General features: G+C 73.4%; 53 protein-coding genes (2 of these 53 running past the window's edge). 9 read left to right on the plus strand and 44 right to left on the minus strand.

The window, feature by feature from the left end:
• From ACI6PP_RS02145 to hisD, 13 genes are all read right to left on the minus strand, one after another.
• Window positions 1-551, minus strand: the 5' portion of a protein-coding gene (locus ACI6PP_RS02145) for an RDD family protein (protein WP_421108671.1). 79 nt of this gene lie to the left of the window's left edge; 551 of the gene's 630 nt are visible here — the first part of the coding sequence; the start codon lies at window positions 549-551; its stop codon lies off the left edge, out of view.
• Window positions 552-618: 67 nt separating this feature from the next.
• Complete coding sequence (locus ACI6PP_RS02150) at window positions 619-840, minus strand: HGxxPAAW family protein (protein ID WP_421108673.1); 222 nt, start codon at window positions 838-840, stop codon at window positions 619-621.
• 45 nt (window positions 841-885) lie between these two features.
• Window positions 886-1515, minus strand: coding sequence for a Trp biosynthesis-associated membrane protein (locus ACI6PP_RS02155; RefSeq protein WP_421108674.1), 630 nt, complete (start codon window positions 1513-1515; stop codon window positions 886-888).
• Window positions 1512-1856 (minus strand): phosphoribosyl-AMP cyclohydrolase, encoded by a 345-nt coding sequence (hisI, locus tag ACI6PP_RS02160; RefSeq protein ID WP_421108675.1) that lies wholly within the window; start codon window positions 1854-1856, stop codon window positions 1512-1514. The genes ACI6PP_RS02155 and hisI overlap by 4 nt, the downstream gene beginning before the upstream one ends.
• On the minus strand, window positions 1853-3691 hold the full coding sequence (locus tag ACI6PP_RS02165; RefSeq protein WP_421108677.1) for an ABC transporter ATP-binding protein: 1839 nt from the start codon (window positions 3689-3691) through the stop codon (window positions 1853-1855). Before ACI6PP_RS02165 ends, hisI begins: the two co-directional genes overlap by 4 nt.
• A complete protein-coding gene (locus ACI6PP_RS02170) occupies window positions 3688-5484 on the minus strand; it encodes an ABC transporter ATP-binding protein (RefSeq protein WP_421108679.1) in 1797 nt (598 codons plus the stop codon). The genes ACI6PP_RS02165 and ACI6PP_RS02170 overlap by 4 nt, the downstream gene beginning before the upstream one ends.
• Entirely contained in the window at window positions 5481-6242 is a 762-nt protein-coding gene (gene hisF, locus ACI6PP_RS02175; protein WP_421108681.1) for an imidazole glycerol phosphate synthase subunit HisF, read from the minus strand. The genes ACI6PP_RS02170 and hisF overlap by 4 nt, the downstream gene beginning before the upstream one ends.
• Window positions 6243-6320: 78 nt before the next feature.
• Complete coding sequence (priA, locus tag ACI6PP_RS02180) at window positions 6321-7043, minus strand: bifunctional 1-(5-phosphoribosyl)-5-((5-phosphoribosylamino)methylideneamino)imidazole-4-carboxamide isomerase/phosphoribosylanthranilate isomerase PriA (protein ID WP_421108683.1); 723 nt, start codon at window positions 7041-7043, stop codon at window positions 6321-6323.
• A gap of 365 nt (window positions 7044-7408) precedes the next feature.
• Window positions 7409-8041, minus strand: a complete 633-nt coding sequence (gene hisH, locus ACI6PP_RS02185; protein ID WP_421108684.1) for an imidazole glycerol phosphate synthase subunit HisH — start codon at window positions 8039-8041, stop codon at window positions 7409-7411.
• Window positions 8038-8199 (minus strand): hypothetical protein, encoded by a 162-nt coding sequence (locus ACI6PP_RS02190; RefSeq protein WP_421108686.1) that lies wholly within the window; start codon window positions 8197-8199, stop codon window positions 8038-8040. The genes hisH and ACI6PP_RS02190 overlap by 4 nt, the downstream gene beginning before the upstream one ends.
• Window positions 8196-8804 (minus strand): imidazoleglycerol-phosphate dehydratase HisB, encoded by a 609-nt coding sequence (hisB, locus tag ACI6PP_RS02195; protein ID WP_421108687.1) that lies wholly within the window; start codon window positions 8802-8804, stop codon window positions 8196-8198. The genes ACI6PP_RS02190 and hisB overlap by 4 nt, the downstream gene beginning before the upstream one ends.
• Window positions 8801-9880: a histidinol-phosphate transaminase gene (locus ACI6PP_RS02200; protein WP_421108689.1), complete on the minus strand. Its 1080-nt coding sequence runs from the start codon at window positions 9878-9880 to the stop codon at window positions 8801-8803. Before ACI6PP_RS02200 ends, hisB begins: the two co-directional genes overlap by 4 nt.
• 2 nt (window positions 9881-9882) lie before the next feature.
• Window positions 9883-11187 carry a histidinol dehydrogenase gene (gene hisD / locus ACI6PP_RS02205; RefSeq protein WP_421108690.1) on the minus strand — a complete coding sequence of 435 codons (1305 nt, stop codon included), beginning with the start codon at window positions 11185-11187 and terminating at the stop codon, window positions 9883-9885.
• A gap of 81 nt (window positions 11188-11268) precedes the next feature.
• On the opposite strand from hisD, the gene ACI6PP_RS02210 reads away from it, so the two are divergent.
• A complete protein-coding gene (locus ACI6PP_RS02210) occupies window positions 11269-11931 on the plus strand; it encodes an LON peptidase substrate-binding domain-containing protein (RefSeq protein WP_421108692.1) in 663 nt (220 codons plus the stop codon).
• Window positions 11932-11941: 10 nt separating this feature from the next.
• A complete protein-coding gene (gene ybaK, locus ACI6PP_RS02215) occupies window positions 11942-12445 on the plus strand; it encodes a Cys-tRNA(Pro) deacylase (RefSeq protein WP_421108693.1) in 504 nt (167 codons plus the stop codon).
• Window positions 12446-12689: 244 nt separating this feature from the next.
• Here the strand turns inward: ybaK and ACI6PP_RS02220 are convergent, their stop codons facing one another.
• The 6 genes from ACI6PP_RS02220 to ACI6PP_RS02245 all read right to left on the minus strand — a co-directional run bounded on the left by ACI6PP_RS02220 (window position 12690) and on the right by ACI6PP_RS02245 (window position 21480).
• The gene (locus ACI6PP_RS02220; RefSeq protein WP_421108695.1) at window positions 12690-14441 is read right to left on the minus strand and encodes a DUF3352 domain-containing protein; all 1752 of its coding nucleotides are present in this window, start codon (window positions 14439-14441) and stop codon (window positions 12690-12692) included.
• Between the two features lie 74 nt (window positions 14442-14515).
• The gene (locus tag ACI6PP_RS02225; RefSeq protein ID WP_421108697.1) at window positions 14516-15187 is read right to left on the minus strand and encodes a hypothetical protein; all 672 of its coding nucleotides are present in this window, start codon (window positions 15185-15187) and stop codon (window positions 14516-14518) included.
• The gene (gene dnaE, locus ACI6PP_RS02230; RefSeq protein WP_421108698.1) at window positions 15184-18717 is read right to left on the minus strand and encodes a DNA polymerase III subunit alpha; all 3534 of its coding nucleotides are present in this window, start codon (window positions 18715-18717) and stop codon (window positions 15184-15186) included. Before dnaE ends, ACI6PP_RS02225 begins: the two co-directional genes overlap by 4 nt.
• Before the next feature lie 197 nt (window positions 18718-18914).
• Window positions 18915-19859 carry an RluA family pseudouridine synthase gene (locus tag ACI6PP_RS02235; RefSeq protein ID WP_421108700.1) on the minus strand — a complete coding sequence of 315 codons (945 nt, stop codon included), beginning with the start codon at window positions 19857-19859 and terminating at the stop codon, window positions 18915-18917.
• Window positions 19856-20503 (minus strand): signal peptidase II, encoded by a 648-nt coding sequence (lspA, locus tag ACI6PP_RS02240; RefSeq protein WP_421108701.1) that lies wholly within the window; start codon window positions 20501-20503, stop codon window positions 19856-19858. The genes ACI6PP_RS02235 and lspA overlap by 4 nt, the downstream gene beginning before the upstream one ends.
• Entirely contained in the window at window positions 20476-21480 is a 1005-nt protein-coding gene (locus ACI6PP_RS02245) for a TraR/DksA family transcriptional regulator (protein WP_421108703.1), read from the minus strand. The genes lspA and ACI6PP_RS02245 overlap by 28 nt, the downstream gene beginning before the upstream one ends.
• Before the next feature lie 376 nt (window positions 21481-21856).
• Between ACI6PP_RS02245 and ileS the strand changes: the two genes are divergently transcribed.
• Window positions 21857-25027 carry an isoleucine--tRNA ligase gene (gene ileS, locus ACI6PP_RS02250; RefSeq protein ID WP_421108705.1) on the plus strand — a complete coding sequence of 1057 codons (3171 nt, stop codon included), beginning with the start codon at window positions 21857-21859 and terminating at the stop codon, window positions 25025-25027.
• Window positions 25028-25215: 188 nt separating this feature from the next.
• Here ileS and ACI6PP_RS02255 read toward each other — a convergent pair whose 3' ends face one another.
• The 19 genes from ACI6PP_RS02255 to mraZ all read right to left on the minus strand — a co-directional run bounded on the left by ACI6PP_RS02255 (window position 25216) and on the right by mraZ (window position 44223).
• The gene (locus ACI6PP_RS02255) at window positions 25216-26028 is read right to left on the minus strand and encodes a DivIVA domain-containing protein (protein WP_421108707.1); all 813 of its coding nucleotides are present in this window, start codon (window positions 26026-26028) and stop codon (window positions 25216-25218) included.
• Window positions 26029-26146: 118 nt separating this feature from the next.
• On the minus strand, window positions 26147-26437 hold the full coding sequence (locus ACI6PP_RS02260) for a YggT family protein (RefSeq protein ID WP_421108709.1): 291 nt from the start codon (window positions 26435-26437) through the stop codon (window positions 26147-26149).
• A gap of 4 nt (window positions 26438-26441) precedes the next feature.
• Entirely contained in the window at window positions 26442-26933 is a 492-nt protein-coding gene (locus ACI6PP_RS02265; RefSeq protein WP_421108710.1) for a cell division protein SepF, read from the minus strand.
• 86 nt (window positions 26934-27019) lie between these two features.
• Window positions 27020-27736 carry a YggS family pyridoxal phosphate-dependent enzyme gene (locus ACI6PP_RS02270; protein ID WP_421108712.1) on the minus strand — a complete coding sequence of 239 codons (717 nt, stop codon included), beginning with the start codon at window positions 27734-27736 and terminating at the stop codon, window positions 27020-27022.
• Window positions 27733-28470 carry a purine nucleoside phosphorylase YfiH/LACC1 family protein gene (locus ACI6PP_RS02275; RefSeq protein WP_421108714.1) on the minus strand — a complete coding sequence of 246 codons (738 nt, stop codon included), beginning with the start codon at window positions 28468-28470 and terminating at the stop codon, window positions 27733-27735. The genes ACI6PP_RS02270 and ACI6PP_RS02275 overlap by 4 nt, the downstream gene beginning before the upstream one ends.
• A gap of 25 nt (window positions 28471-28495) precedes the next feature.
• On the minus strand, window positions 28496-29731 hold the full coding sequence (ftsZ, locus tag ACI6PP_RS02280; protein ID WP_421108716.1) for a cell division protein FtsZ: 1236 nt from the start codon (window positions 29729-29731) through the stop codon (window positions 28496-28498).
• Window positions 29732-30011: 280 nt separating this feature from the next.
• Window positions 30012-30740: a cell division protein FtsQ/DivIB gene (locus ACI6PP_RS02285; protein WP_421108718.1), complete on the minus strand. Its 729-nt coding sequence runs from the start codon at window positions 30738-30740 to the stop codon at window positions 30012-30014.
• Window positions 30737-32143 (minus strand): UDP-N-acetylmuramate--L-alanine ligase, encoded by a 1407-nt coding sequence (gene murC / locus ACI6PP_RS02290; protein ID WP_421108719.1) that lies wholly within the window; start codon window positions 32141-32143, stop codon window positions 30737-30739. The genes ACI6PP_RS02285 and murC overlap by 4 nt, the downstream gene beginning before the upstream one ends.
• Entirely contained in the window at window positions 32140-33225 is a 1086-nt protein-coding gene (murG, locus tag ACI6PP_RS02295) for an undecaprenyldiphospho-muramoylpentapeptide beta-N-acetylglucosaminyltransferase (RefSeq protein ID WP_421108721.1), read from the minus strand. Before murG ends, murC begins: the two co-directional genes overlap by 4 nt.
• A gap of 2 nt (window positions 33226-33227) precedes the next feature.
• Complete coding sequence (gene ftsW / locus ACI6PP_RS02300; protein ID WP_421108723.1) at window positions 33228-34475, minus strand: putative lipid II flippase FtsW; 1248 nt, start codon at window positions 34473-34475, stop codon at window positions 33228-33230.
• A 39-nt stretch (window positions 34476-34514) separates the two neighbouring features.
• The gene (gene murD, locus ACI6PP_RS02305; RefSeq protein WP_421108724.1) at window positions 34515-35996 is read right to left on the minus strand and encodes a UDP-N-acetylmuramoyl-L-alanine--D-glutamate ligase; all 1482 of its coding nucleotides are present in this window, start codon (window positions 35994-35996) and stop codon (window positions 34515-34517) included.
• A complete protein-coding gene (gene mraY / locus ACI6PP_RS02310; RefSeq protein WP_421108726.1) occupies window positions 35993-37057 on the minus strand; it encodes a phospho-N-acetylmuramoyl-pentapeptide-transferase in 1065 nt (354 codons plus the stop codon). Before mraY ends, murD begins: the two co-directional genes overlap by 4 nt.
• The gene (locus ACI6PP_RS02315; protein ID WP_421108728.1) at window positions 37054-38529 is read right to left on the minus strand and encodes a UDP-N-acetylmuramoyl-tripeptide--D-alanyl-D-alanine ligase; all 1476 of its coding nucleotides are present in this window, start codon (window positions 38527-38529) and stop codon (window positions 37054-37056) included. The genes mraY and ACI6PP_RS02315 overlap by 4 nt, the downstream gene beginning before the upstream one ends.
• On the minus strand, window positions 38526-40058 hold the full coding sequence (locus ACI6PP_RS02320; RefSeq protein ID WP_421108730.1) for a UDP-N-acetylmuramoyl-L-alanyl-D-glutamate--2,6-diaminopimelate ligase: 1533 nt from the start codon (window positions 40056-40058) through the stop codon (window positions 38526-38528). Before ACI6PP_RS02320 ends, ACI6PP_RS02315 begins: the two co-directional genes overlap by 4 nt.
• 58 nt (window positions 40059-40116) lie before the next feature.
• Window positions 40117-41889, minus strand: a complete 1773-nt coding sequence (locus tag ACI6PP_RS02325) for a peptidoglycan D,D-transpeptidase FtsI family protein (protein ID WP_421108732.1) — start codon at window positions 41887-41889, stop codon at window positions 40117-40119.
• Window positions 41886-42389 carry a cell division protein FtsL gene (gene ftsL / locus ACI6PP_RS02330; protein ID WP_421108734.1) on the minus strand — a complete coding sequence of 168 codons (504 nt, stop codon included), beginning with the start codon at window positions 42387-42389 and terminating at the stop codon, window positions 41886-41888. Before ftsL ends, ACI6PP_RS02325 begins: the two co-directional genes overlap by 4 nt.
• Window positions 42386-43336: a 16S rRNA (cytosine(1402)-N(4))-methyltransferase RsmH gene (gene rsmH / locus ACI6PP_RS02335; protein WP_421108736.1), complete on the minus strand. Its 951-nt coding sequence runs from the start codon at window positions 43334-43336 to the stop codon at window positions 42386-42388. The genes ftsL and rsmH overlap by 4 nt, the downstream gene beginning before the upstream one ends.
• A gap of 5 nt (window positions 43337-43341) precedes the next feature.
• Complete coding sequence (locus ACI6PP_RS02340; RefSeq protein WP_421108738.1) at window positions 43342-43542, minus strand: hypothetical protein; 201 nt, start codon at window positions 43540-43542, stop codon at window positions 43342-43344.
• 249 nt (window positions 43543-43791) lie between these two features.
• On the minus strand, window positions 43792-44223 hold the full coding sequence (gene mraZ / locus ACI6PP_RS02345; RefSeq protein WP_421108740.1) for a division/cell wall cluster transcriptional repressor MraZ: 432 nt from the start codon (window positions 44221-44223) through the stop codon (window positions 43792-43794).
• 453 nt (window positions 44224-44676) lie between these two features.
• Here mraZ and ACI6PP_RS02350 point away from each other — a divergent pair, with 453 nt between their 5' ends.
• From ACI6PP_RS02350 to ACI6PP_RS02360, 3 genes are read left to right on the plus strand one after another with little or no spacing between them, the layout of a single operon-like run.
• Window positions 44677-45687: an AAA family ATPase gene (locus ACI6PP_RS02350; protein WP_421108741.1), complete on the plus strand. Its 1011-nt coding sequence runs from the start codon at window positions 44677-44679 to the stop codon at window positions 45685-45687.
• Window position 45688: 1 nt separating this feature from the next.
• Entirely contained in the window at window positions 45689-46954 is a 1266-nt protein-coding gene (locus tag ACI6PP_RS02355; protein WP_421108742.1) for a DUF58 domain-containing protein, read from the plus strand.
• Window positions 46951-49278, plus strand: coding sequence for a transglutaminase TgpA family protein (locus tag ACI6PP_RS02360; RefSeq protein ID WP_421108744.1), 2328 nt, complete (start codon window positions 46951-46953; stop codon window positions 49276-49278). The genes ACI6PP_RS02355 and ACI6PP_RS02360 overlap by 4 nt, the downstream gene beginning before the upstream one ends.
• On the opposite strand, the gene ACI6PP_RS02365 is transcribed toward ACI6PP_RS02360, so the two are convergent.
• Together ACI6PP_RS02365 and ACI6PP_RS02370 are read right to left on the minus strand one after the other, a co-directional pair.
• Window positions 49250-49750, minus strand: coding sequence for a CBS domain-containing protein (locus ACI6PP_RS02365; protein ID WP_421108746.1), 501 nt, complete (start codon window positions 49748-49750; stop codon window positions 49250-49252). The genes ACI6PP_RS02360 and ACI6PP_RS02365 overlap by 29 nt on opposite strands.
• A gap of 98 nt (window positions 49751-49848) precedes the next feature.
• A complete protein-coding gene (locus ACI6PP_RS02370; RefSeq protein ID WP_421108747.1) occupies window positions 49849-50301 on the minus strand; it encodes a DUF3040 domain-containing protein in 453 nt (150 codons plus the stop codon).
• A gap of 298 nt (window positions 50302-50599) precedes the next feature.
• Here ACI6PP_RS02370 and ACI6PP_RS02375 point away from each other — a divergent pair, with 298 nt between their 5' ends.
• Complete coding sequence (locus ACI6PP_RS02375) at window positions 50600-51364, plus strand: L,D-transpeptidase family protein (RefSeq protein ID WP_421108748.1); 765 nt, start codon at window positions 50600-50602, stop codon at window positions 51362-51364.
• Window positions 51365-51440: 76 nt separating this feature from the next.
• Here ACI6PP_RS02375 and ACI6PP_RS02380 read toward each other — a convergent pair whose 3' ends face one another.
• Entirely contained in the window at window positions 51441-52196 is a 756-nt protein-coding gene (locus tag ACI6PP_RS02380; protein WP_421108750.1) for a methyltransferase, read from the minus strand.
• A gap of 184 nt (window positions 52197-52380) precedes the next feature.
• Between ACI6PP_RS02380 and ACI6PP_RS02385 the strand changes: the two genes are divergently transcribed.
• On the plus strand, window positions 52381-52869 hold the full coding sequence (locus ACI6PP_RS02385; RefSeq protein ID WP_421108751.1) for a YbaK/EbsC family protein: 489 nt from the start codon (window positions 52381-52383) through the stop codon (window positions 52867-52869).
• Here ACI6PP_RS02385 and ACI6PP_RS02390 read toward each other — a convergent pair.
• Window positions 52866-54497, minus strand: coding sequence for a GGDEF domain-containing protein (locus tag ACI6PP_RS02390; protein ID WP_421108752.1), 1632 nt, complete (start codon window positions 54495-54497; stop codon window positions 52866-52868). The genes ACI6PP_RS02385 and ACI6PP_RS02390 overlap by 4 nt on opposite strands.
• A 167-nt stretch (window positions 54498-54664) precedes the next feature.
• On the opposite strand from ACI6PP_RS02390, the gene ACI6PP_RS02395 reads away from it, so the two are divergent.
• Window positions 54665-55954, plus strand: coding sequence for a phytoene desaturase family protein (locus tag ACI6PP_RS02395; RefSeq protein WP_421108754.1), 1290 nt, complete (start codon window positions 54665-54667; stop codon window positions 55952-55954).
• Window positions 55955-56074: 120 nt separating this feature from the next.
• Here the strand turns inward: ACI6PP_RS02395 and ACI6PP_RS02400 are convergent, their stop codons facing one another.
• Window positions 56075-56407, minus strand: coding sequence for a hypothetical protein (locus ACI6PP_RS02400; protein WP_421108755.1), 333 nt, complete (start codon window positions 56405-56407; stop codon window positions 56075-56077).
• Window positions 56408-56507: 100 nt separating this feature from the next.
• Window positions 56508-57087: the 3' portion of a methylenetetrahydrofolate reductase [NAD(P)H] gene (metF, locus tag ACI6PP_RS02405; protein WP_421108757.1), read on the minus strand. Its footprint extends 302 nt past the window's final position; 580 of the gene's 882 nt are visible here — the last part of the coding sequence; the start codon falls outside the window, past its right edge; the stop codon is at window positions 56508-56510.

Consider the following 57087-nt stretch of genomic DNA (forward strand, 5'->3'; position numbering starts at 1 on the left):
TAGCCGATGTAGCAGGCGAGCGCATCGAGGTAGTGGACGAAGAAGCGGCCGATCGACAGCGGCACCCCGGTGAACTGGCCGTCCACCTCCTTGCGCACCTCGATGCCGAGGACGCTCTTGCCGATGCTCGCGCCGGTGCGCCCCTGACGGATCCAGACGTTCCAGATGGTGATGGCGGCTGCCGCCACGTATCCCAGGACGAGGACGAGGCTCGCGGCCCCATCGTTGCCGCCGCTGGCCAGGGCACCGCTGATCCCCCCGAGGACGCCCGCGGGAACACTGCTGATGAGTCCGTCGATCAGCGTCGCACCGACGCGGTAGATCCACGGCGCGAGCTCGACGCCCGGGGGCAGCCCGGGGACGCCGGCCGGCGCGCCGTACTGCTGGCCGTAGCCACCCTGCTGGGGGTAGCCGCCGGGCTGCTGTCCGTAGCCCTGCTGGCCGTAGCCGCCCTGCTGGCCGTAGCCCCCCTGCTGGCCGTAGTCGGGCTGGCCGCCCTGCTGACCGTAGCCGCCGGGCTGGTCGCCCTGGCCTGGATACTGCTCGCTCACGTCGTGACTCCTTGTCCGTGGCCCCCCGTGGAGCCGACGGCTCACCCTAGCGAGCCAGGGGGCCGCGTCAGGGCGTCTTCGTCTCGCCGGTGTGGGACGTCGCGGGGTGGTCCGTGCCGTAGCCGACGAGGGCCAGGCCCTTGGCGAGCGGCAGTGCGACGACGGCGAGCACCACGCCGACCCAGAACGCCGGCCAGCTGGGACCGGCGACGAGCCCGATCCCGCCGATCGTGAAGCCCACCAGGGCGACGACGACGCCGGTCCAGGCGGCGGGGGACGATCCGTGCACGGGGGTTCCTCTCGGCGTTCAGGTGGGGCCCGTCCAGCCTACGGGTCAGGCGGTGGGGTCCTCGCCGCGGTCGAGGGCCTTCCAGATGTCGGTCTCGGTGGGCTCGGCCGTGGGGGCCGCCGCCTCCTCGGCCTGCGTGGCGGGGTTCTCGTACCGGCCGCCCATGACCGGCCAGCGGCGCGCGCACCTGGTGACCGTGACGCCCACCGCCAGGCTCAGCACGGCACCGAGGAGCGCGACCCAGCGCCAGATCGTGGTGTCGGCGTCGGCGGCCAGCCGCTGCTGGGTGCCCCGGTCGCCCGCCATCGCCGGCGACTGCCCGAGGGCGTCGACCAGCGCCGTGGTGACGCCCGCGCCGCCGGTCACCACCGCGATGGCGGCACCGAGCGCCGCGAGCACCACGACGCCCCCCACCGCGACGCGGACGCGCCCGCGCGACGCGAGGACGGCGACCGACCCGGCCATCACCACCAGCGCGAGCGCGGCGACGAGCGGCACGGCGGCGCGTCCGTCGACCGTCACCTGGTCGGTGGGCAGGCCGGGCGTGCGGACGGTGACCGCCGCCCAGGTGCGGGTGGCCGCGAAGAACGTCAGCCCCCCGGCGGCGATGCCGCCGACCACCGCCAGGCCGTAGGAGCGCCGGCTCGCGCGGTCCGGCGCGGTCGGGCCGCTCACGTCGACAGCAGCAGGTCGGCGTCGAAGCAGGTGTGCGCGCCGGTGTGGCACGCGGGCCCCTCCTGGTCGACCGTGACGAGCAGCGTGTCGCCGTCGCAGTCCAGACGCACCTCGCGCACGTGCTGCACGTGCCCGGACGTCTCGCCCTTGACCCAGTAGGACTGTCGGCTGCGGCTCCAGAAGGTGCCGCGGCCGGTGGTGAGCGTGCGGTGCAGCGCCTCGTCGTCCATCCAGCCGACCATCAGCACCTCGCCGCTGCCGGCCTGCTGCACCACGGCGGGGACGAGCCCGTTCGCGTCGCGCTTGAGCCGCGCGGCGACGGCGGGATCCAGGTTGCTCACCGGGACAGTCTGCCAGCGCCGTCGGACTCGACGGCGTCGCGTCCGAGCTGCGACTGCGCCACCCAGCTGGCGTGCAGGCGGGCGTAGGAGCCGCCGGCGGAGACCAGCTGGTCGTGCGTGCCGTCCTCGACGAGGCGACCGGCGTCGAAGACCAGCACGCGGTCGGCGGTCTCGGCGGTGCTGAGCCGGTGGGCGATGGTGACGGCGGTGCGCCCCTCGAGCAGGTGCTCCAGCGCGCGGGTGGCGCGCAGCTCGGTCTGGGGGTCGACGGCGCTGGTGGCCTCGTCGAGGACGAGGAGGTCGGGGTCGGCGAGGTAGGCGCGTGTGAGGGCGACGAGCTGCCGCTCCCCCGCCGAGAGCGACTCGCCGCGCTGGCCGACCGGGGTGTCGAGGCCCTCGGGGAGGGTGTCGTACCAGTCGGCGAGGTCGAGCTCGCGCATCGCGGCGACGAGCTGGTCGTCGGTGGCGTCGAGGTCGCCGTAGCGCAGGTTCTCGCGCAGCGTGGCGTCGAACAGGAAGCCGTCCTGCGGCACCATCACCACGTGCTCGCGCAGCGAGTCGAACGAGACCGTCGAGACGTCGGTGCCGTCGAGCAGCACGCGTCCCTGGGTGGGGTCCATCAGCCGGGTGAGCAGCTTGGCGAAGGTGGTCTTGCCCGAGCCCGTCTCGCCGACGACGGCGACCCGCTCGCGGGGCGCGAGGGTGAGGTCGACGTCCTGCAGCACCGGCGGGCCGTCGGGGTAGGCGAAGGTGACGTGGTCGAACCGGGCGGTGACGGCCTCGCTGGGCAGCCGCGCACCGCTCGCACCGGGGTCCTCGACGTCGGCCGGGGTGTCGAGCACCTCGATGACGCGACGCCAGGACGCGATGGCGTTCTGCGCCTCGGTGATCACCTGGGTGGCCATCTCGACCGGACGGATGAACAACGACACCAGGAACGCGAACGCGATGACGGTGCCGAGCGTGAGGTCGCCGCGGACGCCGAGGATCACACCGAGGACGACGACGCCCGCGTTGGCCAGGCCGCCCGCGACGCCGGCGGACGCGAACGTCACCGACACCAGGCGCTGGGCCTTGACCTGCGCGCGGTAGTTGGCGTCGATGCCGTGGTCGATGCGGTCCTGGGTGCGGCGCTCGATCGCGTGGGCGCGGACGACGGCCGCGCCGACCACCGGCTCGGAGATGACGCCGAGCATCTCGCCGACCGTGCGCCGCACCGTGTCGTAGGCCGACGACATCCGCGGCTGCACCGTCTTGAGCGTGAGGACCAGCGGCACGAAGCAGAGCCAGACGACGATCGTCAGCTGCCAGGAGTAGTACGCCATGATCACGGTGGCCACGGCGATCTGGCCGAGGCTGATGACGATCAGGATCCCGGTGAACTGCAGGAACTGCGAGACCTGGTCGATGTCGGAGGTGACGCGCGAGACCAGCGACCCCCGCTTCTCGCTGTTCTGCGTCAGCATCGACAGGTCGTGGACGTGGCGGAACGTGCGCACGCGCAGCTGCGCCAGGCCGTTCTCGGACGCGCGGTACAGCCGCACCCGCATCCAGTACGCCGCCACGGCCGTCAGCAGCACGGCGCCGGTGGCGAGCAGGACGTAGCGGACCACGAACGCGCGGTCGATGTCGGTGCCGGTGCCCAGGCCGTCGTCGATGGCCACCTGGACGACGATCGGGATGACGGCGCCGCCCACCGTGCTGAGCAGGGCGAGCACCAGCGTGAGGCCGAGGCCCTCGCGCAGCGCCGGCGACAGCGACAGGCCACGCCGCAGCACCTTCATGGGACTGGTGGGGACGTCGGCGGTGCCGAGCATCTCGCGGACGTCGCTCACAGGTTCGCCTCCCTCGCCTGGTCGTAGGCGTCGACGAGGTCGCGGTATTCCGGCGACGTCGCGACGAGCTCGTCGTGGCGCCCGCGCTCGGCGATGCGTCCCTGCGACATGTAGAGCACCTCGTCGGCGAGCGCGATCGTGGCCTTGCGGTAGGCGACGACGAGGACGGTGGGCCCGGACCCGTCGGCGGTCTGGCGTGCGAGGGCGGTGAGGATGCGACGCTCGACGTCGGGGTCGAGGGCGCTGGTGGCGTCGTCCATGACGAGCAGTCGCGGCCCGCGCACGAGCGCCCGGGCCAGCGCGAGGCGCTGGCGCTGGCCACCGCTGAGCGTGGTGCCGCGCTCACCGAGCTGGGTGTCGAGGCCGTGCGCGAGCGCGGCGACGAACCCGTCGGCCTGGGTGGTGCGCAGGGCGTCCCAGACCTCGGCGTCGGTGACGTCGGCGCCGAGCGTGACGTTGTCGCGGACGGTGTCGTCGAACAGGAACGTCGACTGCGGCACGAGCGCGACCGACGAGGCGAGCGCGTCGTGGCTGAGGGTGCGGACGTCGACCCCGTCCAGGCAGATGCGGCCGTCCTCGGGGTCGCGCAGGCGCACGAGCAGGTCGGTCAGGGTGCTCTTGCCGGCGCCGGTGTGACCGACCACGGCCACCACCTTGCCGGGCTCGACGGTGAACGACAGGTCGCGCAGCACGCGGGAGCCGTCGTAGCCGGTGTCGACGTGCTCGGCCGACAATCGCACCGCACCGCCGGCGGGCAGGGCGGCGTCGCCGTAGGGCATCGATCCCTCGGCGGTGAGCACGGAGTCGACGCGGTCCCAGCCGACGACGCTGCGCGGCAGCTCGCCGAGCACCCAGCCGAACGCGCGCACGGGGAACGCGACGACGGTGAACAGGTAGGCCACCTGCACGACGTCGCCGGGCTGGGTGGCGCCGGAGATCACCCGGTCGACGCCGAGCACGATCACCAGCAGCACGCCGAGGTTGGGCAACGCCTCGAGCATCGGGTCGAACACGCTGCGGATGCGCCCGGCGGCGATGTTGGCGTCGCGCAGCTCGCGGTTGACCGCGTCGAACCGCTCGGTCTCCTCGGCCTCGCGCCCGAGCGTCTTGACGACGAGCGCGCCGTCGAAGGACTCGTGGGCGACCGAGCTGACGGTGCCGCGCAGCGACTGGGCCCGGGTGACGCGCGGGGAGAGCCAGCGCTGGTAGAACACGTTGATCACGAACAGCAGCGGGAAGATCACCAGGCCGACGATCGTCAGCACGACGTCGGCGAACAGCATCGCGACGATCGCGGTGACGAGCATCGCGACGACGCCCACGGCCATCGGCAGCGGCATCATCACGCCCCACGCGGCCTCGACGTCGGCGTTGGCGTTGGACAGCAGCTGGCCGGTGGGGTGGCGGCCGTGCCAGGCCATCGGCAGCTGCAGGTACTTGCGGGTGACGCGGCGTCGGTAGTCGGCCATCAGGCGGTAGAACACGATGCCGCCGACCAGCCGACGCGCGATCACGCCGAGGGCACGCAGGAGCGCGACGCTGACGAACAGCAGCACCGCGATCACGGCGCTGCCGGTGACGAGGTCGCCGCGCTCGAACGAGGGGCGGATGACGTTGTCGGTGGCCCAGCCGAGCACCCACGCGTCGGCGACCGTCAGCGCGCCGTAGACCAGGCTGCCGACCGTCGCGATCGAGAACATCCCGCGCTGCTCGGACATGCCCCGGCCGAGGATGCGCAGGCCGCGGCGGGTGACCTCGTCGCGGTTGTCGAGGGAGGTGCCGAGGTCGCTCACCGGACGGGGTGCCCGGCGTCGCGCAACGACTGCTTGACCTGGCCGACGGTGAACTCGCCGAAGTGGAAGACGCTGGCCGCGAGCACCGCGTCGGCGCCGGCCTCGACGGCGGGCGCGAAGTGCTCGAGCCGGCCCGCTCCCCCGCTGGCGACCAGCGGCGCGTGCGTCACCGCGCGGACCGCGTGGATCATCTCGAGGTCGAAGCCCTGACGGGTGCCGTCGGCGTCCATCGAGTTGAGCAGGATCTCGCCGACGCCGAGCTCGGTGGCGCGGCGCACCCAGTCGACGGCGTCCAGGCCCGCGGACCGGCGTCCGCCGTGGGTGGTGACCTCGAAGCCCGACGGCTGCTCGTCGCTGCGGCGCGCGTCGACGCTGAGCACGAGCACCTGGTTGCCGAAGCGGCGCGCGACGTCGGACAGCACCTCGGGGCGGGCGATCGCGGCGGTGTTGACGCCGACCTTGTCGGCGCCGGCGCGCAGCAGCACGTCGACGTCGTCGGGGGTGCGGACGCCGCCGCCGACCGTCAGGGGGATGAACACCTGCTCGGCGGTGCGGGCGACCATCTCGCGGGTGGTGGCGCGGTCGTCAGAGGAGGCCGTGATGTCGAGGAAGGTGAGCTCGTCGGCGCCCTCGGCGTCGTACACCTCGGCCATCTCGACCGGGTCGCCGGCGTCGCGCAGGTCGGTGAAGTTCACGCCCTTGACCACCCTGCCGGCATCGACGTCGAGGCACGGGATGACACGGACGGCGAGGCTCACGTCTCGACGTTACCCGCCGCCCCGGACAGTCCCGAAACCGGATTCGTCCGGTTCACTCAGGGCAGACGGGAAGCCGCCTCAGCGGACGGCGGCGAGTGCCTCGGGGAGGGTGAACGCGCCGGCGTAGAGGGCCTTGCCGACGATGGCGCCCTCGACCCCGGTGTCGACCAGGGTGGCCAGCGCGCGGAGGTCGTCGAGGCTGGAGACGCCGCCGGAGGCGACCACGGGCTTGTCGGTGCGCCCGCAGACCTCGCGGAGGAGGTCGAGGTTGGGGCCGCGCAGGGTGCCGTCCTTGGTGACGTCGGTGACGACGTAGCGGGCGCAGCCGTCGCGCTCGAGACGCTCGAGCACCTCCCACAGGTCGCCGCCCTCCTGCGTCCAGCCGCGGGCGGCGAGCGTGGTGCCGCGGACGTCGAGCCCGACGGCGATCGCGTCACCGTGCTCGGCGACGACCTTGCGGCACCACTCGGGGTCCTCCAGCGCGGCGGTGCCGAGGTTGACGCGGGTGCAGCCGGTGGCGAGCGCGGCGGCGAGCGACTCGTCGTCGCGGATGCCGCCCGACAGCTCGACCTTGACGTCCAGGCGCCCGACGACGCCGGCCAGCAGCTCGCGGTTGTCACCGCGTCCGAACGCGGCGTCGAGGTCGACGAGGTGGATCCACTCCGCCCCGCCCTCCTGCCACGCGAGGGCGGCGTCGAGGGGGTCGCCGTAGGAGGTCTCGCTCCCCGCCGCCCCCTGCACCAGCCGCACCGCCTGGGCGTCGGCGACGTCGACGGCGGGCAGCAGCTCCAGTGAGGTCACGGCCAGGATCCTACGGGTGGACGCCCCCGTCCCCGCCCCCCGTCCTGCGTCCCCCCACCCCCATCGCTCCCTCCCCCTCCCGCCGAGTGGCGCAAGTTCGGGGTCGACACGCGGGCGGAAGCCCGGGTTTGCACCACTCGTGCGCAGATTTGCGCCACTCGGCGACGGGCGGGCCCGCGAGCCGGCCTCCGCCGGCCGACGGACGCCGTGATCGGTGCCGCGTCCCGTCTCGCTCCGGCCCGCCGCCCGTTCCGCCGAGTGGCGCAAAACCCGACGCGAGTGGCGCAATTTCGGGGTCCCGACGGCGTGTCGACCCCGAGTTTGCGCCACTCGGCAGTCAGGGAGTGGCGGTCGGGGGTGGGGGGTCAGAGGGTGGCGAGCCAGTTGCGGAGGAGGCGGGCGCCGGCGTCGCCGGACTTCTCGGGGTGGAACTGGGTGGCCCAGAGGGGGCCGTTCTCGACGGCGGAGACGAAGCGGTCGCCGCCGGTCTGCGTCCACATCACGTGGGGGGCGCGGAAGGGACGCTCGGGGGCGAGGGTCCACTCGCGCACGCCGTAGGAGTGCACGAAGTAGAAGCGCTCGTCCTCGATACCGGCGAACATGCGCGTGTCGTCCGGCACCTCGACGGTGTTCCAGCCCATGTGCGGGACGATCGGCGACTGCAGGCGCTCGACGACGCCCGGCCACTCCGAGCACCCGTCCGTGACGACGCCGTGCTCGATGCCCTGCTCGAACAGGATCTGCATGCCCACGCAGATGCCGAGCACCGGGCGTCCGCCCGACAGCCGGCGTCCGATCGTGCGGCCGCCCTTGACGGCGTCGAGCCCCTCCATGCACGCGGCGAACGCGCCCACCCCGGGGACGACGAGGCCGTCGGCGCGATCGGCGGCGGCGGGGTCGGCCGTCAGCTCGACCTCGGCGCCGGCCCGCTCCACCGCGCGCACGACCGAGCGCACGTTGCCCGAGCCGTAGTCGAGGACGACGACGCGAGGGCTCACTGGACCGCCTGCCAGTTCAGCCACCCGAACCAGGCGACGAACCCCGCCAGCGCGACGAGCAGCAGCACCGCCCAGATCGGCTTCTTCTGGCGCGCGAACGCGAACGCGCCGCCGAGCAGGACGCCGGCGATCGCGAACCAGATGATCGCGATCCTCACAGGGCGCCCTTGGTGCTCGGCACGCCGGACTCGCGGGGGTCGAGCGCCACGGCGTCGCGCAGCGCGCGGGCCATAGCCTTGAACTGCGCCTCGGCGATGTGGTGCGGGTCGCGGCCGTCCACCAGCCGGACGTGCATCGTCAGCCCGCCGTGGTGGGCCAGCGACTCCAGCACGTGCGCGGTCAGCGAGCCGGAGTAGCCGTTGCCGATGACGACGGTGATCTGCCGCTCGGGCTCGCCGGAGTGCACGAAGTACGGGCGCCCGGACACGTCGACGACGGCCTGCGCGAGCGCCTCGTCGAGCGGCACGAGCGCGTCGCCGTACCGGCGGATGCCGCTCTTGTCGCCCAGCGCCTCGCGCAGCGCCTGGCCGATGCAGATGGCGGTGTCCTCGACGGTGTGGTGCGCGTCGATGTGCAGGTCGCCCTCGGTCCTGACCGTCAGGTCGATCAGCGAGTGCCGCGAGAACGCGGTGAGCATGTGGTCGTAGAAGCCGACGCCGGTGGAGATGTCGTGGCTGCCGGTGCCGTCGAGGTCGAGCTCGACGACGACGTGCGACTCCGACGTCCGGCGCTCGATGCGGGCGCGGCGGGGTGCGGTGCTCATGACGCGGTGACCTCTCTCAGGGCGTGGTGGAAGCGTTCCATCTCCGGCGCCGTGCCGATCGAGACGCGCAGCCATCCGTCGGGGCCAGTCTCGCGGATCAGCACCCCGCGGTCGAGCAGGCCCTGCCAGACCGCGTGACGGTCGGCGAACCGTCCGAACAGCACGAAGTTGGCGTCGGACTCGGCGACGTCGTGGCCCTCGGCGACCAGGGTCGCGGCGCAGGCGTCGCGGGTCTCGCGCAGGAGGTCGACCTTGGCGAGCAGCGAGTCGGCGTGACGCAGCGCTGCGACCGCGACGGCCTGGGTGACGGTCGACAGGTGGTACGGCAGACGCACGACGCGCACGGCGTCGACGATCTCGGGCGCCGCGGCGAGGTAGCCCAGACGTCCGCCGGCGAGCGCGAAGGCCTTGCTCATCGTGCGGGTGACGACGAGCGTGCGGTGGGTGTCGAGCAGCTCGAGCGCGCTCGGCGTGCCGGCCCGGCGGAACTCCGCGTACGCCTCGTCGACCACGACGACGCCGGGTGCGGCCGCGCACACCGCCTCGACCTCGCGGACGGTCAGCGACGTGCCCGTGGGGTTGTTGGGCGAGGTGAGGAAGACGACGTGCGGCTGCTCGGCCTCGATCAGTGCGAGCGCGGCGTCGAGGTCGAGGCCGAAGTCGTCGGCGCGGCGTCCCGCGACCCAGCGCGTGTGGGTGTTGCGCGCGTACTCGGGGTACATCGCGTACGTGGGCGCGAACGACAGCGCGGTGCGGCCCGGGCCGCCGAAGGCCTGCAGCAGCTGCTGCATCACCTCGTTCGAGCCGTTGGCGGCCCAGACGCGCGACGCGTCGAGCCCGTGCCCCAGGTAGGCCGCCAGGCCCTCGCGCAGCGCCGTGGCCTCGCGGTCGGGGTAGCGGTTCAGGCCGGTGGACGCCTCGGTGACGGCGGCCGCCAGGTCGGCGACGACGTCGGGCCCGGGGCCGTAGGGGTTCTCGTTGGTGTTCAGGGCGACGGGCACGTCGAGCTGCGGGGCGCCGTACGGCACCTCGTCGCGCAGCTCGTCGCGGACCGGGACCCACGACGGGAGCGGCACGTCTAGCCCTCCCGCGAGAGTCGGACGCGCACCGCGGCGCCGTGGCCGGGCAGGTCCTCGGCCTCGGCGAGCGCGACGACCTTGGGCCCGACGGAGGCCAGCGCGGCCTGGTCGTAGGTGACGACCTGGACGTTCTTGCAGAACGCACGCACCGACAGCCCCGAGGAGTGGCAGGCGCAACCGGCCGTCGGGAGCACGTGGTTGGAGCCGGCGCAGTAGTCGCCGAGCGAGACCGGGGCGTGGGCGCCCACGAAGATCGCACCGGCGTTCTGCACGCGCTGCGCGAGGGCGCCGCCGTCGCGGGTCTGGATCTCGAGGTGCTCGGCGGCGTAGGCGTCGACGAAGGCGAGGCCCTGCTCGAGGTCGCGGACGAGCACGGTGGCCGACTGCTCGGCCGACAGCGCGGCGCGGATGCGCTCGGCGTGCTTGGCCTCGGGCGCCTGACGGTCGAGCTCGACGTCGACGGCGTCGGCGAGCGCGGGGCTGTCGGTGACCAGGACGGACGCGGACGACTCGCCGTGCTCGGCCTGGCTGATCAGGTCGGACGCGACGAACGCGGCGTCGGCGGTGTCGTCGGCGAGCACCGCGATCTCGGACGGGCCGGCCTCGGAGTCGATGCCGACGACGCCCTTCAGCAGCCGCTTGGCGGCGACGACGTAGATGTTGCCGGGGCCGGTGACGAGGTCGACCTTGGCGCAGGGACCCGCTCCGTAGGCGAACATCGCGACGGCCTGGGCGCCGCCGACGGCGTAGACCTCCTCGACGCCGAGCAGCGCGCAGGCAGCCAGGATGGTGGGGTGCGGCAGGCCGCCGAACTCCTTCTGCGGCGGGCTCGCCACGGCCAGCTGGCGCACGCCGGCGACCTGGGCCGGGACGGCGTTCATGATGACGCTGCTGAGCAGGGGCGCGACGCCGCCGGGCACGTACAGGCCCACCCGGCTCATCGGGACGATGCGGCGCTGCACGGTGGCGCCGGGCGCGACCTGCGTGGTGACGTCGTGCTCGAGCTCGGCCTCGCAGGTGGCACGCAGCCGCGTGATGGACTCCTCGATGCCGGCGCGGACGTCGGGGTCGAGGTCGCGCAGCGCGTCGGCGAGCGCCTGCGCCGGCACGACGAGCTCGGCGTCCTCGACGCCGTCGAACCGGGCCGTCGCCCGCGCGATCGCCTCGACGCCACCGTGTCGCACGTCCTCGCAGACGCCGCGGACGGCGTCCACGGCCGCCTCCACGTCGAAGGGGGCGCGCGGGACGACGTCGGCGTACCCCGTGGCGGGGCGCGCGTCGCGCAGGTCGATACGGCGGATCATGCGGCCAGTCTACGAAAGGCCCGGCCGCACCTCCCACCCGATCACCGCCGGTGGGACGGGGCCGGGAGGTAGGTTGGGGTCGTGTCCTCCCCGCTGCCGATCTTCCCGCTCGGGTCCGTGGTCTTCCCCGGCGCCGAGCTCGCGCTCCACGTGTTCGAGGACCGGTACCGCGACCTGATGACGCACCTGCTCGCGCAGCCCGACGACGAGCGCCGCTTCGGCGTCGTCGCGATCCGCGAGGGGTACGAGGTCGGCGACACCGGCGTGCAGTCGGCGCACCGGGTGGGCGTCGAGGTGAGGCTCACCGACGTCGAGGCGTACGACGACGGCCGCTTCGACATCGAGGTGGTCGCCGAGCGCCGCATCCGGATGGACGCGATGATCTCGTCCGACTCGTTCATCTGGGCCCAGGTCGAGCACCTCGACGACTCCCCCGGCCGCGACGTCGAGGACGCCGCCGGGCGCGCGCGGGCCGTGTTCGGCGCCTACCGCGACCTGCTGCGCTCGTTCGACCTCGACTCCACCGTCGACGAGCTGCCGACGGACGAGGGCGAGCTGTCGTACGCGCTCGCCCAGGTGGCGGTGCTGACGATGCGCGACCGCCAGGGCCTGCTGGAGGCACCTGACGACGCCACCCGCCTGCGGCAGTTCAGCCGGCTGCTGGTCTCGGAGATCTCCGCGATGCGGGTGATCCCGAGCCTCCCGGCCGTCGAGGTCGCCCGTACCTCGTGGTCCCCCAACTGAGCCGCCGACCGTGGGCAAGCGGCGCGACGCGTCGGCCGGCACCCCGGCCACCGTCCTGCTGGAGCGCGCGGGCGTGACGTTCGCCGTCCGCGCCTACGACCACGACCCGCGGGCGGAGTCGTTCGGGCTCGAGGCCGCCGAGGCGCTCGGCGTCGAGGCGGCCCGGGTCTTCAAGACCCTCGTGGTCGACGCCGACGGCGCCCTCGCCGTGGCGGTGGTGCCGGTCGACTCCCTGCTCGACCTCAAGGCCGTCGCCCGCGCCCTGGGCGCGAAGAAGGCCCAGATGGCCGACCCCTCCGCCGCCGAGCGCAGCAGCGGCTACGTCGTCGGAGGCATCTCCCCCCTCGCCCAGAAGCGCCCCCTGCCCACCGTCGTCGACTCCTCCGCCACCACCTTCGACACCGTCCTGGTGTCAGGCGGTAGACGAGGCCTCGACCTCGAGCTCAGCCCACAGGACCTGGTCCAGCTCACCTCGGCCACGGTGTCGGCAGTCGCCAAGCCCGTCAGCCGATAAGCGGGAGCAACCCACGCTCCGACGTCCGCCAGGACGGGACTCGATCCGTCCGTTCGGCGGCATCGATCCGCCCCACCGCCCACGGTCCGGTGGGAGGTTCCGAGCGGATCGATGCTGCCGAGCTGACGGATCGAGGAACCGGAAGGACGCGACGCCCGCCGCGATCGACGGATCGATGCGCACGAACTGACGGATCGATGCGCACGAACTGACGGATCGATGCGCGCGGAGCGGCGGATCGCGGTCAGTCGAAGGAGACCCGGAGGCTGCCGGAGGTGTAGTCGCCGTCGGGGGCGCCGACGGAGAAGCCGATGGCGCGGACGGGGTCGAGGTACTTCTTGGCCTCGGCGGCGTCGGAGCCTCCGACGGAGCCGACCACGTCGGACACCTTGTCGGCGTCGACGTAGAGCACCCCCACGGCGTCGTCGCCGTCGGGGACGACCTTGGTGAACGCGTCGGTGTCTCCGAGCGAGCCTCCCTCGGCGAGCTTGCCGGCCCAGTCGTCGTTGGTGGCGACGACGAGGCCGTCGTCGCTCTCCTTCGTCACGAGCTCGGGCACGCCGGCCTGGCCGACGAGGCGGTTGAGGTTGCCGATCACCGAGGTCAGCTCGTCGGCGTCGGTCACCGACCGCAGGCCGACGTCGAGCGACCGCAGACCGGACGGGTCCTGCAGGTTGCCCAGCCCGTCGAGGCCGCGCTCGCCGACGGCGAGGGTGAGGTTGTCGCCGAACAGCGTGACGAGGTCGCCGGGGAAGCTCAGGCCGGTGCCCGACTCGATCTCGTCGAGGTCGGCGGCGAACCCGGGCGTGCCGGCCAGTGCCTCCTCGAACGCCTTCCAGCCCTGCTCGACGGCCTTGCCACCGCCGGCGAACCCGACCGCGGCGACGGTGTCGTCGGGCATCTGGCCGACCTGGGAGCGCTCGTCGGTGTCGGCGGACGCGGCGTCGGTGACGCGGGCGGCCGAGGCCACCTCGATGTAGTCGCTGCCGGCGCGCAGGGCGAGGGCGGCCGAGGTCAGGCCCTGCTCCTTGGCCAGCGCGAGGTCGTCGGCGTCGGCACCGGCGATCTTCGCCAGGCCCTCCAGGTCGCCCCACGCGGACGCGACTCCCTGCTCGCCGAGCTCGGCCATGTCGGCCGAGAAGGTGTCGTCCTGCGACAGCGGGCTCGCCTCGGCGTCGTCCGCGGCCTTGCTGGCGGCCCGCTGGCTGTCGGCGACCAGCAGGTAGTCGCCCACGAAGTCGTAGCCGGTCTCGTCCCCGGAGCCGTCGCAGGCCGCCAGGGCCTTGACGCCGTCGCGGGCGGCGTCGCGGTCGGTGACCTGGAGGACGACCAGCGGGGTGGGCTCGTCGCCGTCACCGGGAAGCGCGGCGACGCCGGCGCGGTCGCCGATCCAGGGCTCGACGTCCTGCTCGTAGTCGACGTCGCAGTCCTGCTTGCCGAGGGTCTGCTCGAACAGCACCTTGCGCAGGTCGGCGTCCTCGTCGTCGATGCCGGTCTCCTCGGAGAAGTCGGGCAGGCGGTTCAGCAGGCGCAGGATGTTGATCTTCTGGCCGGCCGACGGGTCGAGGTCGATGCGTGCGTAGGCGACCGCGGTGTCGGGGATGGCCTCGGCGGGCTGGGCTCCACCGCCGCCCAGCACCTGCTGGAACGCGAACACGCCCCCGCCGACCAGGACGACGGCGGTCGCCGCGGCGGCCCCGCCGATCCACAGGCCCTTGCGGCGACGCGGCGGCGGGCCCTGCTGCGCGGTCGACCACTGGTCACCGGGGCCGTAGTGACCCTGGGGACCGCCCTGCTGGGCGTACCCCTGCTGCCCGTACCCCTGCGGACCCCAGCCCGGCTGTCCCTGGCCCTGCTGGCCCCACCCCTGCTGGGGCTGGCCCTGCGAACCCCAGCCCTGCTGGCCGGGCTGCTGCGGCGGCCCCCACTGCGGGCCCTGCTTCGGGTCCTGGCCCCAGCCCTGAGGCGGGCCGTACGGCGGCTGGTCGTTCGACATGGTGGATCCCCCTGGTCAGCGATCGTGCAGGCGCGGCGGTCGTGCGTGCTCGACGCTCCGACGCGCGCACCAGGCTAGGGGTTCCGGGGGTCTGCGGGCGCGGGTCCGGCGGGCCGGTGGGTCCAGACCGTGCCGCCGCGTCCGTCTCGTCCCGGTTCGGGGTCGGGCGCGAAGCCCGCCCACCCCTGGTCGGGCTCGTCGGCGCCGATCTCGGGCTCCTCGGTCTCGGGCACGAGGAACGCCACGACGAGCACGACGCCGAGGAGCGTCGCGACCGGCCACACGAGCAGCGCGCCGTGCGCGTCGAGCTCCATGGCGCCGGGCACGCGGGTGCCGTCGGCCAGGCCGGAGAAGGTGCCGGTGGGGTCGGCGGGCCCGAGGAGCACACCGAGCCGCCAGGTGACGAGCGACGCCAGCGACGAGACGACCGTCAGGAGCAGGACGAACGGCCAGCTCAGCCGGTGCAGGCGCCACGCGAGCCCCACGCCGAGCAGCAGCGCGGGGACGGCCGAGCACGCGACGAACCAGGCGACCACGCCGAACTGGGCGGTGCTCTCCTCGACGCCGGCCCGGTAGCCCTCCCCCTGCGACACGACCCAGCCCGGCGGCGACGCCAGGTGCTCCCAGACCACGCCGGCGGCCAGCGACGCGACGACGAACAGCACGACGGTCACCGCGACCGGGCGCCACGGCAGGCGTGGCGTGCGCGGCACGAGGGGGGTGAGGCGGATCCAGGGCTCGCTCACGAGGCGAGGCAGCTCGGGCCGAGCAACGCCTTGAGGTCGGCCATCAACGAGGGGCTCGGCGTGACCCGGAGCCGCTGGTCGAGCCGCATCAGCTTGGTGCTGACGCCGCTCTGCAGCCGCAGGTGCACCTCGGTCATGCCGGGGTAGGTGGCGAGCACCTCCTTGAGCTGTCCGACGGTGGGCCCGGTGCAGCGCGTGGCCGACAGCGAGATCACCACGGGTCCGGCGTTGCCCTTGGTGAGGTCGGGCATCGTCAGCTCGTTGGCGGTGATCTCGGGGACGTCTTCCTTGCGCTTGATGCGTCCCTTGACGGTGACCACGGCGTCCTCGACGAGCATGGGGGCCGCGAGCGAGTAGGCCGAGGGGAACAGCATCACGTTGACGACGCCCTCGAGGTCCTCGAGCGTGATGAGCGCCCAGGTGTCGCCCTTCTTGGTGAGCTTGCGCTGCACGCCCGTGATCAGCCCGCTGATCTGGATCGGTGCGCCGTCGCCGCGCGACTCGTCGGTGAGCAGGTCGCCGATGGTGCAGTCGCTGGACTGCGACAGCAGGTGCTCCAGGCCGAACAGCGGGTGGTCGGACACGTAGAGCCCGAGCATCTCGCGCTCGTGCGCGAGCAGCGTCGTCTTGTCCCACTCGTCGATGTCGGGGACCTTGACCGAGACGCCCGCGAACCCGCCGTCGTCGTCGCCGAAGGCCCCGAACAGGCTGTCCTGCCCGATGGCCTCGTTGCGCTTGATGTCGACGTACTGGTCGACGGCGTCCTCGTGGATGGCGACGATGGCACGGCGGTGGTGCTTCAGCGAGTCGAACGCGCCGGCCTTGGCCAGCGACTCGATCACCCGCTTGTTGCACACCAGCGTGGGGACCTTGTCCATGAAGTCGGCGAAGTCGGTGTACGCACCGTGCTCCTCGCGCGCCTCGACGATGCCGGCCACCACGTTGGCGCCGACGTTGCGCACCGCGCCCATGCCGAAGCGGATGTCGACGCCGACGGCGGTGAAGTTGGCGTCGGAGTCGTTGACGTCGGGGGGCAGCACCTTGATGCCCATGCGCCGGCACTCGTTGAGGTAGATCGCCGACTTGTCCTTGTCGCCGCGGACGCTGGTGAGCAGGGCGGCCATGTACTCGGCCGGGAAGTTCGCCTTGAGGTAGGCCGTCCAGTACGAGACCAGTCCGTAGGCGGCCGAGTGCGCCTTGTTGAACGCGTAGTCCGAGAACGGGAGCAGGATCTCCCACAGGGTCTTGACCGCGGCCATCGAGTAGCCGTTGGACACCATGCCCTCGGAGAAGCCCGCGAACTGCTTGTCGAGCTCCTCCTTCTTCTTCTTGCCCATCGCGCGGCGCAGGATGTCGGCCTGGCCGAGGGAGTACCCGGCCAGCTTCTGCGCGATGGCCATGACCTGCTCCTGGTACACGATCAGGCCGTAGGTCTCGCCGAGGATCTCCTGGAGCGGCTCGGCCAGCTCGGGGTGGATCGGCTCGACGGGCTCGCGCCCGTTCTTGCGCCGGGCGTACTTGTTGTGCGAGTCCGCGCCCATCGGGCCGGGGCGGTACAGCGCGCCGACGGCCGAGATGTCCTCGAACACGTCGGGACGCATGCTGCGCAGCAGGGCGCGCATGGGGCCGCCGTCGAGCTGGAAGACGCCGAGCGTGTCGCCGCGGGCCATCAGCTCGAACGTGGCCCGGTCGTCGAAGGTGAGGTCCTCCAGGACCACCTCGACGTCGCGGTTGCCGCGGATGTTGTCGAGGGCGTCGTCGAGCACCGTGAGGTTGCGGAGCCCGAGGAAGTCCATCTTGATCAGGCCGAGCGACTCGCACGTCGGGTAGTCGAACTGCGTGATGATCGCGCCGTCCTGCTCCCGCTTCATGATCGGGATGATGTCGAGCAGGGGCTCGCTGCTCATGATGACGCCGGCGGCGTGCACGCCCCACTGGCGCTTGAGGCCCTCGAGGCCGGTGGCGGTGTCGACGACCTTCTTGATGTCGGCGTTGGAGTCGTAGAGGGCCCGGAACTCGCCGCCCTCGTGGTAGCGCTTGTGCCCGGTGTCGAAGATGTCGCGCAGCGGCACGTCCTTGCCCATCACCGACGGCGGCATGGCCTTGGTGAGCTGCTCGCCCATCGAGAAGGGGTAGCCGAGCACGCGCGAGGCGTCCTTGACGGCCTGCTTGGCCTTGATCGTGCCGTAGGTGACGATCTGCGAGACGCGGTCGTCGCCGTACTTGTCCGAGACGTAGCGGATGACCTCGCCGCGGCGGCGCTCGTCGAAGTCGATGTCGAAGTCGGGCATCGAGACGCGGTCGGGGTTGAGGAACCGCTCGAAGATCAGGCCGTGGACGAGCGGGTCGAGGTCGGTGATGCGCATCGCGTACGCCACGATCGACCCGGCACCGGAGCCGCGGCCGGGGCCGACGCGGATGCCGTGCTCCTTGGCCCAGTTGATGAAGTCGGCGACCACCAGGAAGTAGCCGGGGAACCCCATCGAGAGGATGACCTCGGTCTCGAAGTCGGCGCGCGCCCGCACCTCCTCGGAGATGCCGTCGGGGTAGCGCACCTTGAGGCCGCGGTCGACCTCCTTGATCAGCCAGGACGACTCGTCCTCCCCCGGCGGGCAGGGGAAGCGCGGCATGTAGTTGGCCGACTCGTCGAACTCGACCTCGCACCGCTCGGCGATGAGCAGCGTGTTGTCGCACGCGTCCTTGAGGTCGTACTTGTCCTCCCACAGCGAGCGCATCTCGGCGGGCGACTTGATGTAGTAGCCGTCGCCGCCGAACTTGAACCGGTTGGGGTCGGCCAGGGTGCTGCCGGACTGCACGCACAGCAGCGCGTCGTGGGCGACGGCGTCGTCGGGATGCGTGTAGTGCGAGTCGTTGGTGGCGATCGGCGGGATGCCGAGGTCCTTGGAGAGCTTGAGGAGGTCCTCGCGGACCCGGGTCTCGATGTCGAGGCCGTGGTCCATCAGCTCGAGGAAGTAGTTCTCCTTGCCGAAGATCTGCTGGAACTCCGCGGCGGACTCGCGCGCCTTGGCGTAGTCGCCGATGCGCAGCCAGGTCTGCACCTCGCCCGACGGGCAGCCGGTGGTGCCGATCAGGCCGTCTGCGTACTCGCTGAGCAGCTCGCGGTCGGCGCGGGGCTTGTAGAAGAAGCCCTCGATGCTCGACCGCGACGCCAGGCGGAACAGGTTGTGCATGCCGGCGGTGGACTGCGCGAGCAGCGTCATGTGCGTGAACGCGCCACCACCGGAGACGTCGTCGCCGCCACCCTTGTTCCAACGGACGCGCTTGCGCTCGCCGCGGTGGGTGTTCGGGGTGAGGTAGGCCTCCATGCCGATGATCGGCTTGACACCCGCGGCCCGCGCCTTGCGGTAGAACTCGTGGGCGCCGAACACGTTGCCGTGGTCGGTCATCGCGATCGCCGACATGCCGAGGTCGGACGTGCGCTCGAACATCTCCGACAGGCGCGCGGCACCGTCCAGCATCGAGTATTCGGTGTGGACGTGCAGGTGCACGAACGACGAGTCACTCGCCATGCGTGGGGGCCTCCTCGACTGGCTCCGGGCGTTGATCAGTGCGGTGTCCTACGGGTGCGACCGGGGTCGCGACGACCGGCTGCCGAGCGCCGCGGGGGCGTCGTCAGGAGGTGCCGGGGAAGGACCCCAACCCTACCTTCGCGAAGCCTACGTCCGGGGTAGGACACCCTCGACCGCGACCGACGTCGGCAGGTCGCTCAGGAGCTCGAGCGGACGACGTCCAGGGCGTGCTGGAGGTCGGCGTGGTACTCCGAGGTGAACGTCACGTGCTCCCCCGTGCGCGGGTGCTCGAAGCCGAGGCCGACGGCGTGCAGCCACTGGCGCTCCAGGCCGACGCGCGCCGACAGGGTGGGGTCGGCCCCGTACTGGATGTCGCCGACGCAGGGGTGCTTGAGCGCGCTCATGTGGACGCGGATCTGGTGGGTGCGGCCGGTCTCCAGGCCCACCTGCAGCAGGCTCGCGAACCGGTGCGCCTCGAGCGTGTCGTAGTGGGTGACGCTGGGCCGGCCGTCGGCGATCACGGCGAAGCGCCAGTCGTGGCGCGGGTGGCGTCCGATCGGGGCGTCGACGGTGCCCTGGAGCGGGTCGGGGTGGCCCTGCACCAGCGCGTGATAGGTCTTGTCGACCTCGCGCTCCTTGAAGGCGCGCTTGAGGGCGGTGTAGGCCATCTCGGACTTCGCGACGGCCATCAGGCCGCTGGTGCCGACGTCGAGGCGGTGGACGATGCCACGGCGCTCGGCGGCCCCCGAGGTGGAGATGCGGAACCCGGCCCCGGCCAGGTGGCCGACGACCGTCGGCCCGTTCCACCCCACGCTGGGGTGGGCGGCGACGCCGGCGGGCTTGTCGACGACGACGAGGTCCTCGTCGTCGTGCACGACCACCATGTCCTCGACGACGTGGGGCACGATCTCGGCGACGTCACGCTCGTGCGGGATGCTCACCTCGAGCAGCGACCCGCCGACGACGCGCTCGGACTTGGCGGGCACCGAGCCGTCCAGCTGCACGTGGGAGTCGGCGACGAGGTCGGCGGCGCGGGTGCGCGAGACGCCGAGCAGGCGGGCCAGGGCGGCGTCGATGCGCTCGCCGGCCAGTCCGTCGGGGACGTAGAAGGTCCGGGTCTCGAGCTCGACCTGGTCGCTCACTCCGACGAGTCCTTGGACGGGCCGGCAGCCGGCTCGTCCTTCGTGGGGGCGTCGGCCTTCGCGTCACCGGTCTTCGCGTCGTCGGAGACCTTGCGGCCGTCGACGCCGATGCCGCGGAACGACTGGAGCGCGACCAGGCAGGCGGCGACGACGATGCTGGAGTCGGCGATGTTGAACACCGGCCAGTTGGGCAGGGCGAGGAAGTCGATCACGTGCCCGCGCAGCGGCCCGGGCTGGCGGAACATGCGGTCGGTGAGGTTGCCGAGCGCGCCGCCGAGCAGCAGCCCGAGCGCCAGGGCCCAGACCGCGCTGCGCAGGCGTCGGGCCACGACCGCGACGACGACGCACACGACGATCGCGATCGCGCTGAGCACGATCGTGAAGCCGGTGGCCATGCCGAACGCGGCACCGGGGTTGCGGATCAGCGTGAGGTCGAGGACGCCGGGGACCACCTCGACGGGCGGACGCCCCTCGAGCCGGTCGACCGCGACGATCTTGGTGACGAGGTCGACGACGTAGACCGTGACGAGCACCAGGGCGAAGAGCCGCAGCCGACGCCTCCGGGGAGGTGCGGACGTGGGGTCCTGGGACTCGGTCCTGTCGTCGTCGCTGGGGTTCAGCGACGCTCCTCGCGCTGTTTGCATGGCATGCACAGTGTTGCACGCGGGAACGCCATCAACCTCATCTTGCCGATGGGGTTGCCGCAGCTCTCGCACTGGCCGTAGGTGCCGGCCTCGATGCTGTGCAGCGCCTTCTCGGTCTGCTCGAGCATGTCGCGGTGGTTGGCCGCCAGCGACATCTCGGAGTCGCGCTCGAGGCTGTTGGAGCCGACGTCGGCCTGGTCGTTGCCGGCGCCGTCGACGCCCCCGGCGAGGAAGTCGGCGAGGTCGCGCTCGGCGGTGGTGATCTCGCCCACCAGCCGGTCGCGGTCGGCCTCCAGCTCGCCACGGACCTCGGCCAGCTCGGCGTCGGTCCAGGGCTCCTCGTCGGCCTTGACGACCAGCGCGGTCGGCTCGGCCTTCGCGGCGGGCGCCTTCTTCGCGGCGGTCTTCCTGGTGGCGGACTTCTTGGCTGGGGTCTTGCTCTCCGCGGGCTCGCGGGGCGGGACGGTGGTGGTCACCGGCACAGTCTTCCCGGTGGTGGCCTTCTTCGCCCGACCAGCCTCCTTCTTGGCCGGTGCGGCCTTCGTCACCGCGGTCTTCTTCGCCGGTGCGGCCTTCGTCACCGCGGTCTTCTTCGCCGCGGTGGTCTTCTTCGCCGCCGCCTTCTTGGCCGGTGTTGCCTTCGTCGCGGCAGCGGTGTTCTTGGTCGCCGTCTTCTTCGCCGGCGCCGCCTTCGTCGCGGCAGCAGCCTTCTTGGTCGCCGCCTTCTTGGCCGGCGGGGACTTCTTCGCCGGCGCGGCCTTGGACGCGGCAGCGGTCTTCTTGGTCGCGGCCTTCGTCGCCGGCGCGGCCTTCTTCACCGCCGCCTTCTTCGCCGGGGCCTTCGGGGCGGACGGCGCGTGCTCGACGACGGTCTCGGTGGAGGCCCCCGTCCGACGTCCCCCGACCTTGCGAGCCGCCCCCCTCAACGCCGCCGCACCCCGTGCGACCGCGCCCTTCTTCGGCTGTGCCTTGGCCATGTCGGCTCCTTCGAGCGACCGTCGCGTGGACCGCGAAGGTCTTGTCGTGCGCGCGACACTAGGCACCAGGGCCGGTGACGGCAACAGGCCTCGCCGCTGCGCGGGAGAAAACCGGCATCCACGACGGGGTCAAACCCCGTCGCGTCGCGCTTCGGCGCCCTCGTAGGATGGGAGGAGTCGCACGGCGTCGACGGGGCCATCACCCCCGAGCCGCGGGAAGAACGGCGGGACGCCCGCTCACTAGACCCCGCAGCGACGACCTGGAGCGGGCGCCGGCACACCGGCGTCAAGGAGGGTGGTACCGCGGGAGGCGCGAGCAGCGCCGATCGTCCCTTCGTCACCGAGCCCCCGGCTCCACCGACGAGGAGATCACCGCATGGCAGCCCAGGGCTACCGTCCCGTCCCCGCGCACGTCGACCTGCCGCAGCTCGAGCGCGAGATCCTCGAGCTCTGGCGTGACGAGCGCACCTTCGAGCGCACCCTCGAGGCGGGCGCCGACGCACCCCGCTGGACGTTCTACGAGGGGCCGCCCACCGCCAATGGCGTGCCGGGCACCCACCACGTCGAGGCGCGGGTGTTCAAGGACGTCTTCCCGCGGTTCAAGACCATGCAGGGGCACCTCGTCGAGCGCAAGGCCGGCTGGGACTGCCACGGCCTGCCCGTCGAGATCGCGGTCGAGAAGGAGCTGGGCTTCAACGGCAAGCCCGACATCGAGGCGTTCGGCATCGCCGAGTTCAACGCCCGCTGCCGCGAGGCGGTCCAGCGCAACGTCGGCCAGTTCGAGCAGATGACCGAGCGCATGGGCTACTGGGTCGACACCGACGCGCCCTACCGGACGATGGACTCCTCCTACGTCCAGAGCGTCTGGTGGGCGCTGGGCCAGATCCACGCCAAGGGCCTGCTCGTTGAGTCGCACCGCGTCGCCCCGTACTGCCCGCGCTGCGGCACCGCCCTGTCCGACCACGAGCTGGCGCAGGGCTACGAGACCGTCGTCGACCCGTCGGTGTACGTCCGGTTCCCGGTCGCGAGCGGCGACCTCGCCGCCCGTCACGACGGCCTGGCGCTGCTGGTCTGGACCACCACGCCCTGGACGCTGGTCTCCAACACCGCGTGCGCGGTCAACCCCGACGTCGACTACGTCGTGGCCCGCACTGGCGACGGCGAGCTGCTGGTGGTCGCCGAGGCGCTGCGCGAGCGGGTGCTCGGCGAGGACTCCACGGTGCTCGAGACGTTCGTCGGACGCGACCTGGTGGGCACGCCGTACGTCCGCCCGTTCGACCTGCTCGAGTTCCCCGAGACCGACGCACCGGTCCACACCGTGCTGGCCGCCGACTTCGTCACCACCGAGGACGGCTCGGGCGTCGTGCACGAGGCGCCGGCGTTCGGTGCCGACGACCTCGAGCTGTGCCGCTCGTACGGCCTGCCCGTCGTCAACCCGATCGGACCCGACGGCACCTTCGACGCCGCGCTCCCGCTCGTCGGCGGGGCGTTCTTCAAGAAGGCCGACGAGGTGCTCGTCGCCGACCTCGACGCGCGCGGGCTGCTGTTCCGACACGTGCCGTACGAGCACTCCTACCCGCACTGCTGGCGGTGCCACACGCCGCTCATGTACTACGCGCAGCCCGCCTGGTACGTCCGCACGACGGCGGCCAAGGACGCGCTGATGCGCGAGAACGCCGACACCAGCTGGTTCCCCGAGACGATCCAGTGGGGCCGCTACGGCGACTGGCTGGAGAACAACGTCGACTGGGCGCTGTCGCGCAACCGGTTCTGGGGCACTCCCCTGCCCATCTGGCGCAACGAGGACGACCCGTCCGACGTCGTGGTGGTCGAGTCGCTGGCGCAGCTGTCGGAGCTGACGGGCCGCGACCTCGCCGACCTCGACCCGCACCGTCCCTTCATCGACGAGGTCACGTTCACCCGCGACGGCGTCGCGGGCACCTACCGTCGCGTGCCCGAGGTGATCGACGCGTGGTTCGACTCCGGCTCGATGCCCTTCGCGCAGTGGGGCTACCCGCACGCGCCCGGATCGGACGTCGAGTTCGAGCGCGCGTTCCCCGCGCAGTACATCTGCGAGGCGATCGACCAGACGCGCGGCTGGTTCTACTCGCTGATGGCCGTCTCGACGCTGGTCTTCGACCGCAGCTCGTACGAGAACGTCGTCTGCCTGGGCCACATCCTGGCCGAGGACGGCCGCAAGATGTCCAAGCACCTGGGCAACATCCTGCTGCCCATGCCGCTCATGGACGAGCACGGCGCCGACGCCCTGCGCTGGTTCATGGCCGCGTCCGGCTCGCCCTGGTCGGCCCGCCGCATCGGGCACACCGCGCTGCAGGAGATCGTCCGCAAGGTGCTGCTGACGTACTGGAACACCGTCGCGTTCCACGTGCTCTACGCCCGCAGCGCCGGCTGGACGCCGTCCGACGGCGGCCCGCCGCTGGCCGAGCGTCCCGTGCTCGACCGCTGGCTCGCCGACCGCACCCAACGGCTCGTCGGCGACGTCACCGAGGCGCTCGAGCGGTTCGAGACCCAGCGGGCCGGCGGCGCCGTCGCGGCCTTCGTCGACGACCTGTCCAACTGGTACGTGCGTCGCTCGCGCCGCCGCTTCTGGGCCGGCGACCCCGCCGCGCTCACCACGCTGCACGAGTCGCTCGAGGTGCTCACCCGGCTGATGGCGCCGCTGGTGCCGTTCACCACCGAGCGCGTGTGGCAGGACCTGGTGCGCCCCGTCGACGACGCCGCGCCCGACTCGGTCCACCTGTCGACGTGGCCCGTCGCCGACACCTCCCAGCTCACCGACGGCCTGGACGCGAGCGTCGCCCTCGCCCGTCGAGTGACCGAGCTGGGACGCGCGGCGCGCGCCGAGGCCAAGGTCCGCACGCGTCAGCCGCTGCGTCGGGCGCTCGTCGGCTCGGGCGCCTGGTCGCGCCTGGGCGAGGAGCTGCGCGCCGAGGTGTGCGCCGAGCTCAACGTGCAGGCCCTCGAGTCGCTCGGCGACGCCGGCGGCGACCTCGTCGACCACTCGGCCAAGGGCAACTTCCGCGCCCTGGGCAAGAAGCACGGCAAGCGCACCCCGGTGGTCGCGGCCGCCATCGCCGAGACCGACGCCGCGGCCCTGGCCGCCGCGCTGGCCGCCGACGGCCGCGCGACCGTGGTGGTCGAGGGCGAGGACGTCGAGGTGGACGCCGACGACGTCATCGTCGCCGAGCGCCCCCGTGAGGGCTGGTCGGTGGTCAACGACCAGGGCGAGACCGTCGCCCTCGACCTCGACCTCGACGACGACCTCGTCCGCGCCGGCCACGCCCGCGAGGCGGTCCGGCTGCTGCAAGAGGCCCGCAAGAACGCGGGGCTGGAGGTCAGCGACCGGATCACCGTCCGCTGGCACGCCACCGGCCCCGTCGGCGAGGGCCTGCGCGCCCACGGCGCCGAGGTGGCCGAGGAGGTGCTCGCGACCTCGTTCGACGAGGCCGCCTCGGCCGACGAGCTCGGTGCCGACGCGGTCACCGATGCCGACCTCGGCGTGGCGTTCGTGCTCGCCCGGGCCTGACGCCCGCCGAGTGGCGCAGCCCCCCCGCCGAGTGGCGCAAACCTGACGGTCTACCGGTCGGTAGCCGACGAACTTGCGCCGCTCGGCGGGAGGGTTGCGCCACTCGACGATGGGGATGGAAAGGACGCGGGGACGACGAAGGGGCACCATCCCTGGCGGGATGGTGCCCCTTCGTGTGCGCGGGTGCGTCAGCCGTGCGAGGAGTCGTCCTCGCCGAACAGCGACTTGAGGCGCTTGGGCGTGTGCTCGGTGGAGCCGCTGCTGCTGCCCGGCAGCGTCTCGCTCGGCATGGCCTCCTGGCCCTCGAGCGACGCGAGCTGCGACTGGAAGTAGTTCTTCAGGCGGCTGCGGTACTCACGCTCGAACGAGCGCAGGTGCTCGATCTCGCGCTGGAGCTCGTCGCGCTCCTTCTCGATGCGGCCGAAGGCCTGCTGACGACGCTCGGCGGTCTCGGAGTCGAGCTTCTGCGCGCGCATGCGTGCCTCGGTCTCGAGCCGGTCGGCCTTGCCGCGCGACTCGTTCTCCAAGCGCTCGGCCTTGGTGCGGGCCTCGCCGACGATGCGGTCGGCCTCGTTCTTGGCACCCTCGACGAGCTCGTCGGCGTTGTTCGTCGCGATCTCGAGCAGACGAGCCGCGGCGCTGGACGCCTCGGCGACGGACGCACGGGCCGGGGTCGGCGCGGCCGCGGCGACCACGGGGGCCGGCGTGGGCTCGGGCGCCGGGGCCGGCGGGGGCGCCTGCTGCACGACGGGCTCGGGCTCCGGCTCGGGCTCGGGGGTCGGCGCCTGGATGGCGCGCGTCTCCTCGGGCGCGGACTGGGGGGCCGGGCTGGACGAGGCGGCAGCGAGCTTGCTGCGCAGGTCCTCGTTCTCGTTGGTCAGCCGCTCGAGCTCGGCCTCGACCTCGTCGAGGAACTGGTCGACCTCGCCCATGTCGTAGCCCTCGCGCAGACGAACAGGCGTGAAACGCTTGTTGCGCACGTCCTCAGGCGTCAGCGGCATGACTTCACCTCGGCATCGTTTCGGTTGGACATGTCGCTCACACCGTACTCCGTCCGTCGGGGGGAAAAGCAATCGGACCCGCAGGTCGGCGCCGCACGTCAGGGGCGTGCGGCGCGGGTCAGAAGAAGACTCGGTTGTTGATGATCACCAGAAGGTACAGCGCGATGAGCAGCACCATCGGTGACAGGTCCAGCGCCATGGCGCCGAGGCGCACGGGCGGGATGAAACGGCGCACGAACCGCAGCGGCGGGTCGGTGGCCGAGTAGATGATCTCGCACAGGACGAGGATCGGGCCGCGCGGGCTCCACGAGCGCGCGAGCATCTGCACCCAGTCGAGGACGAACCGGGCGATGAGGATGAAGATGGCGATCCCGAGGACGAACGAGATCAGGCTGCCGACTTGTGTCATGCGGTCAGCTCTGGTTGAAGAAGCCGCCCTCGGCGAGGCGCTGCTTCTCCTCCGCCGCGACCGTGACGTTGGCCGGCGAGAGCAGGAAGACCTTGCTCGTCACCCGCTCGATGGTGCCGTGGACGGCGAACACCAGGCCGGCGGCGAAGTCGACGAGACGCTTGGCGTCGCTGTCGTCCATCTCCGAGAGGTCCATGATGACCGGGATGCCCTCGCGGAAGTGCTCACCGAGCGTGCGCGCCTCGTTGTAGGTGCGCGGGTGCAGCGTGGTGATGCGAGTCAGCTCGACCTGCGGGGCCGGTGCCGCGACGGGGCGGCGGTCGTCGAGCCTAGCGACGGGGGCGTGCTCGTCGTCGCGGACGGCGCGCACCGGACGGGCGGCCGGACGCGTGTCGCGGGCGGTCTCGTTGTCGGGCGAGCCGTCGACGTCGTCGTCCCAGCCCGCCTGCTCGACGAGGCCGAGGTACTCACCCACCTTGCGCATTGCGCCAGCCATGGTCCGTTGACCTCCGGGTCCGCGGCTCGTCGCCGCAATGCCTACACGTGAACTGCTCCGACGGACCTCCGGCCCGCGCGCTCACACTATCGGGTGGGAGCACGCTCACCGAGCACGGCGCGCCCGACACGCACGTGTGTCGCGCCCGACGCGACGGCCTGCTCGAGGTCGCCGCTCATGCCGGCCGACAGCACGTCGGCCCGGGGGTGCGCGGCCCGCACCTGCGCGGCCACCCGGGCCAGCTCGGCGAACGCCGGCAGGGGGTCGACGTCCAGCGGGGCGACCCCCATCACGCCGCGCAGCACCAGCCCGTCGGCGGCGTCGACGGCGTCGGCCAGCGCGGGCACCTCGGCGGGGTCGGCGCCCGCACGCTCGGCGGCGGCGTGCTCGTCCTCGGGGTCGTCCAGGCTCACCTGGACGAGCACCTCGACCTCACGACCGGCACGGTCGGCGCCGTTGGACAGGCCGTTGACCAGCTTGGCGCGGTCGAGCGAGTGCACGACGTCGGCGTACGACCCGATCGCCGAGGCCTTCTTGGACTGGATCGCGCCGACGAAGTGCCAGCGAAGCTCGTGACCGGCGGCGAGCACCTCCTCGCGCTTGCGCCCGGCCTCGGGGTGACGGTTCTCGCCCACGTCCGTGACGCCCAGCTCGGCCAGGAGCACGACGTCGCTGGCGGGGTAGGTCTTGGTGACGACGACGAGCGTGACCTCGTCACGGGACCGGCCGGCCGCCTCGCAGGCGGCCACCAGCCGCTGCTCGACCTCGGCCAGGCCGGCGGCGAGGTCGTCGCGGCGGCTCACGCCCGCACCCGGACGAGCGCGCCGAGCCGGCCCGACTGCTGGCCCTGACGGCGGTAGGAGAAGAAGCGCTCGTCCTCCATCGTGCACATCGAGGAGGTGTCGGCGAGGTCGGTGACCCGGACGTCGCGTCGCTCGAGCTGGGCTCGCACGCCCGCGGCGACGTCGAGGGCCGGCGTGCCCCACGAGGTGGTGGACCAGGAGGTCGGCTCGACGGCGGCGACCTCGTCGCGCATCTGCTCGGGCACCTCGTAGCAGGCGCCGCAGGCCCGCGGACCCAGCCAGCCCTCGATGCTGGTGGCCCCGAGGGCCCGCATCTGCTCGACGGCCGCACCGGCGACGTCGATGACCATGCCCGGCCGCCCGGCGTGCACCACGCCGACCACGCCGGCGGCCGCGTCGGCGAGCACGACGGGCGTGCAGTCGGCGACCCGGACGAGCAGCGCGACGCCGGGGTCGGCCGTGACGAGCGCGTCGGCCACCGGGACGGGGCCGCTCGGGGTGCGGGCGTCGACGACGGCGACGTCGCGGCCGTGGAACTGGCTCATCCGCACCACCCGGGCGGCGGGGACGTCGAACGCCTCCGCCGCCGCCCCCAGGTTGGTGGCGACCCGGTCGGGGTCGTCGCCGTTGCTCGTGCCGAGGTTCAACGACGACCACGCGCCACCGCTGACGCCGTCGTGGCGGTCGGTGAACGCGAGGTCGATCGGGCCGGTCTGCTGGTGGTACGCGAACACCCGGCCAGTGTCCCCTACCGGCTCCCTACTTCAGGAAGTCGGGGATGTCGAGGTCGTCGCCGTCGTCCTGCCGCGGGGCGGGACGCTGGAACGTGCGCTGCGCGGGCTGGCCGTTCGGGCGCTCGCCGCGGGGGCCGTCCTGCGACGGGGCCTGGCCGCCGCCGACGCCGACCGGCACGGGCTGGCGCGGACGGTCGACCTGGACGGGCGCGGTGTCCTCGCCGTCGGTGCGACGCGGCTGCTCGCCGCGGGGCTCGGGGCGCTGCGGGAGGCTCTCGCGACGCAGCGCGGGCTGCGAGGTGTCGCGACGCTTGGGCGTGCCGCCGTCGAAGCCGGCCGCGATGACCGTGACGCGGACCTCGTCACCCAGGGCGTCGTCGATGACGGCACCGAAGATGATGTTGGCCTCCTCGTGCGCGGACTGGCTGACCAGCGCGGCGGCCTCGTTGATCTCGAACAGGCCGAGGTCGGAGCCGCCGGCGATCGAGAGCAGGACGCCGTGCGCGCCGTCGATCGAGGCCTCGAGCAGCGGGCTGGACACCGCCATCTCGGCGGCGGCGACGGCGCGGTCGTCGCCGCGGGCCGAGCCGATGCCCATGAGCGCCGAGCCGGCGTCGGACATGACCGACTTGACGTCGGCGAAGTCGAGGTTGATCAGGCCGGGCGTGGTGATCAGGTCGGTGATGCCCGAGACGCCCTGCAGCAGCACCTGGTCGGCCTGCTTGAACGCGTCGAGCACGCTGACGTTGCGGTCGCTGATCGACAGCAGCCGGTCGTTCGGGATGACGATGAGGGTGTCGACCTCCTCGCGCAGCTGCTCGATGCCCTCGTCGGCCTGGTTCGCGCGGCGGCGACCCTCGAACGCGAAGGGGCGGGTGACGACGCCGATGGTGAGCGCGCCGAGCGACCGGGCGATGCGGGCCACGACGGGCGCGCCCCCGGTGCCGGTGCCGCCGCCCTCGCCCGCAGTGACGAACACCATGTCGGCCCCCTTGAGGACCTCCTCGATGTCGTCCGCGTGGTCGTCGGCGGCCTGGGTGCCGGTCTCGGGGTTGGCGCCGGCGCCGAGGCCCCGGGTGAGCTCGCGACCGATGTCGAGCTTGACGTCGGCGTCGCTCATGAGCAGCGCCTGCGCGTCGGTGTTGATCGCGATGAACTCGACGCCCTTGAGACCGACCTCGATCATCCGGTTGACGGCGTTCACCCCGCCGCCGCCGATGCCGACGACCTTGATCACGGCCAGGTAGTTCTGAGCAGCCACGGTGTGCCCTCTCGTGTCACGGGGTGTCCCTCAACTCTCACGCTCAAGTAGAGGGTTATAGTTATGTCAGGTTGCTGATGAGAGGAACGCTACGGACGCGCACGCGCCCCGCGGCGCCGACACGCGGGTGTGGCGGCTGTGAATTGCACGGATGTGGTTCGGGACGCGTCGCGGCGACGGGCACCGCCCTCACCCACCGTTGGCGACGGCGGGAATCGGCGTATGGCCGCGTGGGGTGGCCATACGCCGATTCTCCCGTCGGCAACCGCGACCGCAGGCGTCAGGTGCGGGTGGTGGGGCGGGCAGGGGCGCTGACGTCGTAGACCTTGGCGGGCACCTCGAGCAGCGGGAGGAGCACCTCGGCCTTGCGGGCTGACTGCGACGCGCTCCCCCACCGCACCTGGTCGCCGCCGCTGAGCACCAGGGTGATGGCGTCCATGCTGGAGGCCTGGACGCGCTGCACGCGCCGTGCGACCTCGGGGTCGAGGGCGGTGACGACGCGCGCGATCTCGCGCAGCGCGTCGGTGCGTGCCGACTCGCCTCCCTCGGACGTGAGGGTGACGCTGGGCAGCCGCTTCGGGGCGCTGTCGTAGGTGCGGAACAGCACGCCCTCGGTGTCGAGGCCGCGGATGGTGTCGCCCTCGCGGACGACGGCGACGGCCTGCCGCTCGCGCACGTCGACCACCAGGGTGCGCGGCCAGGCGCGGGTGACGGTGACCTCGCGGACGCGCGGCATCTGCTCGACGCGTCGCACCACGGCGTCGGTGTCGACGCGCGCGAGCGGGGTGGTGGACGCCACCGCGGCCTCGCGCCGCACGTCGGCGATCGACAGGGTGTCGAGACCCTCGACCTGCACCTGGCGGGCCGAGAGCAGGGTGGAGAAGCCCACCGCCCAGGTACCGGCCGCGAGCACCGCGACGACGAGCACGCCGACCACCCAGGGCCACCAGCGGCGCCGGCGGACGGCCTGGCGCCGACGGCGGAACCGGTCGAGGCCGAGGCCGCTCACGACCGCTCCAGCAGCCCGAGCAGAGCGGGGGCGACGGTGGTGACGTCGCCGGCGCCGAGGGTGAGGACGAGGTCGCCGGGTCGGGCGAGCCCGTGCAGCTGCTCGGCCAGCTCGGGCAGCGGACGTCCGGCGTGCGCCTCGGTGCCTGCGGGGACGGCGTCGAGGACCAGCGCGGACGTGACGGCCGGGTCGGGGTCCTCGCGGGCGAGGTAGAGGTCGGCCACCACGACGACGTCGGCGCCGCCGAGCGCCTCGCCCATCCGGGCCCCGAACAGACGGGTGCGGCTCACCAGGTGCGGCTGGTAGGCGACGACGAGTCGTCCGTCGCCGGCCAGCGAGCGCGCCGCCTCGAGGTCGCCGACGATCTCGGTGGGGTGGTGCGCGTAGGAGTCGTAGACCCGGACGCCCGCCGCCTCGCCGATGCGCTCCATCCGTCGTCGCGCGCCGGCGTGCCGTCCGAGCCCCACGGCCAGCGCGTCGAAGGGCGCGCCCGTCTCGAGACCGGCGGCCAGCGCGGCGAGGGCGTCGAGGACGTAGTGGCGCCCCGGGACGGCGAGCGTGACGGTGCCGAGCCGCTCCCCCGCGCGCTCGACGGCGAACGTGGTGCCGCCGTCGGCGGGGTGCAGGTCGGTGGCGCGGAGGTCGGCGTCGGGGGTGGTTCCCACGCCCACGACGCGCAGCCCGCGCCCGCGGGCGAGGTCGGCCAGGCGGGCCGCGCCCGGGTCGTCGGTGACGGCGACGACGAACCCGTCGTCCTCCACCCGGGCGACGAAGTCGGCGAAGGCGGCCTCGTAGGCCTCCTCGGTGCCCCAGGTGTCGAGGTGGTCGGCGTCGACGTTGGTGACGACGGCCCCGTGCGGGCGGTACTCCAGGAACGCGCCGTCGCTCTCGTCGGCCTCGGCGACGAACGGCTCGCCGTCACCCCCGGCGTTGCCGCCGAGCGTGGCCACCTCGGCGCCGATGGCGTAGGTGGGGTCGAGCCCGGCCTCCAGCAGCGCGGAGGTGAGCATCGAGGTGGTGGTGGTCTTGCCGTGGGTGCCGGCCACGGCGATCACGGACCGGCCGAGCATCAAGGACAGCAGGCCGGCCGAGCGCGGGTAGAGCCGCAGGCCCAGGCGACGTGCCTCGACGACCTCGGGGTTGTCCTCGCGGACGGCGGTGGACACCACGAGCGTGTCGACGCCCTCGACCTGCGAGGCGTCGTGGCCGACGAACGTGCGGGCCCCCTCGGCGGCGAGCGCGCGCAGCACGACGGAGTCCTGGCCGTCGCTGCCGCTGACGGGCACGCCGCGGCGCATCAGCAGCCGGGCGATCGCCGACAGCCCGGCGCCGCCGATCCCGACGAGGTGCACGCGTCCGAGCTCCTCGGGAGGCAGGACTGCCAGCGGCACCTCGAGCCTCACGACCGCACCGCCGCGAGCACCATCTGCGCGAGGACGACGTCGGCGTCGTTCGGCACCAGGCCCGAGGCGGCCCGCGACATGTGCGCGAGCCGGGCGGGGTCGGTCACGAGGCGCACGACGACGTTCTCGATCCACTCGGGCACGAGGGCGTCGTCGTCGATGAGCAGCGCTCCCCCGGCCTCGACCACGGCGTGCGCGTTGAGCGCCTGCTCGCCGTTGCCGTGGGGCAGCGGGACGAAGACGGCGGGCAGGCCCACCGACGACACCTCGGTGACGGTGTTGGCGCCGGAGCGGCAGAGCACGAGGTCGGCGGCGGCGTAGGCGAGGTCCATCCGGTCGACGAAGCCGCGCACCTGGTAGGGCGGGTCGCCGGCGACGCGCGACGGCTCGACCTCGTCGGTGCGTCCGGCGACGTGCAGCACCTGCACGCCGGCGTCGGCCAGCGCCCGGGACGCGCCCGACACCGCGTGGTTGATGCTGCGGGCGCCCTGCGAGCCGCCGGTGACGAGCAGCGTCGGACGGTCGGCGTCGAGGCCGAACGCCTCGCGTCCCTCCGCGCGGGTGGCGGCGCGGTCGAGCGAGGAGATGGCACGACGGATCGGCAGGCCGATGAAGCGGGCGTGCGCGAGGTCGGTGTCGGGGAAGCTGGTGGCGACGTGCCGGGTGAACCGGGCGCCCAGCTTGTTGGCGACGCCCGGCAGCGCGTTGCCCTCGTGGACGACGATCGGCAGCTTGCGGCGACGGGCCGCCAGGTAGGCCGGCACCGACACGTACCCGCCGAAGCCGACGACGACGTCGGGCTCCACCCGGTCGAAGACGCGGGCGGTGTCGCGGACGGCGCGGCGCAGGTTGAGCGGCAGCAGCGCGAGGTCCTTGCTCGGGCGGCGCGGCAGCGGCACCGGGGGCACCAGCTCGAGCGGGTAGCCCGCCGCGGGGACGAGGTCGACCTCGAGCCCGCGCGGGGTGCCGAGGCAGGTGATCTCGACGTCGGCGTCGATCTCGGTGAGCGCGGCGGCGGTGGCGAGCAGCGGGGACGTGTGACCGGCGGTGCCGCCACCGGCGAGCAGGACGCGAGGGGCCACGCTCAGCGCCCCCGAGCGGGCTGCGACGGGGCGGACCGACGGCGCTTGGCCGCCTTGAGCGCGGCCTGCGCGCCGGGCTCGCGGCGGGCGAACCCGACCAGCAGCCCGATGGCCACCAGGGTGGGCAGCAGCGCCGACCCGCCGTAGGAGATCAGAGGGAGCGGGATGCCGATCACCGGGAGCACGCCGAGGACCATACCGAGGTTGATCAAGGCCTGGGCGAGCAGCCAGACGGTGATGCCGGCGGCCGCGAACCGGATGAACGGCTCGGTCGTGCGGGTGGCGATCCGCAGGCCGGAGTAGGCCAGCAGGACGAACAGCGCGAGCACCACGAGCGTGCCGAACAGGCCGAGCTCCTCGCCGATCACGGCGAAGATGAAGTCGGTGTGCGCCTCGGGGAGCGTGCCCCACTTCTGCCGGCTGGCGCCGAGGCCGACGCCCCAGAACTGGCCGGACGCCAGGCCCATCAGCCCGTGCGCGGCCTGCCAGCCGCCGTCGTGGATGTCGGCGAACGGGTCGCGGAAGCCGAGCAGCCGCTTGACGCGCACCTCGTCGCTGGCCGCGAAGAACGTGACGACCGCGGCGAGCGCACCCATGAACACGACGAAGATCTTCATCGGCAGCCCGGCGACCCAGAGCAGGCCGGTGATGATCGCGAACAGCACGAGCGCGGTGCCGAGGTCGCGCTGGGCGACGACGATCATCGCGACGAGGAGGGCGACGGGCAGCATCGGGACGAGCAGGTGCTTGGGGTCGTGCAGCACCTTCTCCTTGCGGGCGAACAGGTCGGCCACCCAGAGCACGAGCGCCAGCTTGGCGATCTCGGAGGGCTGGATGGTGAAGGGCCCGCCGAAGGACAGCCAGTTCTGGTTGCCGTTGACCTCGACGCCGAGGCCCGGCACGAACGTGAGGGCGAGCAGCACGATCGCCAGCGCCAGGGCGGGGTAGGCGGCGAGGCGGATCACGCGCAGCGGCAGGCGCGAGGCGACCAGCGCGGCCGGGAGCCCGGCCGCCACCCAGATCATCTGCTTGGAGAACACGAACCAGGAGCTGCCGTAGGTCGTGTAGGAGGTGACCGAGCTGGCGCTCTGCACCATGACGACGCCGAGGGCGAGCAGCAGCGTGCCGACGCCGAGCACCAGGTGGTACGAGGTGAGCGGGCGGTCGAGCGCCTCGCGGACCGCGGCGAACCACGAGGCCGACGCGGCGCCGGGCTCGCGGGGTGGGCGACGCTGGGCGGTGGTGCTCACGCCGGGGGCCTCCTGCGGGTCGGCCGCCGGCTCCGGCGGTCAGGCTGGTCGGTCGCTGCTCTCGTCGGGGGCGGCTCCACCGGTCCGGTCCAGGACGGACCGGGCGAAGGCGTCGCCCCGTGCTGCGTAGCTGGCGAACTGGTCCATGGACGCGCATCCCGGCGCCAGCAGCACCACGTCGCCGGGGTGGGCGAGCGAGGCAGCCACGTCGGTGACGCGGTCCATGAGGTCATCCTCGCCCGCGTCGACCGTCCGGACGGGGACCTGCGGCGCGTGTCGTCGCAACGCGTCGGCGATGACGTCGCGGTCGCGCCCGATGAGGACGACGCCGCGCATCCGCTCGCTCGCCGCGAGCACGAGGTCGTCGAACGTGGCGCCCTTGGCCAGCCCGCCGGCGACCCACACGACGTGGTCGTAGGCCCGCAGCGACGCCAGCGCCGCGTGCGGGTTGGTGGCCTTGGAGTCGTCGACCCAAATGACGCCGCCGTCGGTGGCGACGGTCTCGATCCGATGGGCGTCGGGACGGAACCCGCGCAGGCCGTCGCGCACCGCGCTCTGCGGGACGCCGTGCGCCCGGGCGAGCGACGCCGCCGCGAGCGCGTTGGCGACGTTGTGGGGAGCGGCCGGGCTGATGTCGGCGACGGTGCCGAGCTCGGCGGCGCTGCTGCCGCGCTCCTCGACGAACGCGCGGTCGGCGAGCACGTCGTCGACCACGCCCACCATGCCGACCGAGGGGATCCCGAGGGTGAACCCGACCGCACGGCACCCCTCGACGACGTCGGCCTCGCGCACGAGCTCCTCGGTGGCGGGGTCCTGCACGTTGTAGACGCACGCGAGCTGGGCCTGGTGGTAGATCCGGCCCTTGGCCGCGCGGTACCCCTCGGCGCCGCCGTGCCAGTCCCAGTGGTCGGGGGCGAGGTTGAGCACCACCGCGGCCTGCGCCGACATCGAGGACGACCAGTGCAGCTGGAAGCTGGACAGCTCGACGGCCAGCACGTCGAACCCGGCGGGGTCCATGACGGCCTGGATCACCGGGGTGCCGACGTTGCCGACGGCGGCCGAGGTGAGCCCGGCGGCACGCAGCATCGCGTCGAGCATCTGGACGGTGGTGGTCTTGCCGTTCGTGCCGGTGACGGCGAGCCAGGGGGCGGCGTCCTCGTCGCGCAGGCGCCAGGCCAGCTCGACCTCGCCCCAGACCGGGACGCCGCGGGCGACGGCCTCGGTCAGCAGCGGCGCGGTGGGCGGCCAGCCGGGCGAGGTGACGACGAGGTCGACGTCGGCCGGCAGCGCGGCGGTGGAGCCGGGGCCGAGACGGATGGTGGCGCCGAGGATCTCCAGGATGGTGGCCTTCTCGACCATCGACGCGTGCTCGGACTCGTCGAGGACCGTGACCGTGGCCCCGAGGTGGTTGAGCGCGTCGGCCGCGGCGAACCCGCTGACGCCGAACCCGGCGACGACGACGCGGACGCCGTCCCAGGTCGACCGGCGGTGCAGGGCCCGGACGTCGCGCGACGACGTCATGACCCGACGACCCACTCGGCGTAGAAGATGCCCAGCCCGAGCGCGACGCACAGCCCGCTGATGATCCAGAACCGGACCACGATCGTGATCTCGGCCCAGCCGAGCAGCTCGAAGTGGTGCTGCAGCGGCGCCATCCGGAACAGCCGCTTGCCCTTGGTCGCCTTGAACCACCCGACCTGCAGGATCACCGACATCGTGATGATGACGAACAGGCCGCCGATGACGGCCAGCAGCAGGTCGGTGCGCGTCATCACCGCGAAGCCGGCCATCACCCCGCCGAGCGACAGCGACCCGGTGTCGCCCATGAAGATCTTGGCCGGCGAGGTGTTCCACCACAGGAACCCGAAGCAGGCGCCGGTGAGGGCCGCGGCGACGACGGCGAGGTCGAGCGGGTCGCGCACCTCGTAGCAGCGGGCGCCCTCGTTGAGCGCGCAGGACTGCCCGCTCTGCCAGATGTTGATCAGCATGTAGGCGCCGAACACCATGACCGAGGCGCCGGTGGCCAGGCCGTCGAGGCCGTCGGTGAGGTTGACGCCGTTGCTGGTGCCCCAGACCATCACGAGCACCCAGATGACGATGAGGACGGACGGGAGCTCCCAGCCGCGCAGGTCGCGGATGAACGAGATGCCGGTGGACATCGGGGTGACGCCGTTGCCGTCCTCGAACTGCAGCGCGAGCACGGCGAACACCAGCGCCACCGCGGCCTGGCCGGCGAGCTTGGCCTTGGACCGAAGGCCCAGGCTGCGCTGCTTGGCGACCTTGATGTAGTCGTCGAGGAACCCCACGAAGCCCAGGCCGCAGAACAGGAACAGCAGCAGCACCGCGGACGCGGACGGCGGCGTCTGGGTGATCAGCTTGGCCATCGCGTACGCGAGGACCACCGAGAGCATGATCACCAGGCCACCCATGGTGGGGGTGCCGCGCTTGGTGTGGTGCGAGGTCGGGCCGTCGTCGCGGATCAGCTGGCCGTAGTTCTTGCGGACCAGGACCCCGATGGCCAGGCGGGTGCCCAGCAGAGTGCCGAGGAGGCCGAAACCACCGCCGAGGAGGATCGCTCTCATCGGTCGTGTCCCCCCTCGTTCTGCGCGTCGTGGCCCGGGCCGTGCGGCGCGTCGAGGTCCGGCGAGGCCGGTGACGCACCCGCAGCAGTATGCCCGCCCGCGTCGAGCAGGCCTGAGGCGGCTCGCTCCAGGCCGACCGTGCGCGACGCCTTGACGAGCACCGCGTCGACCGGTGACAGGCGTGGCGCGAGCCAGTCGACGGCGGCCGCGACGTCCGGGACGAGGACGACCTCGCCGCGCCCGTCACCGGCGTCGCGGGCACCGGCGGCGACGGCGGACGCCTCGGCGCCCACCACCACGAGGTCGAGCCCCAGCTCGGCGGCGAGGCGTCCGACGCCCGCGTGCTCGGCGTCGGCGTCGGCCCCGAGCTCGCGCATCTCGCCGACCACGGCCCAGCCGCGTCCGCGGCGGCGCTCGGCCATCGTGGCCAGGGTCCGCAGGGCCGACCGCATGGACTCGGGGTTGGCGTTGTAGGCGTCGTTGACGACGACCACGCCGTCGTCGCGCTGCGCGCGCTCCATCCGCCACGCGGAGCGCGACTCGACGCCGCCCAGCACGCGGGCGACCGTCTCGAGGTCGAGCCCGACGGCGAGCGCGGCGGCCGCGGCGGCGGCGGCGTTGTCGGCCTGGTGCTCGCCCAGCAGCGGCAGCCGGACGGGCCGACGCTCGCCTGCGTGCTCGAGCACGAAGGTGGGACGCCCCTCGTCGTCGACCGCGACGTCGGACGCGCGCACGTCGGCGTCGGCACCGCGTCCGAAGCGGAGCAGGCTCGCGCGGGTGCGCGACGCCATCGCCGCGACGAGCGCGTCGTCGGCCGAGATCACCGCGGTGCCGTCGGCGGGCAGCGCCTCGACGAGCTCGCCCTTGGTCTGCGCGATCACCTCGCGCGAGCCGAACTCGCCGATGTGGGCGGTGCCGACGTTGAGCACCACGCCGACCGACGGGTGGGCGACGCCGCAGAGGTAGGCGATGTTGCCGAGGCCACGGGCGCCCATCTCGACCACCAGGAAGCGGGTGGTCTCGTCGGCGCGGGTGAGCGTCAGCGGCACGCCGAGCTCGTTGTTGAGGTTGCCGCGGGTGGCCACGGTGGGGCCGGCGGTCTCGAGCAGCTGGGCGAGGAGGTCCTTGGTGCTGGTCTTGCCCTGCGAGCCGGTGATGCCGACGACCGTGCATCCGGTCAGCCGGTCGACGACGGACGCGCCGAGCAGCCCGAGCGCGACCTCGACGTCGTCGACGACGACGCACGGGCCGTCGACGACCCGCGAGCCGAGCGTGGCGGCGGCACCCGCCTCCAGCGCGGTGGGAGCGAAGTCGTGGCCGTCGACCCGCTCGCCGGCGACGGCGACGAACAGGCCGTCGGGCTCGACGTCGCGCGAGTCGACGGTGGCGGCGCCGCGGACGACGACCGAGCCGTCGCCGTGCACCGTGCCGCCGACGACGCGGGCCAGCTCGTCCAGCGTGGTCGCGATCATCGCGCTCCCCCGGCCAGCACCTCGTGCAGGGCGTCGCGGAGCACCTCGCGGTCGTCGAACGGGTGGACGACGCCGGCGACGTCCTGGCCGGTCTCGTCGCCCTTGCCGGCGACGACGAGGCAGTCGCCGGGGCCGCAGGCACGCACGGCGGCGACGATCGCGGACGCCCGGTCGGTGCCCTCGAGCACCTCGGCACCGGAGGCGACCTCGCGGGCGCCGGCCAGCACCTCGGCGCGGATCGCGGCGGGGTCCTCGCTGCGGGGGTTGTCGTCGGTGACCACCACGAGGTCGGCCAGCTCGGCGGCGACGCGGCCCATGATCGGCCGCTTGCCGGTGTCGCGGTCGCCGCCGGCGCCGATCACCAGCACGACCTTGCCGGTGGTGACCGGCCGGACGGCGCGGAGCACCGCCGACAGCGCGTCGGGCTTGTGTGCGTAGTCGACGAACGCGGCGAACTCCTGACCGGCGTCGACCCGCTCCATCCGTCCCGGCACGCCGGGGCTGGCGGCCAGGCCGGCGACCGCGGCGGCGGGGTCGTAGCCCACCGCGGCGAGCCCGGCGACGACGGCCAGCGCGTTGAGCACGTTGAACTCGCCGGGCAGGGGCACGACGAGCTCGAGGTCGACGCCGTCCGGGCCCAGCAGCCGCGCGGTCGTGGACGTCGGACCCGGACGCAGGTCGCGGGCGGTCCAGTCGGCGTCGGCGTCGACGGCGATCGAGGTGACGGGCAGCGAGGTGGACGCGGCGAGGCGACGCCCGTGCTCGTCGTCGACGTTGATCACGGCGACGGCGGCGTGCTCGGGGGTGAACAGGGTGGCCTTGGCCTGGAAGTAGTCCTCGACGGTGGGGTGGAAGTCGAGGTGGTCGCGTCCGAGGTTGAGGAACACGGCGGCGTCGTAGACCACGCCGTCCACCCGGCCCTGGACGAGCGCGTGGCTGGAGACCTCCATCGCGACGGCGTCGACGCCCTGCTCGACCATGACGCCGAGCAGCGCGTGCAGCGCGGGCGCCTCGGGCGTGGTGAGCGCCGACCGCACGGGGCGTCCGTCGACACGGGTGCCCAGGGTGCCGACGACGGCCGGCACCGCGCCGCAGGCCCTCAGCGCGGACTGGGCGAGCTGGGTGGTGGTGGTCTTGCCCTGGGTGCCGGTGACGCCGACGGTGCGCAGCCGCCGGCCGGGGTGGCCGTAGACGGCGGCGGCCAGCGTGCCGAGGTGCCGGCGCGGCGACTCCACCACGACGAGCGGAACCCCGAGGCCGGAGCCGACCGCGGCGCCCTCGGCGTCGGTGAGCACGGCGACGGCGCCGGACGTGACGGCGTCGGCGGCGTACCGCGCACCGTGGGTGCGGGCGCCGGGGAGGGCCGCGTACAGGTCGCCGGGGCGCACGGCCGCCGAGGCCAGGGTCAGGCCCGTGACGGCGGTGTCGCCGTCGCCGTCGACGTCCGCCCCCACGAGGGCGGCGAGGTCGGCGAGCCGCACCGGGACGGTGGTCTGCGGGCGGTCGTCGAGGGGTGTCGGGTCGGTCATCGGGGACGACACTAGAGGACCCGGCCGACCAGCCGGCGACCCCGACCGAGTGCGGGCCTCACCACTCGGTCGGGGTGTCCGGCGCCTTCGTACCCGTCGGCGCGACGCCGTAGGTCTGGAGCGCGGTGGACATGATGTCGCGGAACACCGGGCCGGCCGTGACGCCGCCGCCGCCCCCGCCGGCCGGCTTGTCCAGCACGACGTACGTGACGAAGCGCGGGTCGTCGGCCGGGGCGAAGCCGGCGAACGAGACCGTGTTCTCGCCGCGGACGTAGCGACCGGTGTCGGGGTTGACGCGCCACGCGGTGCCCGTCTTGCCGGCGACGCGGTAGCCGGGGATGGCCGCCATCGGCGCCGAGCCGTCCTTCTGGGTCACCGTCTCCATCATCTGCGTCACCATGTCGGCGGCCTTCTTCGAGACCACCCGGTGCTCCTTCGGTGCCCCGGCCGGTTCGACACCGCCGTCCTTCAGGTAGCCGTTGACCAGCGACGGCTCGACGTACATGCCGCCGTTGGCGATGGCGCTGACCGCCGTGACCATCTGCAGCGCCGTGACCGAGATGCCCTGGCCGAACGCGATCGTGGCGTGGTTGGCGCGGCTCCACTGCTCGGGCTTCTTCAGCAGGCCCCGGGACTCGCCGCTCATGCCGAGGTCGGTCCGGCTGCCGAAGCCGAAGTCGCGGAGGTAGTCGTACATCTCCGCGTCCTTCATCTGCTGCGCGGCCAGGATCGTGCCGAGGTTCGACGACTTGGCGATGACGCCGGCCGCCGTGAGCTTGATGGTGCCGTGGTCCCAGTAGTCGCCGATCGTGAAGTCGTCGATCTCCATCTCGGAGGGGATCTTGATCTTCGTGGTCGGCGTGATCTTGCCGGCGTCGGCGAGCGCGGCCATCGTGACGACCTTCTGCACCGAGCCGGGCTCGTAGACGGCCTGCCAGGCCTTGGAGCCGACGTCGTCCATGTCGAACGTGCGGTCGTTGGGGTCGAAGGAGGGCGCCTGCGACATCTGCACGACCTGCGAGGTGCGGGTGTCGAGCGTGATCGCCAGGCCCCAGTCGCACTTGCAGTCGGTGACGGCCTGGGCGAGCCGACGGTCGGAGTACCACTGCAGGTCGCGGTCGAGCGTCGTGCGCAGGCCCACCCCGGCCCTGGGCTCGGTGACCGTGCTGTCGGCGAGCGGGATGCGCTCCCCCGACGGCGACGTCTCGTACGTGGCCTTGCCGTCCTTGCCCGACAGCCGGGAGTCGAAGGAGCGCTCGAGCCCTGCGACGCCCTTGCCCTTGGCGTCCACGAGACCGAGGACGTTCGCCGCGAGCTCGCCGCCCGGGTAGGTGCGCAGGGCGTCGCGCTCGGTGAAGACGCCGGCGAGCCCGGCCTTCTCGAGCGCGGACATCGCGGTGTCGGCCTCGTACGTGGGCACCTTGCGCGCGAGGTAGGCGAAGCGGGAGTTGGGCTGGCGCAGGCGGGTGACGGTGCTGAAGTAGTCGACGCCGAGGTGCTCGACGAGGATCTCCGCGATCCGGGTGGCCGAGGAGGCCGTCATCTTCGGGTCGGCGGTGATGGCGACCGCGTCGACGGACGTCGCGAGCGGTGCGCCGTTGCGGTCGGTGATCTCGCCGCGGTCGGCGTGGAGCGTCACGGTGCTGGTGCCCTCGGCCACCGCCCGGGCGGCGTACGCACCGGAGTCGATGCCCTGGAGCTGGAACAGGCGGCCGGCGAACAGCGAGAGCACCATCGCGATGACGACGAAGCAGAAGCGCAGCCGGCGCGCCGACGTGCGGCGTCCCTGGGCGAGGCGCGCGGCCTCGCCGCGGGGACGGCGGGGGCTCATCGGGCCGCCTCGCGGGCGGCGGCGAGCTTGGCTGCGGCCTCCGCCGCGCGCTGCTCGGCCAGCTGGGACGCGGTGGGCGCGGGCGGCTCGAGGCCCGGGAAGTTCGTGCCGGCCTTGGCCGGGGCCGGGTCGCCGACGACGCGGCCGTCCTTGAGCTGCAGGAACACCGGGGTCGGGTTGGGCACCATGCCGAGCCCGGCGGCGCGCCCGCCGACCTGCTCGGGCGCCTCCAGCGCCTCGACCTCCGCGCGCAGCGCCGCCTCGCGCACGGCGAGCGCGTCGCCCTTCTCCTGCAGCGCGGACAGCTCGAACGCCCGGTTCTGCATGGCGGTGTTGAGCACGAGCAACCCGACGAGCCCGGCGGCGCCGATCAGCACCACCGTCAGCACGAACGGCGTGCGGCGGACGGGGTTGCGCCGCAGCGGCGCGAGCCCGAGCCGCCTGGGCTCGGGGCGGGTGCGGGGCGCCCGCGACCGTGCGGGGCCGTTCACGACGCTCATGCCGCCTCCTCCGTGCGCTCCACCGCTCGTAGCCGCACCGACTGGGCGCGACGGTTGGTCGTGATCTCCTCGGGCGAGGCCACCTCGGCCCCGCGGGTGAGGAGCCGGAACCGCGGCTTTAGCTCCTGGGGCACCACCGGCAGGTCGGGCGGGGCCACCGACGTCGTCACCTCGGTGAACGCGCGCTTGACGATGCGGTCCTCGAGCGAGTGGTAGGCCAGCGACACGACCCGGCCGCCGAGCCCGACGCACGCGAGCGACACCGGGACGGCGCGACGCAGCACCCCCAGCTCGTCGTTGACCTCGATGCGCAGCGCCTGGAAGGTCCGCTTGGCGGGGTTGCCGCCGGTGCGCCGGGCGGCCTGCGGCGTCGCGTCGCGCACCAGGTCGACCAGGCGCCCGCTGCGGTCGAACGGCTCGTCGTCGCGCGCCGACACCACGGACGCCGCGATGCGGGCGGCGAACTTCTCCTCGCCGTAGGTGCGCAGGATGCGCACGAGGTCCTTCTCGCCGTAGGTGTTGAGCACGTCGGCGGCGGTCATGCCCTCGCCCTGGTGCATCCGCATGTCGAGCGGCGCGTCCTGGGCGTAGGCGAACCCGCGGTCGCTGCGGTCGAGCTGCATGGACGAGACGCCGAGGTCGAACAGGACGGCGTCGACGGCGCCGCGTCCGAGGTCGTCGAGGACCTCGTCGATGCGGTCGTACACGGCCTGGACGAGCACGGCGCGGTCGCCGAACGGGGCGAGACGCTCGCGGGAGCGCTCGATCGCCTCGGGGTCGCGGTCGATGCCGATCACCGTGGCGTCCGCGAACCGCTGCAGGACCGCCTCGGTGTGCCCGGCGAGGCCGAGCGTCGCGTCCACCAGGACGGCACCGGGACGGCTCAGGCTCGGCTCGAGCAGCGCCAGGGTGCGCTCGAGCAGCACCGGCACGTGGACGTCGGGCACGTGCGTCAGCCGGCCAGGTGCAGGGCGAGGCCGATCAGGCCGGCGAGCAGCACCGAGGTGCCGAGGGAGAACGCGACGACGGCGGCGCCGTCGGCGACCTCCTGACGGACGCGACGGCCGGTGCGCTCGAACGGCGTTGCGGCCTCGGGCGCGACCGCGGCCCTCGCGGGACGCCTGCGCGTCGGTGACTCGGTGACGACCGCCATCTCGACCCCTCAAGTGTGGACTGGCTGCGTGTACGGACTGCGTGCGGTGGTGCGGTGCTGGGTGCCGGCCCGGGTGACGTTCGTCCGGCCAGGTCCCTGGCCGCTCACGGTCCGATCTGGCACCGGGGAAGGTGAGCCAGAGCGGTCGATCCGGCACCGGGGAAGGTGAGCCGGAGCGTCGGGAGCGGCCGAGAGACCTCGTCGGACGACGTCTGCGGGCGCGGCGTGCTGGGCGCGTGGGGCGGGCGGTCAGAAGATGCCGGGCATCACGTCCTCGGACATCTGGGAGAAGGCCTCCTCCTGGTCGGCCGAGTACGCGGCCCAGCGGGCGGCGTCCCAGATCTCCAGGCGGTTCATGGTGCCGAGGACGACGCAGTCGCGCTCGAGCCGTGCGTACTCGCGCAGCAGGGGCGGGACGGTGACGCGTCCCTGCTTGTCGGGCACCTCGTCCGAGGCGCCGGCGAAGAAGCTGCGGGAGAAGTCACGCACCTTCTTGTCGGTGAAGGACGCGTTCTGCATGCGGGCGGTGAGCTCGCCGAAGTCGTGGGCCGTCCAGACGAACACGCAGCGTTCCCCTCCCTTGGTCAGCACGAGCCCCTCCGCGAGCTGCTCGCGGAACTTGGCCGGGAGGAACAGGCGTCCCTTGTCGTCCAGACGGGGGGTGTAGGTGCCGACGAACATGTCACCGGTCCCTGCCTCTCCCCCGTGAGCCCCACTCGGTAGGACCCGTCCTCCACTTTCCGCCACTGTACTCCACTTTGCTCCCCCAGCAACCCATCCGACCTCGACACACCGCCGTTCCGGGGCGTCGGCGCGCCCGCCCGCCCCGGCCCGTCCGGGCACGACGAGGCGGTCGCCGGCGGTGCCCACACCCGGTGCCTCGCCTGGAACGGCGGCGATCGTGGCCGGGCCGACGCGGCCGCGGCGCTGCGTGCGGCCGCCTCGGGGGCGGGCGTCCGGGAGCCGGGTGGGGCGTGGTGGAGCGGATCCGGCCCTCCGGAGGCCTGCGGGGAGGCAGGGCGGGCGCTCCACTCGTCGGGTCGTGCGGACTTGCCTTCCCTGGGAGGATCGGACGCAGACCGCGCCGTACCGGAGCGCGGCACGCCCCCGGGCGACTCACAGGCGGAGGACACCGTGACGGTCACTGGCGCGAGACGACGCACGCCCGAGGACCGGTCGGGTGATCTCGAGCGGCTGACCGCCACCGCCGACCGCCTGCAGGCCGCCGTCGAGAGCGTCGTCTCCGGCAAGCCCGAGGTCGTGCGCTCGGCCCTCACCGTGCTGCTGGCCGGCGGCCACCTGCTCATCGAGGACGTGCCCGGCGTCGGCAAGACGATCCTCAGCAAGGCCATCGCCCGGGCCATCGACGGACGGGTGCGACGCATCCAGTTCACGCCCGACCTGCTGCCGAGCGACGTCACCGGTGTCTCGATCTACAACCAGGTGACGCGCGAGTTCGAGTTCCGGCCCGGCGGCGTCTTCGGCAACATCGTCGTCGGCGACGAGATCAACCGTGCCTCGCCCAAGACGCAGTCCGCACTGCTCGAGGCGATGGAGGAGCACCAGGTCACCGTCGACGGCACCACGTACCGCCTCGACGACCCCTTCATGGTCATCGCGACCCAGAACCCGATCGAGATGGAGGGCACCTACCCCCTCCCCGAGGCCCAGCGCGACCGGTTCATGGCGCGCGTCTCGATGGGGTACCCGCCCGTCGAGGCCGAGCTGGCGATGATCGACGGCCACGGCTCGGGCGACCCGCTCGCGCAGATGACGCCCGTCTGCACCGCCGCCGACGTCGCCGAGATGAGCGCGCTGGTGCGCGAGGTGTTCGTCTCGCCCGCGGTGCGGCGGTACGCCGTCGACATCGTCACCGCCACCCGCCGCTCCCCCGAGGTGCGCCTCGGCGCGTCGCCGCGCGCCACGCTGCAGCTGGTCCGGGCCGCCCGCGCCGCCGCCGCCCTCGACCGCCGCGAGTACGTGCTCCCCGACGACCTGCAGCGGCTCGTCGTGCCCGTGCTCTCGCACCGCCTGCTCGTCACGCCCGAGACCTCGATGCGCGGCCGCAGCACCGAGCAGGTCGTGGCCACCATCGTCGGCTCCGTCCCGGTGCCCGACGACGGCCGAGCGCCCACGGGACGCTGACGTGCGCGACGCGCTCCTCGCGCTCACCGTCCGCGGACGCGCGTTCGTCGCGGCCGGCCTCACCACCACGGTCTGCGCCGTCCTGCTCGGCTTCGACGCCCTGATGCGCGTCGGCGTGCTGGCCGTCGCGCTGCCCGTCCTCACCGCGTTCTGGGTCGGCCGCGCCCGCTACCAGCTGCGCGCCGCCCGCCGGGTCGAGCCCGGCCGGGTCGCGATGGGGTCGCAGGCCCGGGTGCGTCTCGACCTCGTCAACGAGGGACGGCTGCCCGCCGGCATGCTGATGTTCGAGGAGAGGCTCCCGAAGTCGCTCGGGCGGCCACTGCGGTTCACCGTCGAGCAGGTCAAGGCGTCGTGGCACCGCACCCTGGAGTACACCGTGGAGGCCCGCGAGCGGGGCCACCACCCGATCGGCCCGCTGTCGGTGCGCGTCGGCGACCCGTTCGGCTTCATTGCCCTCACCCGGACCTTCCACACGACCAACGAGCTGGTCGTGACGCCGCGCGTCTGGCCGCTCGACCAGCTGCCGTCGGGCGCCAGCCCCACCCAGAGCGGCGAGGCCCGCGTCCGCAACTCCTCCTCGGGGTCGGCCGAGGACGTCACCGTGCGTGAGTACCGCCGCGGCGACGACCTGCGCCGCGTCCACTGGCCCAGCACCGCCCGCCTGGGCGAGCTGATGGTGCGACGCGAGGAGCGCAACTGGCAGAACCGCGCCACCGTCGTGCTCGACACCCGCGCCGGCGCTCACACCCGTCTCGGCCCCGACAGCTCCCTGGAGTGGGCGATCAGCGCCGCCGCCTCGGTCGTGGTGCACCTCGACGCGTCCGGCCACGACCTGCGCCTGCTCACCGAGCGCGCCGCGCCGTCCACGGTCACCTGGCACGAGCGCACGGCCCGCGGCAGCGACGTCGCGGGGCTCGTGCTCGACCAGCTCGCCGCCGCGCAGGCCTCCGACATCGCGGGCATCCGCGCGGCCGTCCGTGCCCTGGCCGAGGACCCCGGCCTCGTGGTCGCGGTGCTCGGCTCGCTCGACCTCTCCGACCTCGAGGAGCTGTCGTCGACCACGGGCAGCCGCACGCGGCGGGTCGCCCTGCTCTGCGACGTCGACGCGTGGTCGGGCACGCCGCGCCACCCGTCCAACGCCGAGCAGCGCGACGCCCTGCGTCGCGCCGGCTGGACGGTCGCCGTGGCGAGCCCCGGCTCGCACCCGGGCGAGGTCTGGCGCGCGGCGTCGTCGGTCTCCGAGCGCGTCGCGGGGGTGGCTCGATGAACGACGTCCGCACCTGGCCGGTCGTGCGCCTGTCCCTGTGGACCTGGGTCGCGGTCATCGGCGCCGCCGTGGCGCTCGGCCCGCTGAGCCAGTCGCAGCGGTTCCTGGTCGTCGGTGGCCTCGCCGCGGCGCTCGTCGTCGCGGTCGGCGTGGTGCTGCGCCTCGTCCGCCTGCCCTGGCCCGTGGTCGCGCTGGCCCAGGTGGTGGTGCTCGTGCTGTGGGGCACCGTCACCTTCGCGCGGTCCGACGCCACCCTGGGGTTCCTGCCCAACGGCGAGGTGCTCCGCACGTGGCAGCTGATGTTCGAGTCGACGGCGGCGCACTCCCAGGCCTACCCCGCACCCGTGCCGCGGCTCGCGGCGTTCGAGAGCTCGATCGCGTGGGCCATCGGCGGCGTCGCCCTCCTGGCCGACGTGATCGTCTCCGGCCTGCGACGCGCGCCGCTGGTCGGCCTGCTGTTCCTCGGCATCTACATGGCACCGGTGTCGGTGCTGAGCGGCGACGTCGGGCTGCTCGCGTTCGTCCCCGGAGCCCTGGGCTACGTGTTCCTGCTGGTCGCCGCCCAGCGCGACGAGGCCACCCAGTGGGGCCGCGAGCTCGACGACATCGGCCGCGAGGAGCAGGGCTCCGGCCGCGGTGCGGGCATGAGCTCGGTGGGCCAGAAGGCCGGGTTCGGCGCCATCGTGTGCGCCGTCGTGGTGCCGCTGCTCGTCCCGACGCTGTCGCCCACCTACTTCGGCACGGGCGGCACCGGCGGCGACGGTGCCGGTGGCGGCACGGTCAACGTCGACGACCCCACCCAGGACCTCAAGCGCAACCTCGGCAACCAGAGCAACGACGTGCTGGTGCGGATGACGTCCACGGGCGACGCACCGGAGTACCTGCGCATGGCGGCGCTCAACCAGTTCGACGAGGACGGCTGGTCACCGGGCCGCCGCAGCACCGAGGACCTCACGAGCGTCAACGGGGTGCTGCCGACCGCCGACGGGCAGTCGGCCGACGTGCCCACCACCACGGGCAGCTACGAGGTCGAGGTCACCGACCGCCTCGCCACGAAGTGGCTGCCGGTGCTCTACGCGCCCACCACCGTCGACGTCGACGGCTCGTGGCGGTACAACCGGCGCGCCGGCGACGTGGCCGTCAACGGGGGGCGCGGTGCGCAGACGGACTTCCGCTACTCCTTCTCCGCCGAGGTGCCCGAGCCCTCGGCCCGCGAGATGCGCAACGCACCCGATCCCGGCTCGACCCTCGAGAGCATGACCGAGCTGCCCAGCGAGACGCCCCGGGTGCTGATCGACCGCGCCGAGCAGGTCACCGCCGGCGAGGACACCGACTTCGACAAGGCCATGGCGCTGCAGCGGTGGTTCCGCTCCGAGGGCGGGTTCGAGTACGACGTGCGCCCGCGGGCGGGATCGACGTACGAGACTCTGGCGCGCTTCGTCTCCGACGACCGGATCGGCTACTGCGAGCAGTTCGCCGGCGCGATGGCCGTCATGGCCCGCGCCGAGGGCATCCCCGCCCGCGTCGCGGTGGGCATGCTGCGGCCGGAGGAGGACGGCGACCAGTACGTCTTCCGCGGCACCGACATGCACGCCTGGCCCGAGCTGTACTTCGAGAACGTCGGCTGGGTGCGCTTCGAGCCCACGCCCGGCGGCAGCGGCTACGGCGCCCCCGACTTCAGCGCGCAGCCCACCGAGACCGCGCCCACCGAGACGCTGACCGAGTCGGCCCCCACCGCGGCTCCGACGTCGCAGAACACCCGCGAGACCGCCGGCCAGTTCGCCGACTCCGGCGCGACCTCGGGCGGCGGACCGTGGGGCACGATCGCCCGCGGCACCGCGCTCGGCCTGCTCGGCCTCGTGCTGCTGGGCTCGCTGCCGTTCCTGCTCGGCGCGCTCGTCCGTCGACGTCGCTGGAGCCGTGCGACCACGCCGGCCGACCGCGCCGAGGCGTCCTGGCGCGAGCTGCAGGACGCGGTCCGCGACCTCGGTGTCGCCTGGGACCCGGCGCTGACGCCCCGCAACGTCGGCCGTGCACTCGGGCACCACCTCACCGGCGCCGACCGCGAGCCCCGCGAGGCGCTCGACCGGGTGGTCGCCGGCGTGGAGCGGGCCCGCTACGCCGAGCGGTACGACGGCGACGACCTGCGTCCCGACGTCCGCACGGTCACCGAGGCGCTCGGCACGGGCCGGTCACGCTGGGCCCGTTGGCGCGCGCGCTGGATCCCCACCGCCTGGTCCCGCGGCCTCACCGCCGGCACGGGTCGCCCGACCCGTCGTCCCGGCGGTCGCCTGCTCAGCCTTCGCGAGCAGGACACGCCCTGACCGGTGAGCCCAGCCGCTCCCACCGGCGGGCGGCGACGCCGTCGTCCGAGCAGAACCCCGAGCCGCTGGACTTGAGGCACAGGAGCCCGAGCAGCCGGCCCTCGGCGTCCACCACCGCGCGTCGACGCTGACCCCGCACCACCATCTCGGCGTGCACCACGGCGAGCGGCTCGTGGACGCCGACGGTCCGGTCGACCAGCGTGGCGTGGCGCAGCGCCGGCTCGGACGGGGAGCCGGCGGCCTCGAGGTCGCCGCGGTCGAGGGTGCCGACGAGCCGGTGGCCTGACACGAGCAGGAGCAGGTGTCGGTGGGGGTCGGCGAGCGCCGTCCACGCCGCCTCGACCGTGACGTCGGGCCCGTGGGTGGCGGGCCCGGTCAGCATCGCCTCGCCGACGGTCCGGCGGTCGGGCACGGCGCCGTCGGGGGACGGACGGTCGTCCTCCCGGGACCGTGACCGACCAGCAGGTGCCATGGACCCATTCTCCCCGCCTACGGTGCCCGGACGCAGGACGACCCGCACCGTGACGGTGCGGGTCGGGCTGGTGACGGGTACCGGGTGCTGCCGGCGTGTCAGCGCTGGTCGTCGTCGCGACGACGCTTCCAGCGCTCCTCCATGCGGTCCATGAACGACTGGCCCGGCTGGGAGGGGCGACGCTGGCGCTGGCGCTGCTGACGCGGCTGGCGCGACGCGGCGGGCCGGTGGATGGGCGTGACGCCCTCTTGCGGGTGCTCGTCGTCGCCGTCGTCCATGCCGAGGCCGGAGCGCCACGCGTTCAGGAAGACGTAGGTCGCGCCGAGCATCACCACGAACCCCACGACGCCGACGACGGTGATCGTGGAGATCACGCCGACCATCAGCAGCGCGACGCCGCCGAGGAAGGCGAGCACCGCGACGATCGCGCGGCGCCGGTTGCGCGCGCGGAGCTTGGAGCCGCGGAGAGCGGAGGCAAGGCTGGGGTCGTCGGCTGCGAGCGCCTGCTCGAGCTGGTCGAGCAGCCGCTGTTCTTCCTCGGAGAGCGGCACGTTGCCTCCCGTGTGCGTGGCGTGGACCTACAAGTTCCCCATCGCAGTTCGAGCCGCAGGGGTTCGGAACGCGCTGTCGTCCACAGTCTAGGCAGGCATCGTCAGCCACGAAACCCGAGTCGCACAACTGGTGACCAGGCCGTGACCCGGACGCCCCGCGCGGGGCCCGTCGACGGGCCCGGTGACGACCTCGTCACGACTCCCGCAAGGGTGCAGACCGCGACCCCGATCGCGGTTACGCTGTGCCCGACGCCGGGCCCTCCGCCCGGCACTCGCGCGTGCGGGGGAAGGATTTTCGATGCGACGACTCATGCTCGGCGGGCTGGCGACGGCCCTCCTGGCCGCGACCCTGATGGCGGTCCCCGCCTCGGCCGCGACCGGCGGCGCCTCGGCGGCGGCCAAGGCCTCCTCGGGCGACACCTACCTGCGCAAGGCGTTCACGCGCGAGCGCACGGCGCCGGGCGACCGCGACGTCTCCCCCACGCGCATCAAGCACGTGCGCGAGCTGCAGTACCGCCTGCGCTGGGCCGGGGTGTTCAAGGGCGGCGTCACCGGCACGTACGGCCCCGCCACCACCAAGGCGGTCAAGAAGTTCCAGAAGCGCGTCGGCCTGCGCCCCAGCGGCGTCGCCAACCACTCGACGTGGCGCAAGCTGGTCAAGAAGACGGTCCGTGCCAGGTCGTCGATCCCCAAGCGCTGCAAGTCCAAGGGCTGGAACGCCTGCTACGACCGCAAGCGCCACCGCGTCACGCTGTTCCGCAACGGCACGCTGCACAACGAGTGGCTGGTGCGCGGCGGCGGCACGGCGTACAAGACGCGGATCGGCGACTACAAGGTCTTCCGTCGCAGCAAGAACCACGTCAGCACCATCTACGAGACCAAGATGCCCTACGCCCAGTTCTTCTCCGGCGGCCAGGCGCTGCACGCCTCGTACTACATGGTCGACCCGTTCTCCGGTCACAGCCACGGCTGCGTGAACATGTACATCAAGGACGCCAAGCAGCTGTGGAACCTCACCTCGAGGTCGACGCTCAAGGTGCACGTGTACGGCGCCTGGAGCTGACGCCCACCTGACCCACCGGCCCCGCCGGCGGCGCCCCTGCGGGAGGTGCCGCCCGCGGGGCCGTCCGCGTCCGGCGTCAGCGCCGGGTGGCGAGCACGTGGTGCTGCGAGGCCACCGCGCCGAACGCCTCGACACCGGCGACGGCCCGCTCGAGGTCGGCCAGCGCGTCGCGCCCTCCGTGGGCGCCGTCGACCAGACCGCTGGGCACCAGGTCGCTGAACACGCGCACGGCGTCGGTGCGGGCGACGTCCAGGCCGGCCGCGACGACGAGCTCCTCGACCTCCTCGCGGGTGAAGCGGCGCGGACCGTCGGCGCGCAGGTCCCACGTGACGTGGTCGACGTCGAGCAGGTGGCGGGCGCGGTCGAGCTCGCCGGCGAGGGCACGGCCGAGGACGGCGGCGTACCTGCCGGCGACGACCACGCTCAGCGCCCCGCCCGGGCGCAGCACGTCGCGGAACGCCGCCAGGGCCTCGTCGGGTCGCTCGACGACCTCGAGGACGCCGTGGCAGACGACGACGTCGGCGTGCCCGGCCCCGAGCTGGTCGACCAGTCCGACGGCGTCGCCCGCCACGCCGACCAGGCGGTCCTGCACGCCGGCCTCGGCGGCACGTCGCTCGAGGGCCGCCAGGGCGTCGGGGCTGGGGTCGACGACCGTGACGTGGTCGCCCGCCTCGGCAATCCGCAGCGCGAGCCCCCCGGTGCCGCCGCCGACGTCGACGACCCGCAGCGGCTCGTCGCGGTCGGCTCGACGCTCGTCGAGGACGGCCCTCAGGGCCTCCCACACCACCGCCGCGCGGTCGTGCCCACGTCCGGCCTGCTGGGTGCGTCGCATGGGCCAGACGCTACCGTGCGCGACCGACCCGGCGGGGGTCCCGTCCCGGTGGCACGGGGGTCGTCGCACCACCGGGACGCGTCGAACATGCGTTCGACCAGACCACGGTACGCGCCACGCACCCGGCGGACGCGCTCCCGCACCCGGCGTGTCGTCCCGTCGACCCGCCTCTACGATCGCTTCCATGCCCGACGTCGCCCAGCACCCCCGTGTGCGCATCGTCGCCGAGGCGCTCGCCTCGCTCGGCGCCACCGGCTCGGTCACCGTCCTCCCCGACTCCGCACGCACCGCGGCCGAGGCCGCCGTCGCGCTCGGCACCGAGGTCGGCGCGATCGTCAACAGCCTGGTCTTCGACGCCGGCGGCACGTGCGTGCTGGTGCTGACCTCGGGCGCGCACCGCGTGGACACCGACCACGTGGCCGCGACGCTCGGCCTCACCTCGCTGGGACGCGCGACGCCCGACTTCGTGCGCGAGCACACCGGCCAGGCCATCGGCGGCGTCTCGCCGGTGGGCCACCCGTCCCCGGTCGCGACGTACGTCGACCGGTGGCTCGGACGCCACGAGACGGTCTGGGCCGCGGCGGGCCACCCGTACGCGGTGTTCCCCACCACCTTCGACGAGCTCGTCGAACTCACCGGCGGCACCCCGGTGGACGTCGTGCCGCAGCCCTAGTAGGTGCCGGTGCGGAACGACGGCTCCGGTGCGGAGCCGCGTGACTGGGCGCGCGCGGCCGCCTGACGCCGACGCTTGGCGGTGTACATCCGCTGGTCGGCGGTGTCGCGCAGGTCGTCGAGGTCGAGGTCCTCGGAGGTGCTGGCCGCCCCGAGGCTGACGCTGAGGTCGCGCAGGTGCTCGGGTGCGCCGTCCTGGGCGAGCGCGGCGACCGCGCCCAGCAGGCGCTCGGCGACGTGGTCGCAGTCGGTCCTGTCGGTGCCGCTGAGCACCACGACGAACTCGTCGCCACCGACCCGACACACCAGGTCGATGCCGCGGGTCTGGGCGAGCACGACGTCGGCGACCGCGCGCAGGGTCTCGTCGCCGGGGATGTGCCCGAAGCGGTCGTTGATCTGCTTGAAGCGGTCGACGTCGAGCGTGATCATCGCGACCTCGCCGCGCTCTGCAGGGTGGGCGTCGCGCAGCGTGGCCATGGTCTCCTCGAACGCCCGCAGGTTGCCGACGCGGGTGAGGGGGTCCTCGCGAGCCGAGCGGTGCTCGTGGTCGTGGCGCCGTCGCATCTCGTCGGCCGACAGCGCCCGGCGCATGGACTCGAACCGGCTGATCCGCTGCGACCACCAGCTGCGGGCGATCACGCGGGCGTACTGCAGGCCGGACTCGGCCGACGCGTCTCCACCCGCGGCAGCCAGGAGCAGCGCGGTGTGCCGGACGTAGGCCTCGCTCTGCGGCTGGCCCTGCGGGGGCAGCGCGTCGACGGCGCTCTGGGCGACGGCGCGGGCCCGGTCGCTGTCGCCGAGGGCCTCGAGCACCTCGGCGAGCCGGGCGGCGTGCGGCGACCAGCCCTCGGCCAGGCCGAGGGCCACGAGCTCGTCCAGCGCCAGCTCGAGCGCCTCCCGCGCGGCCGCGGGGTCCTCCTCCCACCCGGCCGACAGCCGGAGCATGCGCGAGAGCAGCACGAAGAACGGCTCGGCGTGGTCCTGCTCGGCGACGTCGACGGCCTCGGCGGCGAGGGCCGCGGCGATGTCGCGGTGCGTGTGGACGTCGCCCACGTGCTCGTCGACGGCGAGCTGGGCCAGCTCGTCGGCCCACCACAGGTGGGTCAGGGCGAGGTTGTAGAGCGGGATCATGCGGGTCTCGCGCAGGCCGAACGGATCCTGCGGGGCGTCGAGCGCGGCCTCCTGGTGCGGCAGCGCCAGCTCGAACAGCCTCTGCGCGCTGTAGGCCTGTCCCAGGCCGGTGTGCCCCCACGAGCGCAGGCTGGGGTCGGTGGTGCGCTTGAGCGCGTTCTCGGCGGCGAGGAGGTCCTCCAGCACGCCGGCGTCGGTGGCGGAGGGCACGCGCGACTCGACCCGCAGCGTCAGCGCGAAGGTCTCCCACCCCGGGGCGTCCACCGAGCGGGCGGTGGCGACGCACCTCTCGGCCAGCGTCGAGACCGCCTCGCGGTCGCCCGCCGCGAGCGCGGTGAAGGCATGGACGCCGAGCAGCGCCGCACGGGCCTCGGACGGGGCGTCGGGCAGGATCTCGTCGGCCGTGCGAAGGTGCTCGAGGGCGTCGTCGACACGACCGACCTGGGCGGACGTCATGGCCTGTCCGAGCACGAGCGCGACGGAGTCGTCGAGCGGCACGACCACACCGTCCCTTCCCGTGCGTCCGAGTCATGCGCGGTGCCGGCGGACGGCCGGCCCCGTGAGGTCGGCATCAGTTAACTGGGTGTTGCGCTTGCGCGCCACCGGGGCCGTCCCTGGTGTGACGGGGAACGCGCACGCCCCCACCGCCCGAATACAGTGGCCGCGTGGGCCGTGTCGTCGTCGTCGGTGGAGGTCTCGCCGGGACGTCGGCGGCGGTCCGTCTGGCCAAGCTCGGGCACGCGGTGCGGCTGTGCGAGGCCACCGGCCGGGTCGGCGGGCAGCTGCTGCCCCGCCGGAGCGACGACCACGACTTCGACCTCTGGCCCGCGTCGTTGACGATGCCGGCCACCCTGCGCGACCTGTTCCGCAAGTCCGGCCGACCGCTCGACCGCGTGGTCGACCTGCACCACCTCGTGCCGGGCCGTCGTCACCTGATGCCGGGCGGCGTCGTGCTCGACCTGCCGATGGGTCGTCGCGGCGACCAGGTGGACGCGATCAACGTCGCGCTGCCCGGTCAGGGCGAGGTCTGGGCCGGCTGGCTCGACGGCCGCACCGACGCGTGGGAGGCGCTGCGGCGCACCACCCTGGACCGCCGGCTCGCCGGGCGGTCCGACCTCGACAAGGCCGCCTGGGCGGCGCTGCGGCCGCGACGGACCCTCGCCCGGGAGGTCCGGCGGGCGCTGCGCGACGACTCCCTGGCGAGCCTGGTGGTCGACCCGGTGCGTGCCGACGGCGACGACCCGCGCGCCGTCCCCGCGTACACCTCGGTGAGCCACCTGGTGGAGCGCAGCTTCGGGCGGTGGCGCGTCGACGGCGGTGCGCCGGCGCTCGTCGCGGCCCTCGAGACGCGGCTGCGCGAGCGCCGGGTCGAGGTGCTGCTCGGCGTCCGCGCCCACCGGGCCGTCGTGGGTGACGGCGCGGTGCGCGGCGTCGAGACCGACGACGGCCTGCTCGAGGCCGACGTCGTCGTCTGGGCCGCGCCCGACCCCGATCCGGACGCGTCGTCGGGCGTCCCGCGCATGCCGGCGGCCCGCACCCTCGTCCGGCTCGCGCCGGGGGTGGAGTCCCTGCCCGCGGAGGTGCTCGTCCACACCGATCCCCCGCTGCGGCTCTGGGCGTCGTCGTCCGACCCCGAGGGCTCGCGCTGCTGGACGATCGCGCACCGCACCCAGGGGGGCGAGGACGTGCTGTCCGCGCTGGCCCGGGTGGGGCTGGACGTCCGCGCCCACGTCGAGCACCGCGAGGACCTCTCCCCCGTCGACCTCGTGCGGGCCCACGGCGCCGCCGCCTGCGGCTGGCACTGGTCGGGCTGGCGCTCGGCGTTCGATCGGCCCGGCGTCGGCGAGACCGTCGACGGCCTGCTCACCGTGGGCGTCGACGCCCACCCCGGCCCCTCGCCCGAGCTCGTGCTGATGGGCACCGCCGCCGCGGCCGAGGCCGTCGGCAAGGCCTGACCCGCCTGCTCTCCCCCCGGTCAGCCGAGTGGCGCAAACCCGGGCCGACACGCCGGACGAGAGCCCGATGTTGCGCCGCTCGAGTCGGGTTCTGCGCCGCTCAGCAGGTGGGTGGGGCGGTCAGCCCCGACGACGCCACTCGGCGCGCAGGCCCTCGACGACGGTGCTGCAGTAGTGGCCGTCCTCGCACTCGTCGGTGTCGGTGACGCAGGCCGCGACGGCGAGCACGAGCACCGAGATGAACGAGGCCCACCAGGCGGCGGTGAAGCCGGCGACGGCGTGCACCGAGCGCGGGTCGAGCAGGTAGGCGACCGTCAGCAGGCCGAACGAGACGAGCGCGACGGCGAGGGCCGCGAGGACCGCCAGGCGGAGCAGCCGACGTCCGCGTGCGACGCCCTGCGTCGTGCTGTCGCTGCCGACCGGTGCTCGTCGCACCGACCCCGTGATGGCCATGGGTCCATGGTGGCACCGCGGGCGCGCCACGTTCGGGATTGACGGCTTTTCGTGCCGTGTCTCGATGATTCCGTCCCCGGAAGGCCCCGGGTCGACGGACTCAGCGGCTGGCGAGCGCCAGGTCGGCGTAGATCTGACGCGTGGCCCGCGAGCGGTTCAGCGTGTAGAAGTGCAGGCCCGGCGCACCCTCGGCGAGCAGGGTCTCGCACAGCTCGGTGGCGATCTGGGTGCCCTCGGCGCGGACGGCGGCCGCGTCGTCGCCGACGGCCTCGATGCGTGCCGTGACGTCCGACGGCACCTCGGCGCCCGACAGCTCGGCGAACCGCTGGATCTGCGAGAGGTTGGTGATCGGCATGATGCCGGGGAGCACCGGGATGTGGCAGCCGTACGAGCGCGCCCGCTCGACCAGCGAGAAGTAGTCGTCGGCGCGGAAGAAGAACTGCGTCACCGCGAACTCGGCGCCTGCCTCGGCCTTGGCGGCCAGCACCCGCGCGTCGTGCTCCAGGGACTCCGCGCCGGGGTGCTTCTCGGGGAACGCCGCAACCCCGACGCAGAAGCGTCCGAGCTCGCGGAGCATCTCGACGAGGTCGACGGCGTGGTCGAGACCGTCGGGGTGACGCTCCCAGTCGGCGGTGGGACCGCCGGGCGGGTCGCCCCGCAGGGCGAGGACGTTGCGCACG

The organism is Solicola agrisoli (genome assembly GCF_049059935.1).
GTDB lineage: Bacteria > Actinomycetota > Actinomycetes > Propionibacteriales > Nocardioidaceae > JAURVT01.

What these genes read in the sequence shown, in the direction of transcription:
- ACI6PP_RS02360 (WP_421108744.1), top strand. Translation starts at nt 46,951, where the DNA reads ATGAACGACGTCCGCACCTGGCCGGTCGTGCGCCTGTCCCTGTGGACC.
- ACI6PP_RS02385 (WP_421108751.1), top strand. Translation starts at nt 52,381, where the DNA reads ATGCCCGACGTCGCCCAGCACCCCCGTGTGCGCATCGTCGCCGAGGCG.
- ACI6PP_RS02220 (WP_421108695.1), bottom strand. Translation starts at nt 14,441, where the DNA reads ATGTCGAACGACCAGCCGCCGTACGGCCCGCCTCAGGGCTGGGGCCAG.
- ACI6PP_RS02255 (WP_421108707.1), bottom strand. Translation starts at nt 26,028, where the DNA reads ATGCCGCTGACGCCTGAGGACGTGCGCAACAAGCGTTTCACGCCTGTT.
- lspA (WP_421108701.1), bottom strand. Translation starts at nt 20,503, where the DNA reads ATGCAAACAGCGCGAGGAGCGTCGCTGAACCCCAGCGACGACGACAGG.
- murD (WP_421108724.1), bottom strand. Translation starts at nt 35,996, where the DNA reads ATGACGTCGTCGCGCGACGTCCGGGCCCTGCACCGCCGGTCGACCTGG.
- ACI6PP_RS02245 (WP_421108703.1), bottom strand. Translation starts at nt 21,480, where the DNA reads ATGGCCAAGGCACAGCCGAAGAAGGGCGCGGTCGCACGGGGTGCGGCG.
- dnaE (WP_421108698.1), bottom strand. Translation starts at nt 18,717, where the DNA reads ATGGCGAGTGACTCGTCGTTCGTGCACCTGCACGTCCACACCGAATAC.
- ACI6PP_RS02375 (WP_421108748.1), top strand. Translation starts at nt 50,600, where the DNA reads ATGCGACGACTCATGCTCGGCGGGCTGGCGACGGCCCTCCTGGCCGCG.
- mraY (WP_421108726.1), bottom strand. Translation starts at nt 37,057, where the DNA reads ATGAGAGCGATCCTCCTCGGCGGTGGTTTCGGCCTCCTCGGCACTCTG.
- ACI6PP_RS02380 (WP_421108750.1), bottom strand. Translation starts at nt 52,196, where the DNA reads ATGCGACGCACCCAGCAGGCCGGACGTGGGCACGACCGCGCGGCGGTG.
- hisB (WP_421108687.1), bottom strand. Translation starts at nt 8,804, where the DNA reads ATGAGCACCGCACCCCGCCGCGCCCGCATCGAGCGCCGGACGTCGGAG.
- ACI6PP_RS02365 (WP_421108746.1), bottom strand. Translation starts at nt 49,750, where the DNA reads ATGGCACCTGCTGGTCGGTCACGGTCCCGGGAGGACGACCGTCCGTCC.
- mraZ (WP_421108740.1), bottom strand. Translation starts at nt 44,223, where the DNA reads ATGTTCGTCGGCACCTACACCCCCCGTCTGGACGACAAGGGACGCCTG.
- ftsL (WP_421108734.1), bottom strand. Translation starts at nt 42,389, where the DNA reads ATGAGCGTCGTGAACGGCCCCGCACGGTCGCGGGCGCCCCGCACCCGC.
- ACI6PP_RS02320 (WP_421108730.1), bottom strand. Translation starts at nt 40,058, where the DNA reads ATGACCGACCCGACACCCCTCGACGACCGCCCGCAGACCACCGTCCCG.
- ACI6PP_RS02325 (WP_421108732.1), bottom strand. Translation starts at nt 41,889, where the DNA reads ATGAGCCCCCGCCGTCCCCGCGGCGAGGCCGCGCGCCTCGCCCAGGGA.
- ileS (WP_421108705.1), top strand. Translation starts at nt 21,857, where the DNA reads ATGGCAGCCCAGGGCTACCGTCCCGTCCCCGCGCACGTCGACCTGCCG.
- ACI6PP_RS02315 (WP_421108728.1), bottom strand. Translation starts at nt 38,529, where the DNA reads ATGATCGCGACCACGCTGGACGAGCTGGCCCGCGTCGTCGGCGGCACG.
- ACI6PP_RS02260 (WP_421108709.1), bottom strand. Translation starts at nt 26,437, where the DNA reads ATGACACAAGTCGGCAGCCTGATCTCGTTCGTCCTCGGGATCGCCATC.
- hisD (WP_421108690.1), bottom strand. Translation starts at nt 11,187, where the DNA reads ATGATCCGCCGTATCGACCTGCGCGACGCGCGCCCCGCCACGGGGTAC.
- ACI6PP_RS02340 (WP_421108738.1), bottom strand. Translation starts at nt 43,542, where the DNA reads ATGGCGGTCGTCACCGAGTCACCGACGCGCAGGCGTCCCGCGAGGGCC.
- ACI6PP_RS02400 (WP_421108755.1), bottom strand. Translation starts at nt 56,407, where the DNA reads ATGGCCATCACGGGGTCGGTGCGACGAGCACCGGTCGGCAGCGACAGC.
- ACI6PP_RS02265 (WP_421108710.1), bottom strand. Translation starts at nt 26,933, where the DNA reads ATGGCTGGCGCAATGCGCAAGGTGGGTGAGTACCTCGGCCTCGTCGAG.